The organism is Luteibacter sp. PvP120 (assembly GCF_054055715.1).
On sequence record NZ_JBSRXP010000004.1, the window covers coordinates 344,583 to 399,382 of the forward strand.

At 66.1% G+C, this 54,800-nt stretch carries 60 protein-coding genes and 1 pseudogene (2 of these 61 cut by a window edge); 10 read left to right on the plus strand and 51 right to left on the minus strand.

Annotated features, from left to right (window positions below):
- Positions 1-2,255, plus strand: the 3' portion of a protein-coding gene (rapA, locus tag ACVKN3_RS10930) for an RNA polymerase-associated protein RapA (protein ID WP_285406054.1). It extends 577 nt beyond the left edge of the window; 2,255 of the gene's 2,832 nt are visible here — the last part of the coding sequence; its start codon lies off the left edge, out of view; its stop codon occupies positions 2,253-2,255.
- 6 nt (positions 2,256-2,261) lie between these two features.
- Here the strand turns inward: rapA and ACVKN3_RS10935 are convergent, their stop codons facing one another.
- From ACVKN3_RS10935 to ACVKN3_RS10950, 4 genes are read right to left on the minus strand one after another with little or no spacing between them, the layout of a single operon-like run.
- A complete protein-coding gene (locus tag ACVKN3_RS10935; protein ID WP_354517063.1) occupies positions 2,262-2,918 on the minus strand; it encodes a rhomboid family intramembrane serine protease in 657 nt (218 codons plus the stop codon).
- A gap of 13 nt (positions 2,919-2,931) precedes the next feature.
- Positions 2,932-3,462: a lactoylglutathione lyase gene (gene gloA, locus ACVKN3_RS10940; RefSeq protein WP_285406049.1), complete on the minus strand. Its 531-nt coding sequence runs from the start codon at positions 3,460-3,462 to the stop codon at positions 2,932-2,934.
- Between the two features lie 51 nt (positions 3,463-3,513).
- Positions 3,514-5,109, minus strand: coding sequence for a hypothetical protein (locus tag ACVKN3_RS10945; protein ID WP_354517065.1), 1,596 nt, complete (start codon positions 5,107-5,109; stop codon positions 3,514-3,516).
- A complete protein-coding gene (locus ACVKN3_RS10950; RefSeq protein WP_456991769.1) occupies positions 5,109-5,561 on the minus strand; it encodes a DUF3574 domain-containing protein in 453 nt (150 codons plus the stop codon). The genes ACVKN3_RS10945 and ACVKN3_RS10950 overlap by 1 nt, the downstream gene beginning before the upstream one ends.
- 199 nt (positions 5,562-5,760) lie before the next feature.
- On the opposite strand from ACVKN3_RS10950, the gene ACVKN3_RS10955 reads away from it, so the two are divergent.
- Positions 5,761-8,193 (plus strand): TonB-dependent receptor plug domain-containing protein, encoded by a 2,433-nt coding sequence (locus tag ACVKN3_RS10955; RefSeq protein ID WP_354517069.1) that lies wholly within the window; start codon positions 5,761-5,763, stop codon positions 8,191-8,193.
- Positions 8,194-8,660: 467 nt separating this feature from the next.
- Here the strand turns inward: ACVKN3_RS10955 and ACVKN3_RS10960 are convergent, their stop codons facing one another.
- Together ACVKN3_RS10960 and ACVKN3_RS10965 are read right to left on the minus strand one after the other, a co-directional pair.
- Positions 8,661-9,761: an OmpA family protein gene (locus ACVKN3_RS10960; RefSeq protein ID WP_036140216.1), complete on the minus strand. Its 1,101-nt coding sequence runs from the start codon at positions 9,759-9,761 to the stop codon at positions 8,661-8,663.
- A gap of 195 nt (positions 9,762-9,956) precedes the next feature.
- Complete coding sequence (locus tag ACVKN3_RS10965; protein WP_285406039.1) at positions 9,957-11,408, minus strand: bifunctional 2-methylcitrate dehydratase/aconitate hydratase; 1,452 nt, start codon at positions 11,406-11,408, stop codon at positions 9,957-9,959.
- 291 nt (positions 11,409-11,699) lie between these two features.
- Between ACVKN3_RS10965 and ACVKN3_RS10970 the strand changes: the two genes are divergently transcribed.
- Positions 11,700-12,368: a TerC family protein gene (locus ACVKN3_RS10970; protein WP_354517072.1), complete on the plus strand. Its 669-nt coding sequence runs from the start codon at positions 11,700-11,702 to the stop codon at positions 12,366-12,368.
- Positions 12,369-13,370: 1,002 nt separating this feature from the next.
- Here the strand turns inward: ACVKN3_RS10970 and ACVKN3_RS10975 are convergent.
- Positions 13,371-14,228: an outer membrane protein gene (locus tag ACVKN3_RS10975; RefSeq protein WP_285406036.1), complete on the minus strand. Its 858-nt coding sequence runs from the start codon at positions 14,226-14,228 to the stop codon at positions 13,371-13,373.
- Between the two features lie 331 nt (positions 14,229-14,559).
- Here ACVKN3_RS10975 and ACVKN3_RS10980 point away from each other — a divergent pair, with 331 nt between their 5' ends.
- Entirely contained in the window at positions 14,560-16,578 is a 2,019-nt protein-coding gene (locus tag ACVKN3_RS10980; RefSeq protein ID WP_285406034.1) for an NADPH-dependent 2,4-dienoyl-CoA reductase, read from the plus strand.
- Positions 16,579-16,854: 276 nt separating this feature from the next.
- Here ACVKN3_RS10980 and prpC read toward each other — a convergent pair whose 3' ends face one another.
- The 3 genes from prpC to ACVKN3_RS10995 all read right to left on the minus strand — a co-directional run bounded on the left by prpC (position 16,855) and on the right by ACVKN3_RS10995 (position 20,594).
- Positions 16,855-18,009: a bifunctional 2-methylcitrate synthase/citrate synthase gene (gene prpC / locus ACVKN3_RS10985; RefSeq protein ID WP_036140202.1), complete on the minus strand. Its 1,155-nt coding sequence runs from the start codon at positions 18,007-18,009 to the stop codon at positions 16,855-16,857.
- A 12-nt stretch (positions 18,010-18,021) separates the two neighbouring features.
- Positions 18,022-18,909, minus strand: coding sequence for a methylisocitrate lyase (gene prpB / locus ACVKN3_RS10990; RefSeq protein WP_354517075.1), 888 nt, complete (start codon positions 18,907-18,909; stop codon positions 18,022-18,024).
- Between the two features lie 86 nt (positions 18,910-18,995).
- Positions 18,996-20,594, minus strand: coding sequence for an alpha/beta hydrolase (locus tag ACVKN3_RS10995; protein ID WP_354517076.1), 1,599 nt, complete (start codon positions 20,592-20,594; stop codon positions 18,996-18,998).
- A 74-nt stretch (positions 20,595-20,668) separates the two neighbouring features.
- On the opposite strand from ACVKN3_RS10995, the gene ACVKN3_RS11000 reads away from it, so the two are divergent.
- Genes ACVKN3_RS11000 through ACVKN3_RS11010 form a run of 3 tightly spaced genes read left to right on the plus strand, consistent with a single transcriptional unit; the run spans position 20,669 to position 23,241 of the window.
- Positions 20,669-21,448 carry a phosphatase PAP2 family protein gene (locus ACVKN3_RS11000; protein WP_354517078.1) on the plus strand — a complete coding sequence of 260 codons (780 nt, stop codon included), beginning with the start codon at positions 20,669-20,671 and terminating at the stop codon, positions 21,446-21,448.
- Between the two features lie 42 nt (positions 21,449-21,490).
- Positions 21,491-22,438 carry a diacylglycerol/lipid kinase family protein gene (locus tag ACVKN3_RS11005; RefSeq protein ID WP_354517080.1) on the plus strand — a complete coding sequence of 316 codons (948 nt, stop codon included), beginning with the start codon at positions 21,491-21,493 and terminating at the stop codon, positions 22,436-22,438.
- Positions 22,435-23,241 (plus strand): metallophosphoesterase family protein, encoded by an 807-nt coding sequence (locus ACVKN3_RS11010; protein WP_285406022.1) that lies wholly within the window; start codon positions 22,435-22,437, stop codon positions 23,239-23,241. The genes ACVKN3_RS11005 and ACVKN3_RS11010 overlap by 4 nt, the downstream gene beginning before the upstream one ends.
- Before the next feature lie 3 nt (positions 23,242-23,244).
- Here ACVKN3_RS11010 and ACVKN3_RS11015 read toward each other — a convergent pair whose 3' ends face one another.
- Together ACVKN3_RS11015 and ACVKN3_RS11020 are read right to left on the minus strand one after the other, a co-directional pair.
- Complete coding sequence (locus tag ACVKN3_RS11015) at positions 23,245-24,039, minus strand: SDR family oxidoreductase (RefSeq protein ID WP_354517082.1); 795 nt, start codon at positions 24,037-24,039, stop codon at positions 23,245-23,247.
- 57 nt (positions 24,040-24,096) lie between these two features.
- Positions 24,097-25,656 carry a POT-type proton-dependent oligopeptide transporter gene (locus ACVKN3_RS11020; RefSeq protein ID WP_354517084.1) on the minus strand — a complete coding sequence of 520 codons (1,560 nt, stop codon included), beginning with the start codon at positions 25,654-25,656 and terminating at the stop codon, positions 24,097-24,099.
- A 97-nt stretch (positions 25,657-25,753) separates the two neighbouring features.
- Here ACVKN3_RS11020 and ACVKN3_RS11025 point away from each other — a divergent pair, with 97 nt between their 5' ends.
- Positions 25,754-26,785, plus strand: a complete 1,032-nt coding sequence (locus tag ACVKN3_RS11025) for an oxidoreductase (RefSeq protein WP_354517086.1) — start codon at positions 25,754-25,756, stop codon at positions 26,783-26,785.
- On the opposite strand, the gene ACVKN3_RS11030 is transcribed toward ACVKN3_RS11025, so the two are convergent.
- The 3 genes and pseudogenes from ACVKN3_RS11030 to ACVKN3_RS11040 form a co-directional block, all read right to left on the minus strand.
- Complete coding sequence (locus ACVKN3_RS11030; protein WP_354517088.1) at positions 26,780-27,643, minus strand: sulfurtransferase; 864 nt, start codon at positions 27,641-27,643, stop codon at positions 26,780-26,782. The genes ACVKN3_RS11025 and ACVKN3_RS11030 overlap by 6 nt on opposite strands.
- Positions 27,637-28,430 (minus strand): annotated as a pseudogene (locus ACVKN3_RS11035) (CoA pyrophosphatase). The gene ACVKN3_RS11030 and the pseudogene ACVKN3_RS11035 overlap by 7 nt, the downstream one beginning before the upstream one ends.
- 25 nt (positions 28,431-28,455) lie before the next feature.
- Positions 28,456-29,178, minus strand: a complete 723-nt coding sequence (locus tag ACVKN3_RS11040; protein ID WP_285406012.1) for an FKBP-type peptidyl-prolyl cis-trans isomerase — start codon at positions 29,176-29,178, stop codon at positions 28,456-28,458.
- A gap of 146 nt (positions 29,179-29,324) precedes the next feature.
- On the opposite strand from ACVKN3_RS11040, the gene ACVKN3_RS11045 reads away from it, so the two are divergent.
- Positions 29,325-30,107, plus strand: a complete 783-nt coding sequence (locus tag ACVKN3_RS11045; RefSeq protein WP_354517090.1) for an enoyl-CoA hydratase/isomerase family protein — start codon at positions 29,325-29,327, stop codon at positions 30,105-30,107.
- Between the two features lie 18 nt (positions 30,108-30,125).
- Here the strand turns inward: ACVKN3_RS11045 and ACVKN3_RS11050 are convergent, their stop codons facing one another.
- From ACVKN3_RS11050 to ACVKN3_RS11070, 5 genes are all read right to left on the minus strand, one after another.
- Positions 30,126-31,016 carry a DUF1684 domain-containing protein gene (locus ACVKN3_RS11050; RefSeq protein WP_285406006.1) on the minus strand — a complete coding sequence of 297 codons (891 nt, stop codon included), beginning with the start codon at positions 31,014-31,016 and terminating at the stop codon, positions 30,126-30,128.
- A gap of 45 nt (positions 31,017-31,061) precedes the next feature.
- Positions 31,062-32,939 (minus strand): DNA mismatch repair endonuclease MutL, encoded by a 1,878-nt coding sequence (mutL, locus tag ACVKN3_RS11055; protein ID WP_354517092.1) that lies wholly within the window; start codon positions 32,937-32,939, stop codon positions 31,062-31,064.
- A gap of 52 nt (positions 32,940-32,991) precedes the next feature.
- A complete protein-coding gene (locus ACVKN3_RS11060; RefSeq protein ID WP_354517094.1) occupies positions 32,992-34,635 on the minus strand; it encodes an N-acetylmuramoyl-L-alanine amidase in 1,644 nt (547 codons plus the stop codon).
- Positions 34,636-34,756: 121 nt separating this feature from the next.
- The gene (tsaE, locus tag ACVKN3_RS11065; protein WP_354517096.1) at positions 34,757-35,218 is read right to left on the minus strand and encodes a tRNA (adenosine(37)-N6)-threonylcarbamoyltransferase complex ATPase subunit type 1 TsaE; all 462 of its coding nucleotides are present in this window, start codon (positions 35,216-35,218) and stop codon (positions 34,757-34,759) included.
- Positions 35,215-36,687 (minus strand): NAD(P)H-hydrate dehydratase, encoded by a 1,473-nt coding sequence (locus ACVKN3_RS11070; RefSeq protein ID WP_354517098.1) that lies wholly within the window; start codon positions 36,685-36,687, stop codon positions 35,215-35,217. Before ACVKN3_RS11070 ends, tsaE begins: the two co-directional genes overlap by 4 nt.
- Positions 36,688-36,722: 35 nt before the next feature.
- Between ACVKN3_RS11070 and queG the strand changes: the two genes are divergently transcribed.
- Positions 36,723-37,793 (plus strand): tRNA epoxyqueuosine(34) reductase QueG, encoded by a 1,071-nt coding sequence (gene queG, locus ACVKN3_RS11075; protein WP_354517100.1) that lies wholly within the window; start codon positions 36,723-36,725, stop codon positions 37,791-37,793.
- 59 nt (positions 37,794-37,852) lie between these two features.
- Here queG and ACVKN3_RS11080 read toward each other — a convergent pair whose 3' ends face one another.
- The 31 genes from ACVKN3_RS11080 to ACVKN3_RS11230 form a co-directional block, all read right to left on the minus strand.
- Complete coding sequence (locus ACVKN3_RS11080; RefSeq protein ID WP_354517102.1) at positions 37,853-38,356, minus strand: hypothetical protein; 504 nt, start codon at positions 38,354-38,356, stop codon at positions 37,853-37,855.
- Positions 38,357-38,487: 131 nt separating this feature from the next.
- Positions 38,488-39,861: a class II 3-deoxy-7-phosphoheptulonate synthase gene (locus ACVKN3_RS11085; protein WP_285405988.1), complete on the minus strand. Its 1,374-nt coding sequence runs from the start codon at positions 39,859-39,861 to the stop codon at positions 38,488-38,490.
- Between the two features lie 45 nt (positions 39,862-39,906).
- On the minus strand, positions 39,907-40,407 hold the full coding sequence (locus tag ACVKN3_RS11090) for a disulfide bond formation protein B (RefSeq protein ID WP_354517104.1): 501 nt from the start codon (positions 40,405-40,407) through the stop codon (positions 39,907-39,909).
- Between the two features lie 157 nt (positions 40,408-40,564).
- Complete coding sequence (gene rplQ, locus ACVKN3_RS11095; protein ID WP_285405982.1) at positions 40,565-40,951, minus strand: 50S ribosomal protein L17; 387 nt, start codon at positions 40,949-40,951, stop codon at positions 40,565-40,567.
- A gap of 208 nt (positions 40,952-41,159) precedes the next feature.
- The gene (locus ACVKN3_RS11100; protein WP_036115434.1) at positions 41,160-42,158 is read right to left on the minus strand and encodes a DNA-directed RNA polymerase subunit alpha; all 999 of its coding nucleotides are present in this window, start codon (positions 42,156-42,158) and stop codon (positions 41,160-41,162) included.
- Positions 42,159-42,176: 18 nt separating this feature from the next.
- On the minus strand, positions 42,177-42,803 hold the full coding sequence (rpsD, locus tag ACVKN3_RS11105; protein ID WP_036140163.1) for a 30S ribosomal protein S4: 627 nt from the start codon (positions 42,801-42,803) through the stop codon (positions 42,177-42,179).
- Positions 42,804-42,814: 11 nt separating this feature from the next.
- Positions 42,815-43,201, minus strand: coding sequence for a 30S ribosomal protein S11 (rpsK, locus tag ACVKN3_RS11110; protein WP_007513384.1), 387 nt, complete (start codon positions 43,199-43,201; stop codon positions 42,815-42,817).
- Positions 43,202-43,213: 12 nt separating this feature from the next.
- Complete coding sequence (gene rpsM, locus ACVKN3_RS11115; RefSeq protein WP_036115440.1) at positions 43,214-43,570, minus strand: 30S ribosomal protein S13; 357 nt, start codon at positions 43,568-43,570, stop codon at positions 43,214-43,216.
- 126 nt (positions 43,571-43,696) lie between these two features.
- Entirely contained in the window at positions 43,697-45,016 is a 1,320-nt protein-coding gene (gene secY / locus ACVKN3_RS11120) for a preprotein translocase subunit SecY (RefSeq protein ID WP_036140161.1), read from the minus strand.
- A 4-nt stretch (positions 45,017-45,020) separates the two neighbouring features.
- Entirely contained in the window at positions 45,021-45,452 is a 432-nt protein-coding gene (gene rplO, locus ACVKN3_RS11125) for a 50S ribosomal protein L15 (protein ID WP_036140160.1), read from the minus strand.
- A gap of 3 nt (positions 45,453-45,455) precedes the next feature.
- The gene (gene rpmD / locus ACVKN3_RS11130) at positions 45,456-45,659 is read right to left on the minus strand and encodes a 50S ribosomal protein L30 (RefSeq protein ID WP_036140158.1); all 204 of its coding nucleotides are present in this window, start codon (positions 45,657-45,659) and stop codon (positions 45,456-45,458) included.
- The gene (gene rpsE / locus ACVKN3_RS11135) at positions 45,652-46,161 is read right to left on the minus strand and encodes a 30S ribosomal protein S5 (protein WP_029213879.1); all 510 of its coding nucleotides are present in this window, start codon (positions 46,159-46,161) and stop codon (positions 45,652-45,654) included. The genes rpmD and rpsE overlap by 8 nt, the downstream gene beginning before the upstream one ends.
- Before the next feature lie 127 nt (positions 46,162-46,288).
- Complete coding sequence (gene rplR, locus ACVKN3_RS11140; RefSeq protein ID WP_285405938.1) at positions 46,289-46,639, minus strand: 50S ribosomal protein L18; 351 nt, start codon at positions 46,637-46,639, stop codon at positions 46,289-46,291.
- A 30-nt stretch (positions 46,640-46,669) separates the two neighbouring features.
- Positions 46,670-47,197 carry a 50S ribosomal protein L6 gene (gene rplF / locus ACVKN3_RS11145; RefSeq protein WP_285405937.1) on the minus strand — a complete coding sequence of 176 codons (528 nt, stop codon included), beginning with the start codon at positions 47,195-47,197 and terminating at the stop codon, positions 46,670-46,672.
- Between the two features lie 11 nt (positions 47,198-47,208).
- On the minus strand, positions 47,209-47,604 hold the full coding sequence (rpsH, locus tag ACVKN3_RS11150) for a 30S ribosomal protein S8 (protein ID WP_036115455.1): 396 nt from the start codon (positions 47,602-47,604) through the stop codon (positions 47,209-47,211).
- 165 nt (positions 47,605-47,769) lie between these two features.
- Positions 47,770-48,075 carry a 30S ribosomal protein S14 gene (gene rpsN, locus ACVKN3_RS11155; protein ID WP_036115457.1) on the minus strand — a complete coding sequence of 102 codons (306 nt, stop codon included), beginning with the start codon at positions 48,073-48,075 and terminating at the stop codon, positions 47,770-47,772.
- Positions 48,076-48,088: 13 nt separating this feature from the next.
- Positions 48,089-48,628 (minus strand): 50S ribosomal protein L5, encoded by a 540-nt coding sequence (gene rplE / locus ACVKN3_RS11160; RefSeq protein WP_285405932.1) that lies wholly within the window; start codon positions 48,626-48,628, stop codon positions 48,089-48,091.
- Positions 48,629-48,640: 12 nt separating this feature from the next.
- Positions 48,641-48,952 carry a 50S ribosomal protein L24 gene (gene rplX / locus ACVKN3_RS11165; RefSeq protein ID WP_036140155.1) on the minus strand — a complete coding sequence of 104 codons (312 nt, stop codon included), beginning with the start codon at positions 48,950-48,952 and terminating at the stop codon, positions 48,641-48,643.
- Between the two features lie 13 nt (positions 48,953-48,965).
- Complete coding sequence (rplN, locus tag ACVKN3_RS11170; RefSeq protein ID WP_036115467.1) at positions 48,966-49,334, minus strand: 50S ribosomal protein L14; 369 nt, start codon at positions 49,332-49,334, stop codon at positions 48,966-48,968.
- 14 nt (positions 49,335-49,348) lie between these two features.
- Positions 49,349-49,609, minus strand: a complete 261-nt coding sequence (gene rpsQ, locus ACVKN3_RS11175; protein WP_036115469.1) for a 30S ribosomal protein S17 — start codon at positions 49,607-49,609, stop codon at positions 49,349-49,351.
- Positions 49,610-49,620: 11 nt separating this feature from the next.
- Entirely contained in the window at positions 49,621-49,806 is a 186-nt protein-coding gene (rpmC, locus tag ACVKN3_RS11180; protein WP_036115473.1) for a 50S ribosomal protein L29, read from the minus strand.
- On the minus strand, positions 49,806-50,219 hold the full coding sequence (gene rplP / locus ACVKN3_RS11185; RefSeq protein WP_036115475.1) for a 50S ribosomal protein L16: 414 nt from the start codon (positions 50,217-50,219) through the stop codon (positions 49,806-49,808). The genes rpmC and rplP overlap by 1 nt, the downstream gene beginning before the upstream one ends.
- An 11-nt stretch (positions 50,220-50,230) precedes the next feature.
- Positions 50,231-50,953 carry a 30S ribosomal protein S3 gene (gene rpsC / locus ACVKN3_RS11190; protein WP_285405928.1) on the minus strand — a complete coding sequence of 241 codons (723 nt, stop codon included), beginning with the start codon at positions 50,951-50,953 and terminating at the stop codon, positions 50,231-50,233.
- A 15-nt stretch (positions 50,954-50,968) separates the two neighbouring features.
- Positions 50,969-51,304: a 50S ribosomal protein L22 gene (rplV, locus tag ACVKN3_RS11195; protein ID WP_029213891.1), complete on the minus strand. Its 336-nt coding sequence runs from the start codon at positions 51,302-51,304 to the stop codon at positions 50,969-50,971.
- Positions 51,304-51,576, minus strand: a complete 273-nt coding sequence (gene rpsS, locus ACVKN3_RS11200; protein ID WP_029213892.1) for a 30S ribosomal protein S19 — start codon at positions 51,574-51,576, stop codon at positions 51,304-51,306. The genes rplV and rpsS overlap by 1 nt, the downstream gene beginning before the upstream one ends.
- Before the next feature lie 13 nt (positions 51,577-51,589).
- On the minus strand, positions 51,590-52,411 hold the full coding sequence (rplB, locus tag ACVKN3_RS11205) for a 50S ribosomal protein L2 (RefSeq protein WP_036140150.1): 822 nt from the start codon (positions 52,409-52,411) through the stop codon (positions 51,590-51,592).
- An 18-nt stretch (positions 52,412-52,429) separates the two neighbouring features.
- Complete coding sequence (gene rplW, locus ACVKN3_RS11210; RefSeq protein WP_036140147.1) at positions 52,430-52,723, minus strand: 50S ribosomal protein L23; 294 nt, start codon at positions 52,721-52,723, stop codon at positions 52,430-52,432.
- Positions 52,720-53,322, minus strand: a complete 603-nt coding sequence (gene rplD / locus ACVKN3_RS11215; protein ID WP_036140143.1) for a 50S ribosomal protein L4 — start codon at positions 53,320-53,322, stop codon at positions 52,720-52,722. Before rplD ends, rplW begins: the two co-directional genes overlap by 4 nt.
- An 11-nt stretch (positions 53,323-53,333) precedes the next feature.
- Positions 53,334-53,975 (minus strand): 50S ribosomal protein L3, encoded by a 642-nt coding sequence (rplC, locus tag ACVKN3_RS11220; protein ID WP_036140141.1) that lies wholly within the window; start codon positions 53,973-53,975, stop codon positions 53,334-53,336.
- A gap of 20 nt (positions 53,976-53,995) precedes the next feature.
- A complete protein-coding gene (gene rpsJ / locus ACVKN3_RS11225; protein ID WP_036140140.1) occupies positions 53,996-54,307 on the minus strand; it encodes a 30S ribosomal protein S10 in 312 nt (103 codons plus the stop codon).
- 454 nt (positions 54,308-54,761) lie between these two features.
- Positions 54,762-54,800: part of an EF-Tu C-terminal domain-related protein coding region (locus ACVKN3_RS11230; RefSeq protein ID WP_354517115.1), annotated on the minus strand (this coding region is incomplete at its 5' end). The annotated region continues 702 nt past the right edge of the window; the window shows 39 of its 741 annotated nt.

A 54,800-nucleotide genomic window follows, 5' to 3' on the forward strand; every position in this document is an offset into this window, starting at 1 on the left:
GCGTGCTGGTGCTGCTGCCGGAAACCCTGGTCTACCAGTGGTTCGTCGAGCTGCTGCGCCGTTTCAACCTGTCCTTCTCGATCTTCGACGAAGAACGCTGCGAGGCGATCGAACAGGCCAGCGACGGCCGCAATCCGTTCGAGGACGAACAGCTGGTCATCGCCGATTTCGCCTTCCTCGAAGGCTCGCCGAAGCGCGCCGCGCAGCTGACCGAGGCCGGCTGGGACCTGATCGTGGTGGACGAAGCCCACCACCTGGCCTGGACCCCGGACGAGGCCAGCCCCCGCTACCGCCTGGTCGAGACCCTCGCCGCCGCCACGCCGGGCGTCATCCTGCTCACCGCCACGCCCGAGCAGCTGGGCCGCGCCGGGCATTTCGCCCGCCTGCGCCTGCTCGACCCGCAGCGCTACAGCGACCTGGACACCTACCTCGGCGAGGCGGAAGGCTATGGCGCCTTGTCCGAAGTCGCCAGCGTGCTGGCCGCGGGCGAGACACTCGGCACGGCGCATCGCGAGGTGCTCAAGGCTCGCTTCACCGGCGACCGCGAGTTGCTCGGCCTGGTCGAGCGCGACGACGCCAACGACGCCCTGCTGGCCGCCCTCATCGATCGCCACGGCACCGGCCGCGCCATGTTCCGCAACCGCCGTGCCGGCATCGGCGGCTTTCCGCACCGTGTGCCGCACATCCGCGTGCTGGATGCCGATGCGCTCGAGCCCGGCCGCCGCGACGCCCTGCTGGCAGAGTTCCGCTCCGACCTGCAACAGCCACCGGCACCACTGGAATTCGACTACCACGACGACCCGCGCCTGGCCGCGCTGCTGAGCCTGCTCGACGCGCATCCGGCGGACAAGTTCCTGCTGCTGTGCCGCAGCCAGGCCAAGGTGCTGGCGATCGAGGAAGCCCTGCGCACGAAGAGTGGCGTGGGCGTGGCCCGCTTCCACGAAGGCCTGGGCATCGTGCAGCGCGACCGCAACGCCGCGTTCTTTGCCCAGCCCGACGGCGCGCGCCTGTTGCTGTGCTCCGAGATCGGTTCGGAAGGCCGCAACTTCCAGTTCGCCCACCGCCTGGTGATGTGGGATCTGCCGCTGGATCCGGACCTGCTCGAACAACGTATCGGTCGCCTGGACCGCATCGGCCAGAAACACGACATCAGCATCCACGTGCCGGTGGTCGAGCAGAGTGCGCAGCACATCCTGGCGCGCTGGTACGACGAAGGCATGGACGCGTTCCGTTCCAGCCCCGCCGACGGCCGCGAACTGCTGCGTCGGTTCGGCGAGCTGTTGTCCACGCTCGCCGACGAGCACGCCCGCGAGGACGACGCGCGCGACCAGGAACTGGATGCGCTCATCGCCGAGACCCGTGGCGCCCACGAGGAACTGGCCGCCCTGATCCACGCCGGCCGTGACCACCTGCTCGAACTGGCCGCCAGCCGCGACCCGCATGCGGACGACCTCGCCGGCAGCTTCGCCGCCGAAGACGCCGACGAAGCGCGCGACGCCTTCATACAGCGCCTGTTCGAGACCTTCGGCGTGCACGCGGAAGAACTGGCGAAGGACATCGTGCTGCTGGATCCGCAGTACCTGTCCACCGACGGCCTCACCGGTTTCGCCGATGGTCCGTTGTCAGTCACGTTCTCGCGCGACCTCGCCCTCGCGCGCGAAGACCTGCCGCTGCTGCGTCTCGACCACCCGATGGTGCTGGCCGCGGTGGACCTGCTGGTTTCGGGGGAGAACGGCAATGCCGCCTTCCTCGTCGACGATGCCCTGCCCGTGCGCACGGCCCTGTTGCAGGCAGTGTTCGTGCTGGAAATCATCGCCGACCGCACACTCGATCCGGGCCGGTTCCTGCCCACGACACCGCTCGCCCTGACGGTGGACACCAAGCTGAGTGAGCGCCCCGGCTTCCGTCCCAGCGACGTCGCCATGCGCCGCGCCCCCGATCGCAACATCGAGGTGCCGCGCTATCGCAAGTTCCTTTCCAAGCTCGTCCCGCCCATGCTGGAACGCGCGCAGGACCTCGCCGAGGCCCGTGCCGAAGTGATCAAGGCGGAAGCGATGGAAACCGCACGGCGGGAACTCGACACGGAATACGCGCGGCTGGTCGCCCTGCACGCGGTCAATCCGTCGATCACGGACGCGGAGCTGGAAGCGGTGGAGAACGAACGCGATGCCCTGCTGGCGGCCATCCCCGACGCGCGTTTCCGCCTCGACGCGGTGCGCTTCGTGGTCAGCCCGGATTTCCTCGCGCTACGTTGATTCCCCTCAGAACGAAGGGCGTGGCGGCGGCCTCACGCCCCATGCCCACAGCAACGCCAGCCCGGCGAACAGGCCGCCCAGGTGGGCGAAATGCGCCACGCCGGAGACCGTGCCGGTGACGCCGAAGATCAGTTCGGCGGCACCGTAGAGCGTGACGAACAGCCACGCCGGGATACCGATGGGAATCGGGATCAGCATCAGCTTCTCGCGCGGGAACAGCATGGCGAACGCGCCGAGCAGGCCGAACACCGCGCCGGACGCACCGACCGTCGGGTACATGCGGCCCGGCTCGAAGAAATAGACCACCGCCAACTGCGCGACGGCCGCCGCGACCAGGCAGGTAAAGTAATAGATGACGAAACGCCGCTGGCCCATCACGCGCTCGATCAGGCCGCCGAACATGTACAACGCGTACATGTTCAGCACGATGTGCATGATGCTTCCATGCATGAAGCCGTAGGTCACCAGCTGCCACACTCGGAAACCGACGCCGGCGATATCGCCGCCCCCCATGTCCACGGCAAGGTCGTGGCCGATCGGCCACAAGGCGAACCAGCGGCTGACCGCCAGCGTCTGTTCGTCGCCCAGCAGCGTCTGTGCGATGAAGACCAGCACGTTGGCGATCAGGAGGTTGCGGGTGACCGGGGGGAGGTTCGTCGGCATGGTGGCGGGCGCGTCAGGCGGTGAACGGCGTGGGCTGGAGGATCTCGATCCAGTACTGGTCCGGGTCGCGGATGAAGGCGATATGGCGCATGCGGCCGTCGCTCAAGCGCTTCTGGAACGCCACGCCCATCGCCTCGAAACGCGCACAGGCGGCGTTGACGTCCGGCACGCTCACGCACAGGTGGCCGAAGCCGCGCGGCTCGCCGTTGCCGTTGTGGTAGGCGAAGGCGGCATCCTTCTCCGTGCCGTGGTTGTGCGTCAGCTCCAGCACGCCCGGCTGCGACAGCACCCAGCGCTTGCGCTCCGCGTCGTCATCCGGAATGAGCGCACGATCGCCCACCAGCACCAGGTAGACGATGGTGAAGGCCGCCTCTTCGTGCACCTGCCGGTACACCGGCGTAAAGCCCAGCACCCGCGTATAGAAGTCCAGCGACACGTCCAGGTCGCGCACCCGGATCATCGTATGGTTGAACACGTAGCCATGGGTCACCGCGTCCGGCGCGGCGGTCACGCCCGGCAGTGAAGTCAGGTCGGAAAGGGACATGGGGAATTTCCTCGGGACAATATCCAAGGGTGGCCTCCCACCCCAAGCAATTCAAGCACCACCCGCCCGTCTGTCCACCTCCCCCACCGAAAGCACCATCAACACCCCCGCCAACACCCCATACGCCGCCACGAACTGCCACACCACCGCCCGCGCCGCCACATCCAGCGACCACGGCAGGTACACCGAACCAATGGGTGCCACCGAATGAATCACCCCGAACGCGGTTAGCACGCCCCCCAGCGCCACGATACCCGCCGCCTTGCGCACCTGCCCGTCGATCATCGCCACCACGAAACTGGCCCAGACCATCGAGGTGATGATGAAGCCGTTGCCGAGGATCACGATGACCGCCATGGCCGAAATACCGTGGGCGTTGTCGGCGTACAGCGCCGCGAAATGCGCCGGGTCCACGATGGTCGGATCGCCCAGCTTGATGGCCAGCAGCCGCGCGATGGCCGGGAAGAAACTGAAGACCACGGCGCCCGCGTAGCGTAGCGGCGTGGCCTCGAACGCCTGGGTGGTGATGCTGACGGACACGAAGACCAGGATCGGCGCGAGCACCGCCACGGGCAGCAGTTCCACCAGGTTGGACAGGTAGCCGAACACCCCGCCCAGGCCGATGACCAGACCCGTGACCAGGGTGTAGCCCGTGCGTGCTCCCATGGCCTTGTACGCCGGCTGCCCGATGTACGGCGTGGTCTGCGCCACGCCCCCGCAGATGCCCGCCACGAGCGTCGCCAGTGCCTCCACCAGCAGGATGTCGCGGGTCGAGTAATCGTCCCCCGCCGCGCGCGCGCTTTCGGTCACGTTGATGCCGCCCACCACCATCAGCAGGCCGAACGGCAGGATGAGGGGCAGGTAGGGCAGCGTGGCCGGCAAGGCGTCGAGGAAACCGAGGTTGGGCAGCGGCAGGCCCAGCCGCCATGTCCAGCCTGCGGGCGCGTGATAACCGCTGCCCAGCAACCCGACCGGGCCCAGCCCGTAATAAAGCGCGACGCCGACGACGAAGGCGCCCAGCACGCCCGGGATGCCGAACGGCAGGCGCCGCCGGGCGATCAGTGCGTACAGCACGATACCCAGCCCGGCAAAGCCCACCACCGGCACACGCAGGATCTCGACCAGCGGCAGCAGCCCCATCAGCACCAGCGCGATGCCGGCGATCGATCCCAGCAGGCCCGCCCGCGGTACCGAACGCTGCACCCACGCCCCGAAGAACGACAGCACGAACTTGAGCACGCCCATGACCACCAGCGACGCCATGCCCAGGTGCCAGGTGGCCTCCCCTGCGGCGGAGGCATCCATGCCGGCTTGCCGGTAGCCCGCGAACGCCGGGCCCAGCACCAGCAGCGCCATGCCGATGGTCGTCGGCGCGTCGATCCCCAGCGGCATGGCCGTGACGTCGTCGCGGCCGGTGCGCGCGGCCAGGCGGCGGGCCATCCAGGTATAGGCGAGATTGCCCAGCAGCACGCCGAGTGCCGTGCCGGGGAACATGCGCCGGAAGACCAGATCGGCCGGCATGCCGAAGATGCCGATGAGTGCCGTGGCCAGGAAGGCCAGCAACGACAGGTTGTCGACCACCAGACCCAGGACGCCGTTGAGGTCGCCGCCGCCGAAGCGACGACGCGGTGCGGGGACGGCCGCCATCAGAAGGACACGTCCGCGGGCTGGGTCACGCGCAGCACGGACTGGTCGCCCGTCTTCGCCTTCCATGCCGCGCGGATGGCGTCGACCGACGCCCGCGCCGCCGGCGTATCGGGATACAGCAGCACCACGATCTTCGAGCGGAGGCGCTCGGGCTGTGCCTGTTGCTTGCCCTGCCACTGGCCGTAAGCGTCGACCACGGTGAGGCCGTTGGGAAAGCGCGGCGTCACGTCCTTGTCGAGGAAACCGCGCCACGCCGCTTCGTCCACGCCGTCGTGCGCATCCGCGCGGCCCAGTCCGAAGTAGAGCTCCGTGCGGACCCATCCACGGGTGGCATCCGGATGGGCCACATCGCCCTGCAGCGTTGCCGCGACAGGTGCGGCCGGGCCGCGCTGCGCGGGGCCGGCACAGGCGGCCGTCATGAGCGAGACGGCGAGGAAAAGACCAGCGAACATCTTCATGGAAACCCCTTGCACGAGTATTTCGAAACGGACGTCCATACGGCTAGGCGTCCGACCTATTGACACAGCGTACACTGCAATGCAACAAATAGTGCAAGGTTCGCACGTTACTGCGGCCGCCGGAACCATCATGCTCCGCCATCGTCGCCCGTGTCGCCGCGGTGACCTCCCCGCGTGCCCGCCAGGATCATCCATGCACCCGTCCCGCCTCGCTTCCGCCGTCCTGCTCGGTCTTGCCGCCCTTCCCGCCGCCGCGCAGGAGGCCGACCGCAACGCCGCCTCCACGCTCGACCAGATCGTGGTCACGGGCACCCACGCCAAAGACCGCACGGTACTGGATTCGCCGGTACCGATCGACGTGCTCACGCCGGAGGACCTGCGCTCGGCCGGCGCCGTCAACGGCGAGCTCGGCCAGGCCCTGGCCACGCTGCTGCCTTCCTTCAATTTCCCCCGCCAGTCCAACTCGGGCGGTTCCGACCACGTGCGCGCCGCCCAGCTCCGCGGCATGAGCCCGGACCAGGTGTTGGTGCTGGTCAACGGCAAGCGCTTCCACACCTCCGCCCTGGTCAACAGCGACAGCAAGATCGGCCGCGGCACCACGCCGGTGGATTTCAACGCCATCCCGATCAGCGCGATCAAGCGCATCGAGGTGCTGCGCGACGGTGCCGGCGCGCAATACGGATCCGACGCCATCGCGGGCGTGGTCAACATCATCCTCGACGATGCCCCGGAGGGCGGCGAGGTGGACGCCACTTATGGCGCCTACCACACGAATTTCCGTCCCGGCGACCGAGAGATCACCGATGGCCAGAGCGGCTACGTCAGCGCCAAGGCGGGCGCGAAGCTGGGAGGCGACGGTGGCTTCGTGCGTGCCGGCATCGAGGGCAACAACCGCCAGCCGACCAACCGGGCCGGCCGTGACGACATCCCCTCCTGGGAGAACCCCTCGCCGGAAAACCTGGCCTTGCGCGGCAAGCGCAACTACGCCGCCGGCGACCCGCGCAACGAGAACTACAGCGGCTGGTTCAACGCCGAACTGCCGTTCGGCGACACCGTGCGCGGCTATGCCTTTGGCATGTATACCCAGCGCCGCACCGTCGGCGACAACTATTTTCGCTATCCCGACAGCGACGCGAACGTACCGGCGCTCTACCCGCAAGGCTATCGGCCCGAATCGCTCGGCTACAACCGCGACGTCAACCTCACCGCCGGCGCGCGCGGCCGTGCGGGCGAGTGGGATATCGACGGCAGCCTGACCTGGGGTCGCAACACCTTCGACTACGACCTGCGCGACACCGTCAACGTGTCGCTGGGCGAGCAAAGCCCCACGCGCTTCGACATCGGTAAGTACGACAGCACGCAGGGCACCGCCAACCTCGACTTAAGCCGATCCGTGGAATGGGGCTCGAAGCTGTTCACGCTGGCAACGGGTGCGGAGTTCCGCCACGAGGGCTTCCGGACCTATGCGGGCGATCCGGCCTCCTATGCGGTGGGGCCGATCGTGGGCGCACCGACCGGCGCGCAGGCCGGTGGCGGCCTGACACCCCAGGACACGGCGGACCTGCATCGCAACATCGGCGCCGCCTATGTCGATCTCTCCGGCGACGTCACGGATCGCTTCTTCGCCGATGCCGCGGGGCGCTACGAGCACTACGACGACTTCGGCTCCGCGTGGACGGGCAAGCTCAGTGGCCGTTACGCCATCACCGACGCCATCGCCATCCGCGGCGCGGCATCGAACAACCTGCGCGCACCGTCGCTCAGCCAGGTCGGTTTCGAATCCACCTCCACGGGATACGGTGCCGATGGCACCCTCGTGCAGGGCCGCGTGCTCTCGGTCAACAATCCCATCGCGCGCGGGCTGGGCGCGCGCGACCTCAGGCCCGAGAAATCCCGCAACTACAGTCTCGGGCTCACCGCCCGCCTGGGCGAGCGCTTCGACGCCTCGCTGGATGTGTACCGCATCGATGTCGACCACCGTGTCACGTTGTCCGAAACCATCGCGCCGGACGGCCTGGAGAATTACATCGACGCACGCTTCGGCGTACCGGGTGTCCAAAGCGTGGCGTTCTTCACCAACGCCGTGGACACGCGCACCCGCGGCGCGGAGCTGGTCACCAACTACCGGCAACCGGCCTTCGGCGGCAACCTCACGCTCACCGCCACTTACAGTTACAACCGCACGTCGATCCGCCACGTCCGCGACACGCCACCGGAACTGGCCGCGCTCGGCGCGGATGCGGTGTTGTTTGGGCTGGAAGAACGCAACACCCTCACCGATGCCGCCCCGCGCCAGCGTGGCGCGTTCACCGCACGCTGGGACAACTCGCGCTGGTCGTTACTGGGCCGCGCCACACGCCAGGGCAGCACCACACGGGTGTTCGATTTCGGCGGCGGCTTCGTGCCGAAGCAGACCTATGCGGCACGCTGGCAGCTGGACGCGGAAGCCGAATGGCACGCCACCGATCGCCTTTCCCTCGCGCTGGGCGGGCAGAACATCACCAACCAGTACCCCGATCGCTCGATCCCCGACATCGCCTACGCCGGCAACTTCCCCTACGACGTGATCTCCCCGATCGGCTCGAACGGCGCGTACTGGTACGGACGGCTCCGCTACGCCTGGTAATCCCGCCACCCGGCGATGTGCGCTGCGTCCGCCGCCGAGGTCGCCCCGGTCCCGGTCGCGGTCCCGGTCCCGGTCGCGGTCGCGGTCGCGGTCGCGGTCGCGGTCGCGGTTACGGTTACGGTTACGGTACAGGCCAATGTAGGAGCGGACGATGTCCGCGAACCCTCAACACCGCTAAAACGAACGATGCCGCGCCCCGCCCACGCCGGGGCGTTTTCCATATGTGCCGAACGAGGCGGTCCGATATCGCCCGGCGCGCCACGCAGGCACCTGGTTAGAACGCTCGCTCCTGCGGACGTAGCGCATCATTCGCGAAACGACGTGTCGAGGGTTCGCGGACATCGTCCGCTCCTACAACCGCCGGGATACTGGACCCTTGGAACGTTGGCCGACCCTTTGGCCTGCACAAAAAAAGAGCCCGGCTTTCGCCGGGCTCTTTCATGCTGCAATTACCGATCTTGCAACGATTACTGCTGAACCTGCAGTTCCGTGCGACGGTTGCGAGCGCGGCCTTCGGCCGTGTCGTTCGTGTCGATCGGGTTGCTTTCGCCGTGACCGATCGGACCTTCCAGACGATCCGCACCGATACCGTGCGAGGTCAGGTAGTCGAACACGATCTTGGCGCGACGCTCGGACAGGCCCTGGTTGTAAGCGTCCTTACCGACGCTATCCGTGTAACCAGCAACCGTGACCTTGACGGCCGGGTAACGCTGCAGGGTGTCGACAGCCTGGTCGAGAACGCCCAGCGAGTCGCTGGTCGGCTCCTGCAGGGTCGGTCCGATGTTCGTCTCGCCCTTCTTCGGACGGTCGAACTTGAAGTTGACACCACGCAGGTCGATGACGACCTTCTGCGGGCAACCATCCGGGCCGACGATCGTGCCAGCCGGGGTGGCCGGGCACTTGTCGTCGCAATCGTTCACGCCGTCGCCGTCGCTGTCGAGCGTCGAGCAATCCGGAGCGGCCGGAGCGACAGCAGCGACCGGAGCCGGAGCTGCCGGCGGCTCGCCGAAGCGCGAGACGATCGAGAAGCCGAGGAACCAGTCACCGTAGCCATTCTCGCTCTCGACGGTCTTGTCGTCCCAGTCGTAGCGGTAGCCGGCTTCGACGCGGAAGTCGGAGCTGTCGGTGATGGTCTTCGACACGCCGACGCCGAGCTCAGCAGCCGGGGACCAGCCGTTGTCGGACGGGTTGTGGTGGTACGAACCCATCACGCCAGCCAGCAGGTACGGACGCCAGCTGTCCCAGGCACCAGCGTAGAAGCGAGCTGCCACGCCGTAGCTGTTGTTCGACCAGTGGCCGTTACCGTCGTTGTCGCGCTTGGTGCGATCGGCAAAGATGTCGATCGACGCGTTGTTCGAAATGAACTTACCGAAGCCCAGGCCGTAGTAAACCTGACGGCTGTTGGTGTTGCGGTCGGTGTCGTTGTAGTAACCGCCCACCGTCGGTGCGATGTACCAGCGGCCGTCATAGCCGTTACCCGCGGTGTCAGCAGCGGATTCCTGCGCATGAACGGCACCCACGCCGCCCAGGGCCAAGCCGATCAGCAAAAACAAGCCCTTACGTTTCATCGGTGTCTCCTCATTATTGGTATTCGCTTCCGCGCTCCACCCCAAACGGAATCGCGCGTAAATCTAAAATCTAATCCGGGGACTTCAGCCGTCCCTCGCTTTTATATCCCTTCAACGGGCGGCGGCAGTTTAGCAAAAATCAAACAATTGAACACGTGCTAAAAACCGCCGTTCATACTTGAGTCACGGCTATTATCAAGCCGTGAAGAGCGTCATGAACTCGTGAATGGGCATCGCGTCGAGTTTTTCGGCCGACGAAGTGACCTCCAGAACCTTCTCAACCCGCTCTGCAGGCCACTCTGCGCGCAGGGCGGCCTCGAACTTGCGGAGCAGGACCGGGATGCCTTCGGCGCGGCGATTGCGATGACCGATGGGAAAGTCGATCGAAATCTTTTCGGTTTTTGAACCATCTTTGAAGAAAACCTGCACCGAATTGCCGATGTAGCGCTTCTCCGGGTCGAAGTAGTCGCGGGTGAACTGGGGGTTCTCCACCACCGTCATCTTGTCCCGGAGGGCGTCGATGCGCGGATCGGCCGCCACGGCGTCGTTGTAGTCGTCGGCGGTGAGGCGGCCGAAGATCAGCGGCACGGCCACCATGTACTGGATGCAGTGGTCGCGGTCGGCGTAGTTCGCCAGCGGGCCGGTCTTGTCGATGATGCGGACACCGGCTTCCTGCGTCTCGATCACGATTTTCTCGACCTCGTCCACGCGGGAGGCGACCTGCTCGTGCAGCGCCATGGCGCATTCCACCGCGGTCTGGGCGTGGAATTCGGCCGGGAAGCTGATCTTGAACAGCACGTTTTCCATCACGTAGCTGCCGAACGGACGCTCGAACTCAAACGCGTTGCCCTTGAAGGCCACGTCGTAGAAGCCCCAGGTCTTGGCTGTGAGCGCCGACGGATAACCCACCACGTTGCGGTAGACCGCGTTGATGGCGTGGGTGACGGCACGACGGCAGGCGTCGCCCGCCGCCCAGCTCTTGCGCGGACCCGTGTTGGGCGCATGGCGATAGGTACGCAGGGCGCCGTTGTCGATCCAGCTGTGCGAGACCGCCGTCGTTATCTGCTCCTTGTCGCCACCGAGCATGGCCGTGGTGACCGCCGTGGACGCCAGCCGGACGAGGATCACGTGATCCTGACCGACGCGGTTGAAGCTGTTCTTCAGGGCATAGCAGCCCTGGATTTCATGGGCCTTGATCGCATAGCCCAGCACGTCGCGCACCGTCAGCGGCGCGCTGCCTTCCTTCACCGCCTTGCGCGAGAGGTAATCGGCCACGGAGAGGATGGCGCCCAGGTTGTCAGAGGGGTGACCCCACTCGGCCGCCAGCCAGGTGTCATTGAAATCCAGGTAGCGAATCTGCGTGCCGATGGCGAAGGCGGCCTGCACCGGGTCCAGTTCGTGCGCAGTGAACGGCACGCGGGAGCCACCGGGCATCACCGCGCCCGGCACCAGCGGCCCGAGGTGCTTGACGCAATCGGGGAATTTCATCGCCAGGGCCGAGCACGCCAGCGAATCCAGGAGCATGTAACGCGCGGTGTCGTAGGCCTCCTGCGAGTCGATCCGGTAGTCGGCGACGTAGTTGGCGATGTCCACCAGCGGCTGGTCCGGATCGGGACGCGTGGCGGAACGGATGTCGTGTGCGCTCATGGATGTCACTCGCGGGGTTGGGATAGCCGGCGATTTTAACCGGTGACCCCGGGGCAATGTCTTGCCGCGGTGCATCCCAACCGCGCACAATGCGCCCTACTACCAACCCGAAGGGGAGTAGTTCCGCGAAGTCCCTCCGGGGTTTCGTGCGCGACGGTCGTCAATACGGGTGCCCCATGCATCCCGGTCGTCGCGGTGGCTTGCGCCAGGAACGAGACTTTTGTGGCGACCGCGGGCGCGCGTGCCCGTGGCCGCCGCATTCGATCTCACCACGCGCAAAGGCCGCCACCCATGGATTTCCTCACACCCGAATTCTTCTCCGGCCTTGCCGCCATCGTCCTGCTGGACCTCGTCCTGGCGGGGGACAACGCGATCGTGATCGCCCTGGCCGCACGCAACCTGCCCCGGGAATTGCAGAAAAAAGCGGTGTTCTGGGGCACGTTCGGGGCGATCGCCCTGCGCATCGTGCTGACCTTCGCGGTGATCTGGCTGCTCAAGCTGCCCGGTCTCATGCTGATCGGCGGCGCCCTGCTCATCCCCATCGCCTGGAAACTGCTCAAGCACGACGACCACGATCCGAACATCGATGCCGCGTCGGGCTTCTGGCCGGCGATCCGCACCATCGTCGTGGCCGATGCGCTGATGGGCCTGGACAACGTGCTGGCAATCGCCGGCGCGGCCAAGGGCCACATGGGCCTGGTGGTCCTCGGGCTGGCCATCAGCGTGCCGTTGGTGGTGTGGGGCTCCACCCTCATCCTTAAACTGATTGAGCGCTTCCCTGCGGTCGTCTACATCGGTGCCGCGGCCATCGCCTGGACCGCGGCGCGCATGATCGCCCATGACGGCCTGGTGGCGCCCTGGTTCGATGCGCGGCCGTGGGCGCCTTGGGTCCTTGACGCGGTGCTCGTGCTGGGCATCTGCGGCGGTGGTTGGCTTTGGGGGCGTCGGGCGCGGGGATGATCAGCGTGAGTGGCTCGCCTTCGGCATCGCGTTGGGCCTTGGGTCGTGGAGCAAGAGCCGGCGGGTAGCCCCCTCGGGGCCACGCCTGCGGCGACCCGGAGGAAAGGCCGCTAGCGCGGCCGTGTATCTGGTTCGCGCACATCGTGCGCTCCTACGCGCGGCCGTTTATGGATTGCCCTACGGGGCGGGTCGGGCTTCGCCCGGGGATTTTTGATTCGCCATCCATGGCTCAGCAAAAATGGCCGGCCGTCCTGGCCGGCCCCCTTCGCGCCTTGTCCGTTCGAAGCCCTCGCCTGCGGCTACCGGCACCGAGGGGGCTACCCGCCGGCTCTTTCGACGACTGAGGTGTCGTGTTGGGCGAGCAGCGCTTGCGGTGAACGAGTAGCGGTGAGGGTACGGCGTCAGCGCTTTGTTGGTTGTTCGCGCACATCGTGCGCTCCTACCCCAAGGGTAGGCAGGTTGTGGAACGCGTGATCCGCCGGCTGGGTAGGAGCGCACGATGTGCGCGAACCCTCAACCCACCTAAGGCGATGGATGCCCTGCGCAACAGGCAAGCGAGCGTTCCCAGCAACGAAGCGAAACCCGGCTTTTTTGCTCTCCCCACACGCCACCTCAGTTTGAGGAAGAGCCGGCGGGTGCCACCCTCGTGGCCGGTAGCCGCAGGCGAGGGCTTCGAACGGACAAGGCCCGAAGGGGGCCGGCCAGGACGGCCGGCCATTTTTGCTGAGCCATGGATGGCGAATCAAAAATCCCCGTTCGAAGCCCGACCCGCCGCCCGAAGGGCAATAAGAAAACGGCCGCGCCAGCGGCCCTTCCCTTTCGGGTCGCCGCAGGCGTGGCCGCGAGGGTGGCACCCGCCGGCTCTTGCTCCACGACCCAAGGCCCAAAGCGATGCCGAAGGCGAGCCCTCCCCCAGCAAAAACACAAAAAAAGGCCGCCCGAAGGCGGCCCAGGATTCCCCCCGGCGAGGCGGACGGCGCAAGCCGACCGCCAACCGGCTGGTCAGAAGCGGAAACGGACGTAAGCGGCCGGTCCGTCGAGCTTCATGTCGAGATCCAGGTCGTAGCGACGCTTGTCCTGGTTGAGCTTGATGCGGGTGTAGGCGTATTCCGCACCGAAGCCGACGTTCTGCCACGGGAACCACTCGACGCCCAGCGCGGCGTCCCAGATGTGGCCGTAGACGCTGCCGCCGTTCTTCTTCACGCCCGAGGCATTGAAGTACATGCGCCACTGGTCGTTGAACGCGTGGCGCCAGCCGAGCTGCAGGTTGGGTGCCCAGGCGTTGACGTCGCTGGAAGCGCGGTCCGAGACGGTCTGGCCAAAGCCGGACGCCGTGCCGCTGATGCTGGCCTGGACCTTGTAGTAAGCCGCACCCAGGCCGACGCCGAACACGTCGTTGCCCGTGCCGAACCACCACTTGTAGGCAGCGCTGCCGAAGGTGAACTTCAGGTCACCCTTGACCCGCGCCGTAGCGTCGATCGGGTTGCCGAGGAAGTTGATCGAGGTATCGAGGCTCTTGGCGTGCGAGCGGTTCACTTCGTAGTAGTCGAAGGTGAAGCCCTGGTGCTCGCCGATCAGGAAGTCCAGACGTGCGCGCGGCACGGTCTTGTGCTTCTTGAAGTCGAGGTCGTCTTCCAGGTTGACGTCGCCGCTGGTATTGAGGATGCCGGTCTTCGCGCCGATCGTCGTGTCGTTGTTGGTGTAGTAACCGCCCAACCAGATGCTGACGTTGTCGAGGGCGGGAGACTGCGACTTCTTCTCGCTGCTGTCCTGCGCATGCGCGGCCGCGCCGAAGGCGGCGAGCGAAGCGATGGCAAGGCCTACAGTGAGCTTGCCGTAACGGAATTGACCTGTGCGCATGAACAAAACTCCCTGGAAATGTTTCAAAGTTGTTAGTACCCCCGTTTGAAATTTTAACAAACGCAAGTGTGTGCGTTTTGTGCACGGATACTGTTTTGCGTTTGAAACACCGGCGAAACGGCGTTGCAGGGCCCTTTTCCCTTTCGCAGGAACTCACGCCAAACGTGATGTGCGTCACAGGCTGACGTAACGTTTGCTTTACTTCGCTCCCCGAAGGGCGACTTCCTGCCTGGTGCAGTCGCCCCGAGGGGGACCACGCTGCTGCGACCGCCCTTGCTCCCGTGGCCTGATCCGGGGATCATTCGAACGATCGTTTGAACCGGATATCGCCGTGTCCTACCCCCACCTGCTTGCCCCGCTGGACCTGGGCTTCACCACCCTGCGCAACCGTGTCCTGATGGGCTCGATGCACACGGGGCTGGAGGACAAGGCCGCCGACTACGACAAGCTGGCGGCCTTTTTCGCCGAGCGCGCGCGCGGCGGCGTGGGCCTGATCGTCACCGGCGGCATCGCACCCAACATCCAGGGCTGGCTGAAACCGATGTCGGGCACGATGTCGATGCCCTGGCACGTGGGTCGCCACCGCAAGGTCACTTCGGCCGTCCATGCCGAGGGCGGCAAGATCTGCATGCAGATCCTGCATGCCGGTCGTTATGCCTACCACCCCCTGTCGGTCGCCCCGTCCCGGATCAAGTCGCCGATCACGCCGTTCACGCCACGGGCGCTGGGCTCACGCGGCGTGGAGCGCAGCATCGACGCCTTCGTGCGCAGTGCGAAGCTGGCCCGGGACGCCGGCTACGACGGTGTCGAGGTGATGGGCTCGGAAGGCTACCTGATCAACCAGTTCCTCACCTCGCGTACCAACAAACGCGCCGACCGCTGGGGCGGCTCGGCTGCGAACCGCATGCGGTTCCCGATCGAGATCGTGCGGCGCATGCGCGAAGCGGTCGGCAAGGACTTCATCATCGTCTATCGCCTGTCGATGCTCGACCTCGTTGACGACGCGCAGCCGTGGGATGACATCGTCACCCTCGCCAAGGCGGTGGAAGCCGCTGGCGCAACGATCATCAACACGGGCATCGGCTGGCACGAGGCTCGCGTCCCTACCATCGTGACCAGTGTGCCGCGCGGCGCATTCCGCTGGGTGACTCGACGCATGAAGGGTGAGGTGGGGATACCGTTGGTGACCACCAATCGCATCAACATGCCCGACGTAGCCGAACGCATCCTGGCTGACGGCGATGCCGACATGGTCTCGATGGCCCGGCCGCTGCTCGCCGATCCGGAATGGGTCAACAAGGCCCGCGCGTCCCGGCCACAGGCGATCAACACCTGCATCGCCTGCAACCAGGCCTGCCTCGATCACGTCTTCGAGAATCGCCGGGCGTCATGCCTGGTCAACCCTCGGGCGTGCCACGAAACGGAACTGACGATCACGCCGGCCGCCGTCGCGCGCCGTGTCGCCGTAGTCGGTGCGGGTCCCGCGGGCCTGGCCGCCGCGACCACCCTGGCCCAGCGCGGGCATGCCGTCACGCTGTTCGATCGTGCCCACGAGATCGGCGGCCAGTTCAACATGGCCAAGCGGATTCCGGGCAAGGAGGAATTCAGCGAAACGCTGCGCTACTTCGACCATCGCCTGGACGAGACCGGCGTAACCCGCCGGCTGGGCACCGATGCCGACGCGGACATGCTGGCGTCCGGCGGCTTCGACACCGTGATCCTCGCCACCGGCGTGCTGCCCCGGCCACTGTCGATCCCCGGTGCCGATCACCCCCGTGTGCTGAGCTATATCGACGTCCTCCACGGAAATGCGGCGGTGGGTGCCCGGGTCGCGGTCATCGGTGCCGGCGGCATCGGCTTCGACGTCGCCGAGTTCCTGACCGAGAGCGTCCCCTCGCCGACGACGGACATCGCACGCTGGACGCGCGAATGGGGCGTGGACATGACCATGGCCACGCCCGGCGGCCTGATGCCGGCGCAGCCGGAGAAACCCGAGCGTGAGGTGTGGTTATTGCAGCGAAGCGAGGGGCGACCCGGTGCGCGCCTCAACAAGACGTCCGGCTGGGTGCACCGCGCCACGCTGAAGAACAAGCGCGTGAAGATGATCGGCGGTGTGACCTACGAGCGCATCGACGATGCCGGCCTGCATGTGACCGTGGGGGGCGAGGCCCAAGTGCTGGCCGTGGACCATGTGGTCGTCTGCGCCGGGCAGGAGCCGAATCGCGCGCTGCATGCCGCCCTGGTCACGCGCGGCGTCGACGTACGACTGGTGGGTGGCGCGGATGTGGCCGCGGAGCTGGATGCGAAGCGGGCGATCGACCGCGCGACGAGGATGGCGGCGGGGATGTGAGTCAGGCTACGGCGTCAACGCGCCGCGGCATCCTGCTTCGCGCACATCGTGCGTTGGATGTGGCGGCTACGCCGCGGTGCCCCCATTCGCGCACATCGTGCGCTCCTACGACAGCCGCGTTGTAGGAGCCTCAATTCGCGCACATCGTGCGCTCCTACGACAGCCGCGTTGTAGGAGCGCACGATGTGCGCGAACAGAAAACGCCGCGGCGAAGCCGCCTCCGATAACGCACGATGTGCGCGAATGGAGGCACCGCGGCGAAGCCGCCTCACTACATCAACGCTTCTCGATCGGCGTATAGGTCTGGTCTTCCGGCCCGGTGTAGTTCGCGCTCGGGCGGATGATCTTGCCGTCCTGGCGCTGTTCGATCACGTGGGCGCTCCAGCCCGACGTGCGCGCAATGACGAACAGCGGCGTGAACATGGCGGTGGGAACGCCCATCATGTGGTACGCCGAGGCCGAGTACCAGTCGAGGTTGGGGAACATCTTCTTCAGTTCCCACATCAGCTTCTCGATCTTCTCCGACACCTCGAACAGGCGCGGGTTGCCGCCGTCGGTGCACAGCTTGCGCGCGATCTCCTTGATGATCTCGTTGCGCGGATCGGACACCGTGTACACCGGATGCCCGAAACCGATGATGATTTCCTTGCGCTCGACGCGTGCGCGGATATCCGCTTCCGCCTCGGCGGCGTCGCGGTAGCGCGCGATGATTTCCATCGCCACCTCGTTGGCGCCGCCGTGCTTCGGCCCACGCAGCGCGCCGATGGCGCCGGTGATCGCGGAGTACATGTCAGAGCCGGTGCCGGCGATGACGCGCGCGGCGAACGTGCTGGCGTTGAACTCGTGCTCGGCGTACAGCACCAGCGAACGATCCAGTGCATGCGAATGCAGCTCGCTCGGCTTGCGCCCGTGCAGCAGGTGCAGGAAGTGGCCGGCGATCGACTCGTCGTCGGTCTCGGTCTCGATGCGCTTGCCGTTGTGGCTGAAGTGGTACCAGTACAGCAGGATGGAGCCGAAGCTGGCCATGAGCCGGTCGGCGATGTCGCGTGCGCCGGTGACGTTGTGGTCGTCCTTCTCCGGCAGCACCGTGCCCAGCACCGAGGCGCCGGTGCGCATCACATCCATCGGATGGGTGGCGGCCGGCAGCAGCTCCAAGGACGCCTTGACCGGTGCCGGCAGGCCGCGCAGGCGCTTCAGCTTGGCGCGATAGGCGTTCAGCTCCATCCAGTTCGGCAGCACGCCGTGCACGAGCAGGTAGGCCACTTCCTCGAACGAGCCCTTCGCGGCCAGGTCGTGGATGTCGTAGCCGCGGTAATGCAGGTCGTTGCCGCTGCGGCCGACCGTGCACAGCGCCGTGTTGCCGGCGGCGATGCCCGATAGCGCGACGGACTTCTTCGGCTTCGGGCCGGTCGTGGTTGCGGTGTCGCTCATGCGTGACTCTCCTTAACCCTGCTTAGAGAAAAGCGCGTCGAGGTGACGCTCGAATTCGTGGTAGCCGATGCGGTCGTAGAGCTCCTCACGCGTCTGCATCGTGTCGATGACGTTGCGCTGGTGACCGTCGCGGCGGATGCTGGTGTAGACGTTTTCCGCCGCCTTGTTCATGGCGCGGAACGCGGAGAGGGGATACAGCACGATACCGACGCCGACGCTGCCCAGTTCCTCGGTGCTGAACAGCGGGGTCTGGCCGAACTCGGTGATGTTGGCCAGCACCGGCACCTTCACCGCGTCGACGAAGCGCTGGTAGGTCGGCAGATCGTAGGCCGCCTCGGCGAAGATCGCATCGGCGCCCGCCTCGACACAGGCGATCGCCCGCTCGATGGCAGCATCCACACCCAGCACCGCGATGGCATCGGTGCGCGCGATGAGGAAGAAGTCCGGGTCGGTCTTCGCATCGGCCGCGGCCTTGACCCGGTCGGCCATCTCACTCGTGGTGACGATCTCCTTGCCGGGACGATGTCCGCAGCGCTTCGCGCCCACCTGGTCCTCGATGTGGCAGGCCGCGGCGCCGGCCTTGATCAGGCTCTTGACGGTGCGGGCAATATTGAACGCGCTGGGCCCGAAGCCGGTGTCGATGTCGACCATCAACGGCAGGTCGCAGACATCGGTGATGCGGCGCACGTCGACGAGCACGTCGTCCAAGGTGTTGATGCCCAGGTCGGGCAGGCCGAGCGACCCGGCGGCCACGCCGCCGCCGGACAGGTAGATGGCCTGGAACCCGGCGCGCTTCGCCAGCAGCGCGTGGTTGGCGTTGATCGCGCCGATGACCTGCAGGGGCCGCTCGGCCGCAAGGGCGGCACGGAAACGGCCACCGGCCGAGGAAGGCTGCGCCATGGAATGCTCCGGGGTAAAGACGCGCATTTTAGCGCAGCCGCGTGAATAGGCCTTGCTGCGCCGCGGCGTACGCGTCTCCCTGGGGATTACCTGCCCTGCCCTGGGCGCGCCACGCCGTACATTTCCCAGGCGATCTTCTTCATCAGCGCCTGGCGGTCGTCGCCCTCGACATAGAGATCGAAGTGGGTCTTGCCGGGCAGGAAGCGGATATCGCTGCGGGCGTGCAGGCCATCCAGCGTCTCCTTGAGCAATTTCGCAGAGCCATCGAGGTAGAACGTATCCGCGGTACCCACGATCAGGTGGATCTTGCCGTCGAGGTCGGGCTTCAACGTGGGCCACTGCGTGCGCAGGCGCTGGGCGATGTCGTAATGATCACGCCAGTAGGCCACCACGTCCGGATCGATCGCGCCGGTGTCGCGGTTGAACATCGGCTGCGGACGCCCGTCCGTGCCCCGGGGCGAGAACACCCAATCGAACGAGGCCAGCTGCCCGCCGTAGGCACCCAGCACCCGCTCCAGACGGGCGAAGGTCTCGAACGTGGCGATCACCTTGCCGTCGTCGCGCACCAGGGGATAGGCCGTGCCGTCGGGCGCCTTGTAGGCGTTGGCGTGCGGCGCATAGAGGTCGATGTTGGTGAAGTTGTGGAAGTCGCTCGGGTCGGGCGAGGTGGACCACGTGCCGCCGAACACCTTCGGGTAACGCGTCTGCAGCCACAGCGTGGCCCAGCCGCCGGAGGAATGCCCGTTGAGGAACCGGCCGCCCACCTTCGCGTCCATCCGGTAGCGGCCTTCCAGCCAGGGGATGTACTCGGTGGTCAGGGCCTGGCCCCAGGGTCCGTTGTTCACCGAGTCGGCAAACTCATGCGTGCCGGTGGGGCCGGACTCGTCCAGCAGCACCCAGATCATCGGCGGCATCTGCCGGTTGGCCATGGCCGACCACAGCGAGGCGATCGTGCCCGCGTACTCGTCGAAGCCGCCGCCGAAGCCGTGGGTCACGTAGACGGTGGGATAGCGCGTGCTCGCCTTGGCGTCGTAGCCCGGCGGTGTCAGCACCCAGGCGCGGATCGCCAGCGGGCGCCCGGCGAAGGCGGTCAGCGCGGCGCTGGGCATGATCTCGGCGTGCGCGTGCTTGCGCGCCTCGGGCAATGCATCGCGCACGGCCTGCGGTACCCGCGGCGACAGCAACCAGGGATCTTTCGCCGGAACGGTCTTGTCCAGCACCAGGGTGGGCACGGTGCCGCCCGGGGCCAGCTTCACCGCCGTCACCGCGCTGAGCAGATCGCCCGCGCCACGGCCGTGGTAGTTGTAGTCGTGGCCGACATCCAGCACGGCCTGGACCAGGTAATCGCCCGGCGGCAGTGCGGAGAACCCGGCGGGGAACGCTTCGCCGTCGGTATCGATGTCGACCGTCTGGCCGCCGCCGATCCAGGTCACGTCGCGGGCGGCCACGGAGACCGCGGTCGGCCGGAACGGGTTGGTGTCGACGGCCTCGGGCTTGCCGTCCTTCGCGGCCGAGGCCGGCATGGCGAACAGGAGCAGGCGGCCCGACGTGCCCGGGCTGGCGGCGGGCAAACCCACCCGGACGATGCGATGGACCGCTGGCGCCTCGTCCGCATGGACGGCATCGAAGCCACCCGCGAGCAGGGCCAGCGCGAGAACCGCGCGGAACGGTGAACCGATGGACATGCGTTTCCCCTTATCGGCCGCGACGCGCGGCGTGGCAACATGCCGATCCTGCCACGATACGCGAGGTGAACCGAGTGCCATTGGATTGGATCAGCACACACGCCCTGTCGATCTGGGCCCTGCTACTGGCGGTGGCCCTGGTCGGCTCGGACGTGGCCTGGCGACGCGCCGTGCGCCGACGTGAAGGCCTCGACCCGGCCGCACGCGCCTTTCTCCGGCCGACCACTGCGCTGGTCGTGGTGGTGACCATGCTGCTGGTCGCTACGGTGATCGCGGTGGAAGTGCGCGAGCAGGCCGGGTTGACGGTGTTCGACGCCGGACTGGCGGCGGACCTGCGGGCCAACTTGCCCCTGCCCATGCTGCGGGTCATCGCGTGGGTGACGCACAGCGGCGACCCGGTCGTGGTGGGCGCGGCCACCGGCGTGGTCTTCCTGGCCCTGCTGCTGCGCCGTCATTTCCGCCTCGCCGCGACCTGGATCGTCACGCTGGTCGGCACCGCCCTGATCAACAGCGCTCTCAAGGCGTGGTTCCATCGCGAGCGCCCCCTGCACGACCACGGCTTCATCGTCGAGCGCAGCTACAGCTTTCCCAGCGGGCATGCCTCCGGCTCGATGGTCTTCTACGGCATGCTGGCCTACGTGTTGCTGGTGCTGTGCCCGCCACGCTGGCATCGCGCCATCGTGATCGGCGCGGTCACCATGATCACCGTCGTCGGCATCAGTCGCATCCTGCTCCAGGTGCATTATTTCAGCGACGTGATGGCCGGCTACGCCACGGGCCTGGCCTGGGTGACCCTCTGCGTGGGCAGCGCCGAATACCTGCGCCTCCGCGAAGGCCGCCGTGCCACCACGTAAATTCATGCGACCGTGACGAGACGAGTGCTTCGATCCTCGCCCATGCCCACCCCACTCGCTTTTGCCATCGTCATGAACGCCGGCTCCGGCCGCCAGGACGCGGACGCCGCGCGCGACGAGATCGCCTCGATCCTGGAGGCCGCCGGTCGCCCCCATGCGTTTTTCCTGATCGACGACGGGCATCCGATCGAGCAAGCGGTCCGCGAGGCGGCCGCCTATGCAAAAGAGCACGAGGGCGCCATCGTGGCGGCGGGAGGCGACGGCACCATTAACTGCGTCGCGCAGACCGCCTGGCGCGAGCAACTGACCATGGGCATCCTGCCGCAGGGCACGTTCAACTTCACCGGGCGCACGCACGGCATTCCCACCGACACGCGTGGCGCCGCCGAGGCCCTGGTGCGGTCGACGCCGATCGACGCGCAGATCGGCATGGTCAACGACCGGATGTTCATGGTCAACGCCAGCCTGGGTCTCTACCCGCAGGTGCTGGAGGATCGCGAAACCTGGAAGCAGCGCTTCGGCCGTCACCGCATCGTGGCATTGTGGTCGGGCCTGGCCACGCTGATGCGCGACTACCGGCCACTGCGTATCGAGGTCACCGACGGATCGCAGGCGCGCCAGCTGCGCACGCCCACGTTGTTCGTCGGCAACAACGCCCTGCAGCTGGAAAAGATCGGCCTGGACGAGGCTGCCGACGTGCATCGCAACGACGGCACGCTGGCCGGGCTGGTCCTCAAGCCGATCGGCAAGCTGACCATGCTGCGGCTGATCCTCAGCGGTGCGCTGGGCAAGCTGGGCGAAGCCGAGCATGTGGTGAGCTTTCCGTTCCGCGAGATCACAGTGACGCCGCGGCGCCGGCACACGAAGATCAAGGTGGCGATCGATGGCGAAATCGTCTGGCTCGCCCCACCCATCGTGTTCCGCGCCGCGCCGCGTCCCCTCGTGCTTCTCACCGACGGTGAGCGCCAGCCCGGGGAGGATCCGGGTTGAGCCTGCTGGTACAGATTTCCGATACCCATTTCGGCACCGAGCGCCCGCCCGTGGTCGCCGCCCTGGGCGAACTGATCGCCTCGTTGCGACCCGACCTCGTCATCCTCTCCGGCGATGTGACGCAGCGCGCACGGCGCAGCCAGTTCGACGCGGCGCGGCGCTTCATCGATGCGTGCGGCCGCCCGGTCCTGGCCATTCCGGGCAACCACGACGTGCCACTGTTGAACGTGTTCGCGCGTGCGTTCGATCCGTTCGGTGGCTACCGTCGTGCGTTCGGTCACGACCTGGAACCGGTGCACGCCAGCGACGACGTGCTGGTGATCGGCGTGAACACCGTGCGTGCCGCACGGCACAAGAACGGCGAGGTGTCCGACGCGCAGATCGAGCGGGTCGGCCGACGGTTGCGCGAGGCCACCCCGGGGCAATTACGTATCGTCGTCACTCATCAACCCGTGCACGTCATCCGCGAATCGGACGTGGCCAACCTGCTGATCAACCACGAGCGCGCGATCACCGCCTGGGCCGCGGCGGGTGCGGATCTCGTCCTGGGCGGCCATATCCACCTGCCCTACGTCAGGCCGCTGAACACGGAAAAACGTGCCCTGGCCAGCGAACTGTGGTCCGTGCAGGCCGGTACGGCGCTGTCCACGCGCATCCGTGACGGCATCAGCAACTCGTTCAACGTCATCCACCACGATCCCGCGAACGACCCGGGCAGCTGCGTGGTGGAGCACTGGGATTACAACGAGGCCAACGGCCGATTCGACCCCGGTGGCAAGACCACCATTCCGCTACACCGCTGACCGTCACACGTAGTGCATCTTCCGTGCGACACCGCCATCCACCGTGATGTTCTCACCGGTGATGAAGCCGGCTTGCGACGACAGCAGGAACACGGCCAGTGCACCGATATCCGGTGGCAGGCCGGCGCGCCCTACGGGATGTTGCGCATGATCCGCTGCGGATAACCGCGCCTTGCGGCGCAGGCCCGGCTTTTTCCACGCGTCCACGACCACCCAGCCGGGGTTGATCGCGTTCACGCGCACCGGCCCCGCGCTGATCGCCAGCGCATGGGTAAAGGCGACGATGCCGCCCTTGGTGGCGGCGTAGGCCTCCGTGTCCGGCTCCGACTGGTGCGCGCGCGACGATGCGATGTTGACGATCGCGCCTTTGCTGCGCGTGAGCGCCGGCAACGCATGCTTGCTGCACAGGAAGGTACCGCCCAGGTTGGTATCGATGCGGCGTTTCCATTCGCTCCAGTCAAGCTTGTGCAGCGGACCGCTGGTGGGATCGGCGATGCCCGCGTTGTTGACCAGGCCGTCGATGCGCCCGAAGCGCTTGAGCGCCGCGGCCACGAAGCGTTTCACGCTGGCTTCCTTCGACACGTCCAGCACCAGGAAGGCGGCACGCTCGGCGGCGTCCCATTCCTCCAGGCAGGCCCTTCCCGCGTCGGCATCCAGGTCGCCGATGAGCACCGATCCACCGACGGCCAGCACCGCCTCGGCGATGCCCTGCGCGCCACCGGTCACCAGCACCACCTTGCCGGGCCACTCGCCGTTGCCCGTCGACGGAAAGGGTGCTGCCTTGTTCGCTGCCGCCATGGGTCGTGTCTCCTACCGGAAGGCCTCGATGCTCCGCGCGACGCCGTGCAGGGAACGTCACGCGGCGCGGTAATAGTCCACGGAGCGATAGCCGCGTGCGTACAGCCCGAACGCCAGCGCAGCCATGGCAGCAAAGCTGGCGAAGAAGAACATCTGGAACGCGGTGGCCCCCATGCCCGTGCCCGCGATCCCTGCCAGCACGGCTTCGTTGCGCACGCCTGCGTTGGCCAGCAGCACCCAGAGGTTGCCGACGGTGACGCTCAACGTCCAGAAGCTCATCAGCGTGCCCTTCATCGACGGTGGTGCCTGGCTGTAGGCAAATTCCAGGCCGGTCGCCGAGACCAGCACCTCGCCCATGGTCAGCAACACGTACGGCAGCACCTGCCATGCGATCGACAGCGCATCGCCACCGTCCAACGCCATTTGCAACACGCCGACCACTACCCAGGCCAGCGCGGAAAACACGATGCCCGCCGTCATGCGACGCAGGGCCGTGGGCTCGATGCCGGCCTTGCGCAGCAGCGGAAAGAGCACGAGGTTGTTGAACGGGATCAGCAGCAGCACCAGCAGCGGATTGATCGCCTGCATCTGCGCGGGGTGCAGCCAGTCGGGCGCACGCATCGCGCCAGCCTGGAGCACCCAGGTCGAGGCTTTTTGGTCAAACAGGGACCAGAACGGCGTAACCAGGGCGAACACCACCAGCACGCGCAGCACCACCGCCACGCCGTCGATCGCCTCGTCGGGGTGAGTACCGCGCGCCCGCTCCAGCTGCATTCGCGTACCGATGCCACCCCCGACCAGGATCGCCACAAGCCCGAGGCACAGCGCCGCGACGATGCCCAGCACCGGCGTGGTCGCCAGTGCCGCCAGCGCCAGCACGACAGACCCCGCGGCGACCCACAGACCCGACCGGCCCTGCCCTTCGCGACGGGTGAGCAACGCGGTGCGCACCACCTTCATGAAACCGTGGGGATCGTTCCCCGCGGGTGGTGCCATCACGTAGTGACGCCGACCGAACCAGAACACCACGGTGGCAACGAACATCAACGCACCGGGAATGCCGAACGCCACGGCTGCGCCGTAATGGCGCAGGAAGAAGGGCATAGACACCGATGCGAGAAACGAACCGACGTTGATGATCCAGTAGAACGCATCGAACACGACCTTCGCCAGGCGTCGGTTCCCCTCGTCGAACTGGTCGCCGACGAACGCCGCGACGCAGGGCTTGATCCCGCCCGCGCCCAGGGCGATCAACGCAAGGCCGGTGTAGAAGCCTGCCACGCTGTGCTCGAACATGGCCAGGCAGAGGTGCCCCAGGCAGTAGACCAGGCTGAGCCACAGCACGGTGCGGTACTTGCCGAACCAGCGGTCGGCCAGCCAGCCGCCCAGCAGCGGAAAGAAATACACGCCGATGACGAAGGTATGGAACACGTCCTTGGCCGCCCCCGCACGCTCCGCCTCCGGCAGGTACAGCAGCAGCGAAGTGATCAGGAACGGCGTCAGGATGTTGCGCATCCCGTAGAAGCTGAAGCGCTCGCACCCCTCGTTACCGATGATGTAGCCGATCTGCCGCGGCATGCGCTCCGGCGGGCTGGCGGCATCGGCGATGGGCGTCATGGGCGTTTCCGCGGCTTACGAAGAAGCGCTGGATGCTAAACGAAACGCTCAGGCGCGCCGCGTTACGCTAGGTCATTCGACAGCCCAAGGAGCGACCATGCACGCGATCCCCACCGGCCTCATCGGCTACGGCACCGCAGGCGCCTTCTTCCATGCACCACTGATCGCCGCCGCGGAGGGCCTGCACCTTGCCGCCATCGGCAGCCGCCGCGCCGACCAGATCGCCCGTGACTTTCCCGAGGCCAAGGCCTACGAAAATCCTCATGATTTGCTGGCCGACCCCTCGCTCGAGCTGATCGTCATCGCCTCGCCGAACGAAAGCCACGCCCCGCTGGCACGTGCCGCGCTGGAAGCCGGCAAGCACGTCGTGGTCGACAAGCCGTTCACCCTGGACGCGGCGGAAGCCGACGCGCTCATCGAACTGGCCGACCGGGTGGACCGCCGCCTTTCGGTTTTCCAGAACCGTCGCTGGGACAACGATTTCCTGACGGTACGCCGCCTGATCGAAGACGGCCGACTGGGCGAAGTCGTCTACTTCGAAACCCACTTCGATCGCTTCCGGCCCGAGATCAAGCCGGGCTGGCGGGAAACCGACGTTGCCGGGTCGGGCGTGCTGTACGACCTCGGCGCGCACCTGATCGACCAGGCCCTGGTGTTGTTCGGCCTGCCCCGCGCGATCACCGCGGATGTCATGCGCCAGCGCGCGGCCGCCAAAACCGATGACTACTTCCACCTGGTGCTGGATTACGGTCACCGCCGCGCGGTGCTGCACGCGTCGGCACTGGTCCGCGATCCGGGGCCGCGTTACCTGGTGCACGGCGATGGCGGCAGCTTCGTCAAGTACGGCATCGACGGGCAGGAGGCCGCCCTGCGCGAAGGTCGCCGTCCGGGCAGCGAGCACTGGGGCGACGACGATCCCACACTGTTCGGTCGCTTCACCGATGCCGATGGCAGCACCACGGTCATCGACACCCTGCCTGGCCGCTATACCGCGTACTACGACGGCGTCGCGGCGGCCATCCGCGGGGCATCGGCGGTACCCGTGGACCCGCGCGAATCGCGCGACGTCATCCGCGTGATCGAGGCGGCGCAGGTGAGCGCACGCGAACGACGCACGGTGGTGCTATAGGGCATCGCCGGTGGCCACGCCACGGGAGCGGTCGCTGACCCAGCCGCTCCATGACGGTGCATACAGGCGCGAACCGCACAGGCCCGCGTGCTCCATGGCCAGCAGGTTATGGCACGCGGTGACGCCGGAGCCGCACATGTGCACCACATCGTCCGCAGGGTGCGGACCGATCACACCCTCGAACGCCCGACGCAGGCTCTCGGGGGAATGGAACGTGCCATCGGCGTCGAGGTTGTCCGCGAACGGTCGGTTGCGCGCACCGGGCACGTGCCCGGCCACCGGGTCCAACGGCTCGACCTCGCCGCGATAACGCGGCGTGGCACGCGCATCCAGCAGGACCAGCCGTCCCGACGCCACACCCTCGGCCAGGACGTCGGCATCCACCGTGCCGGCTTCGTCGAAGGCCACATGCACAGCCGTCGCCTCGCGCTGCGGCACCTCGGCATCCACGGGCAACCCGGCCCGCGTCCAGGCGGCCCAGCCGCCATCTAGCACGGCCACGTTGTCCAGGCCGGCCAGCCGCGCCAGCCACCAGAAGCGCGCGGCTGCCAGGGCCCCGCCGGCCGCATCGTAGACGACCACCTGCAGGTCCGGCCGCCAGCCCGAGCGCGCCAGCCAGCCCTGGAAGCGCTCGGGCGAGGGCAACGGATGGCGACCGCGGCCGTTCGCGGGCGTCGCCATGTCGGCCAGGTCGCGGTCGAGATCGGCACGCACGGCGCCGCGGACATGCGCCCGTGCATAGTCCGCGTCGCCCTGGTCGGGGTGGGCGAGGTCGAAACGGGCATCGACGAACAGCACGTCGTGCGCGGAGAGGTGGGCGGCGGTGCCGGCATCGACGAGCGTGCGCGAGATCAGCATGGGTGGTGTCCCATCCGTTTCAGCAGGTTGAGGAGGATGGCCGCCGTGACGCCCCAGATGCGGTAGCCGGCATGCAGGAATTCGACCATGTCACGACGATGGCCGCGGAACTCCATGGTGTAGCGACGCAGGTTGTCCGGCTCGAGGAAGAACGCGAACGGCACCTCGAACACCTCGGCCACTTCGCCGGGATCCGGCCGGAGCACGGCATCGGCGTCGATGCGCGCGACCACCGGCGTGACCGAGTAGCCGCTGATCGTCTCGAACGCGTCCAGGAAGCCCAGCGGCGTGACCTTGCGCGCGTCCAGCCCGATTTCCTCGTGGCTCTCGCGCAGCGCGGTGGCGACCGCGTCCCGGTCGACGTCTTCCACCCGCCCGCCGGGAAACGCGACCTGCCCCGCGTGCTGTTGCAACGTGTCCGTACGGACCGTGAGCACGACGTTCTGCTCGCGATCGTCGCGGATGCCGATCAGCACGGCAGCCGCACGGCGCGGACCGTCGCCGATCAGTTCAGCCATGTCGTGGTGGTTCCAGCCGCGCGGGCCGGGCGGTGCGTCCAGCGGCAACAACGCGCCACGCAAACGGGCCAGGAGGTCTTCCATTACCCGGCCTGCCGGGTCGGGAGGACCTCGTCCATCAGCCAGCGCTTGCGGTCGTCGTCCAGCGACGACCAGCAGGCGATCTCGTCGCCCGTGCGCAGGCAACCCACGCACAGGCCGCGCGCGTCGAGGCGGCACACGCCGGTGCACGGGGTAAGGGGGAGCGAGGAGGAAGGGACCGGGGACATACCGTCGGCCATTCTAGCGCGACCCTCAGGGCTTGACGTCGATCAGCTCGAGGTCGAACACCAGCGCCTCGTTGGGGCCGATGCGGGGCAGTTCGCCGCGCTCGCCATACGCCAGCGCGGGCGGAATCACGACCTTCCACTTGTCGCCCACGCGCATGCGCGGGATCACGTCCTGCCAGCCGGGAATCACCCGGTTGACCGTGAAGGTCACGGGCTTGCCATGCGCGTAGGAACTATCGAACTCGGTGCCGTCGATCAACGCACCGCGGTAATTGACCACCACGGTGCTGGTGACGCTCGCCTGCGCACCGCGGCCCTTGTTGAGCACGGCGTACTGGATACCGGAAGGCAGCGTGGTGACGCCCGGCCGGACCCGGTTGCGGGCGAGGAAATCGCTGCTGCGCTTGGCGTTGGCGGCGGCGACACGGCGGAACTCCACCACGGAATCGCGCTGCACCTTGGCGTCGAAGTTCACCAACTGCTGCTGCATGACATCGATGGGTACGCCCGGCGCGCGCTTGGCGTAGCCGTCCTGGAGCGCCCTGACCAGCACCGCGATGTCGACATCGGGCTGGGCGCTGTTGGCGAACTGGGTGCCGATCTGGTAACCGATGGCGTACGACAGCCGGGTCTTGTCGATGGCCGGTGCGGCGGAAGCGTTTGCCGTGGCCGGCCCCTGGGCCAACGCCGGGATGGCGGGCAGGCACAGCAAGGCGGCGATCGTGACCAGCAAACGCGAGGATGGCATCCCGTTCTCCAAGAACCCGGAACCCTGGGCGTGCGTGGAGGATAATCCATCGGCCGCTGCCCCGTCCGTACACCCTCAGACGCCGCGGAAGGGGTAAAGGTTCCCCTGCTACCATCCGCCGCCTTGCCCCACCGCCAGGAGCCTCCATGGCCTTTCGTACCCTCGTCACCGCCGATCGCGGCGCCGTCCGTCACATCACCGTCAACCGCCCCGACAAGCTCAACGCGCTCAACCGCGAGACCATCGGCGAGCTGACCCTGGCCTTCCGGCAGGCAGCGCAGGACGACGCCATCCGCGTCGTGGTGCTGGCTGGTGCGGGTGAGAAGGCATTCGTCGCCGGCGCGGACATTTCCGAAATGTCCGACTGGTCGCCCGTGAAGGCGCAGGCCGCGTCACGCGCCGGGCAGGACCTGATGCTGACGGTAGAGCGCCTGGGCAAGCCCGTGATCGCGAAGATCCAGGGCTACACCCTGGGTGGCGGGATGGAGCTGGCCATGGCGTGCCATCTTCGCGTAGCCAGCGAAAAGGCACGCTTCGGCCAGCCGGAGATCGGCCTGGGTCTGATTCCCGGTTTCGGCGGCACGCAGCGCCTGACCCGTCTCGCCGGTCGGGGCCTGGCACTGGAGTTGTGCCTGCTGGGCCAGCAGATCGATGCGGCCCGCGCCGAGCGCACCGGCCTGGTCACCCGCGTGGTGGCGGCCGACGAACTGGACGCCGCCGTGGATAACCTGGCCGACCAGCTGGCGGCCGCGGCACCGCTGGCCCTCAAGGGCATCCTGGAGGCCGTGATCGAAGGCGGCGAATGCGCGATCGACCAGGGCCTGGCCTTCGAGACACAGGGCTTCGCCATCGCGTTCTCCACCGAGGACATGCGTGAAGGCACCGGCGCGTTCCTGGAACGGCGCAAGCCGGTGTTCAAGGGCGCCTGATACGGCGCCCGTGGTGCGTCAGTCGTGGCCGCCGGCGTATTTCTTCTCGCCCGCGGTCACGCGCACGTCCAGCCGGTTTTCCGGCGGCGCCAGCGGGCACGTGGCATACGGCGTGAACGCGCACGGCGGGTTGCGCGCCTCGTTGAAATCCAGCACCAGCTTGCCGTCCTTGGCCAGCGGCGTATCCAGGAAGCGCGCCGCGCCGTAGGTTTCCTTGCCGCTGGTACGGTCGGCGAAGACGAAGAACAGCGAATCGGGTTCTTCCTGGATGGGGTAGAGCTCGAAGGTGTGGCCATCGCGCGTGAACACCGCCTTGCCCGGCACCTTCTCCTTGTCGATCGTGCCGAGCACCGAGCCGATTTCCAGCTCGTGCGGCGGATCGAACGGCACCCAGCGGGCTTCCACGCGCCACGTCGGATCGACGGTGAAGTAATCCAGGCCGGCAAAGTGCGTGCGCGTGGCGGCGTTGTCGTCCTTCACGCGCAGGGCTTTCTTGCCGTCGCGGGCGATGACGAAGAAACGGGCCGAGCCGAAGCGGACTTCCGTGGGCTTGCCGCCGGCGCCGCCATCGTCGACGAGCGTGGCGCGCTGCACCTCGCGACCGTCGACCAGCGCACCGCTGCCGGGCGCCAGCTCGATGGTGACCGCCCCGCCGTCGTCCAGCGTGACGACACCCAGGTGGGCGGGGCCGGCCTTGAGGACGATATCGTTGTCGGCGGCGCTGCCGATGCGATTGGCACCGGGCTGCAACCAGTCCAGCCCGACCAGGCTGAGCCAGCCGTCCGGCGCCTTCAGTGCGTCGATGCGTGCGGCACGCACCTTCTCGATGGCGGCGGTGTAGGCGTCGCCGGCAATGGCGTTGCCGGTGGTGACCGCGACGACGGAGGCGAAGGCAAGCGAACGGATCATGGCGAAACCCCGGTTTGGACGTCTATCCGTCCAGCATACATCGATTCATCGACCGCGCAGGAACAGCCGGTCCAGCTCGCCCAGCGACAGCTGCACCCAGGTGGGACGGCCATGGTTGCACTGGGCGGAGCGCTCGGTGGCTTCCATCTCGCGCAGCAGCGCGTTCATTTCGGGCAGGCCCAGGCGCCGGCCGGCACGCACGGAGCCATGGCAGGCCATGGTGGAGAGCAGTTCGTTTTCCAGTTCTTCCAGCCGGCGCGAGCTGCCGTGCTGGGCCAGTTCGGCCAGCACGTCGCGGGTGAGCTGGGCCACATCGGCGCTTTCCAGCAACGACGGCACGCGCCGCACGACCACGCCCGAAGGACCGCTGCGCGACAGCTCCAGGCCCCAGTCGGCGAGCGCCTCGGCATGCTCTTCCGCGGCGGCGGCCTCGCGCGCGCTGACCGCGATCGACAGCGGCACCAGCAGCATCTGCGAGCGCAGGCTGGAGGTGACGCGGCCGTTCTTCAGCTTTTCGTAGGTGATCCGCTCGTGCGCGGCGTGCATGTCGACCAGCACCATGCCGTGTTCGTTCTCGGCCAGCACGTAGATGCTCTTCAGCTGCGCGATGGCGTAGCCCAGCGGGGGGATGCCACCCTCCGTATCCGGTTCGTCGCCGGCGGCCGGCGGCGTCCAGGAAGTCGACGGCCGCGGCGTCGACAGGGACGTCGTGGCGCCGAACAGGGTCTTGTAGTCGGCCAGGGGCTCGTCGCGCACGCCCAGGCCCAGTCGCGACTGGCTGCCTGCCTGCGGCCAGGCGGGCATCGATGCCATGCGCGATCCCGCGCCACCGCCCGCAAATGCCCCCGGCTCTGTCCCCTGCCCCGCGTCGGTGCCGCCGGCCATGCCTGACGGCGCATCGGTCGAGGGCGCTGCGCCGATGCCGGCACGCGTCTGCGCCAGTGCCTCGTGCAGCGTGCGGAACAGGAAATCGTGGATCAGCCGCTGCTCGCGGAAGCGCACTTCGCTCTTCGCCGGGTGCACGTTCACGTCCACGCCGACCGGATCGAGCGCTAGGAACAGCACGAACACCGGATGGCGACCGTGGAACAGCACGTCCGCATACGCCTGGCGCACGGCGTGGGCGACGATGCGGTCGCGGACCAGCCGACCGTTGACGTAGAAATATTGCTGGTCGGCCTGCGAGCGTGACGCGGTAGGCAGGCCGACCCAGCCGGACAGGCTCAGGCCCGCGGCCTCGTGGTCCACGCGCAGGGCCTGGCCGGGAAACTCGGGGCCGAGCACTTCGGCCACGCGCGCCAGCGCCGCGTGTTCGTCGCGTGCCGGCTTGAGCAGGCGCACCGGCTTGCCGTTGTGCGAGAGCCGGATATCGACACCCTCGCGGGCCAGCGCCAGCGATTTCAGCAGGTCGTCGATGTGCGCGAACTCGGTGCGCTCGGCGCGGAGGAACTTGCGCCGGGCCGGCACGTTGTAGAACAGGTCGCGCACCTCGATGGTGGTGCCCGGCGGATGCTGCGCGGGCCGCGCATCCTGCAGGCGACCGCCGTCCACGTCGATGCGCCAGGCGGCGTCCTGCCCCGCATGCCGCGAGGTGAGCGAGAAGCGCGCCACGGACGAGACGGAGGCCAGCGCCTCGCCACGAAAGCCCATGCTGGCCACGCGCTCCAGGTCGTCGAAGCTGCCGATCTTGCTGGTGGCATGCGAGGCGACGGCCAGGGCCAGTTCGTCACGCGGAATGCCGCCGCCGTCGTCGCGCACGCGAATCAGCCGGGAGCCGCCCTGCTCGATGTCGACCTCGATCCGGCGCGCACCGGCATCGATGCTGTTCTCGACGAGTTCCTTGACTACCGAGGCGGGTCGCTCGATGACTTCGCCGGCCGCGATCTGGTTGATCAGCTCGGGCGGCAGGGGGCGGATGGGCATGGATGACAACCTGACTGCGTTCAGGTTGAAAGCATAGCCCAAGGGCGCGGCGTCAGCTCGCGGGAATGACCATGACCGAGCCGACGCGGACGTTGTTGTCGTTCATCTTGTTGGCGATCTTGAGTGCGCCGACGGATACGCCGTACTGCTGGGCGATGCCGGTCAGGGTCTCGCCGCGGTTGACGCGGTGGAGGTCGCGCACGTTCTCGTCGGCACGACCCGACCGCGTTTCGACGCGATTCCGTGCGGGCGACGGGGAGGCCTCGGCCTTGGCAAGGGCCTTACGGCCGGGCGTCGCCACGCGCGAAGCCGCCTTGACGGCATCGGAGGCCACCGCACCGGCGTCGGACGCCACGGCAGGCGCCGCGGGTGCGGACGCGGCCGTCGCGGCCAGCGAGGTGCCGTTGCGCCGCGCGGCCTGCGCCGCGAACCATGTGCCCGGCGGCGGCATGGATTCGAAATAATTGCGCACGCCACCGAGCACGGCGGTAGCCAGCTCGCGGCGATGGCCGTCGTCACGCAGGCGGCGTTCTTCTTCCGGGTTGGTGATGAAGGCCGTTTCCACGAGGATGGACGGCACGTCCGGCGAACGCAGCACCACGAAGTTGGCGCGCTCCACGTAGCCGCGGTGCGTCGGACCCAGGCGACCCAGCGCCTTGAGCACGTTGCCAGCGATGGATTCGCTGGCCTGCATGGCGTAGCCCTGCTGGAGGTCCAGCAACACCGCCGCCAGCGAGTCGTCCTTGTCGTCCAGCGACACGCCGCCGACCAGGTCGGCGCGGTTTTCGCGATCGGCCAGCCAGCGCGAGGCTTCGGACGTCTTGCCGCGCGGCGACAGCACCCAGACCGACGAGCCCTTCGCGTCGCCGTTCTTGAACGCATCCGCGTGGATCGACACGAACATGTCGGCGTTGTGCTCGCGGGCGATCTCGTAGCGGCGCTTCAACGGGATGAAGTAGTCGCCGTTGCGGGTCAGCACGGCCTGCATGCCGGGCTGGCGGTTGATCTGGTCAGCCAGTTCGCGCGCCACCTGCAGGGTGACATCCTTCTCGCGCAGGCCGGTGGCGCCGCGAGCGCCCGGATCCTCGCCACCGTGGCCGGCATCGATGGCCACGACCACCTTGCGCTCACCACCGAGCATCGGCGGCGAACCCGCCGGAATCGTCTTGCCCGCCTTGCCGCGCCTGCTGCGCAGGGGAGCCACAGCGGGCGCCTCGGTGGGGGATTCGGCGATAGCCGTGGCGAGCGACGGCGCATCCGTATCCGACGGGCTGTTGTCGCCTGGATCGCTCTGGCCGCCGGGGTACAGATCGAGCACCAGCCGATAGCCGTAATCGCCGGCCGGCTTGAGCAGGAAACTCTTGGGCTTGGCGCGGGCGTCCACGGTAGCCACCACGCGGGCGCCGCCGCCCTGCTTCCCCGCCGTCATGGACTGGAACAGGCCCTGCTTGCCCGGCGCGGAGAAGTTGCCCGCCACGGTGCTCCCGGCGATATCCAGGACTACGCTGCCGGGCGTATCGCCCTGGGACATCTTGTACGTGGCGGGGCCGGACAGATCGAACACCACTCGGGTGTATTCAGGGCCGGCCCACACCCGCGCCGACTTGACGTCGGCGGCCAAAGCCAGGGCAGGCGCCAGCGTCGCGAGGGCGATCGCGCACACGAATCCACGGAATTTGAAGATGATTCCCCTCATACGGCCCGGATTGAACTCCATGCGCCCGACGAATGCAATATGTTTTCCCTTGATAATCCATAACCTGCGAAACCTTCGTCAACGCACGTACAGGAATGTCGTCCAAACGAGGACATGAGCGTCAGCGCGATAGTGCCGCGAGGATGCGCTGGCCGGACATCGAGCGGGCCTCCAGCCGTACGGCACGGCCGCCGTCGGCGTGGCGGAAATGGAGTTCCAGGTCGACCGGCGGCAACGCGCCCGCGCCACGCTCCGGCCACTCCACCAGCACGACGGCGCCGGGCTCAGCCAGGCTGTCCAGGCCGAGCCACTCCAGTTCGCCGGGGTCGGCGATGCGGTACAGATCGAGGTGGAAGGCCCGTCGGTCGCCGATGTCGTAGCCCTCGACCAGGCTGTAGGTGGGGCTCTTCACCCGCTCGCCCACGCCAAGGGCGCGGAGGAAGGCCCGGGCGAACGTGGTCTTGCCCGCCCCCAGGTCGCCATGCAGGAACACGACGAGGCCACCCTGCAGGGCCACGGCCAGTTCGCGGCCAAAGGCCAGCGTGGCGTCTTCGTCGGCAAGGACGCGTTCTTCGCCACTCATGCGGGCAACCCGTTGACCAGCCGGCGCAAGGGCTCCAGCAGGTCGCCGGCCAGCAGCCCCCGCTCGCCCTGCCGTGCGGCCACGTCCGCCGCGCGCGCGTGCAGCGCCACGCCCAGGCAGGCGGCCTCGTAAGGCTCGCAACCCTGCCCCAGCAAGCCGGCGATGATGCCGGTAAGGGTATCGCCCATGCCGCCGCTGGCCATGCCCGGATTACCCCAGGGGCAGACCGAGACCTGGCCGTCCGGCGAAGCGATCAGGCTGCCGTTGCCCTTGAGCACCACAACCGCCTTGAAGCGCCGCGCCAGCTCGCGGACTGCCGCGAAGCGGTCAGCCTGGATGACCCGTGTATCCCTCCCGAGCAGGCGGGCGGCCTCCCCTGGGTGCGGGGTCAGCACGACCTTCTCCGGCAGCGCGCGCGCATGGGTATGCAGCAGGTTGAGGCCGTCCGCGTCCAGCACCATCGGCAGGCCGGCGTCCAGCGCCGTGGTCCACAGCGCGTGACCCCAGGCCGCCTGACCGAGGCCGGGCCCCAGCGCGACCACGGATGCCTTGTCGAGCATAGGCTGCAGCGCCTGTGGACCGTCGACGCCATGCGCCATCAGTTCCGGACGCGCCGCGTTCATCGCCGGCACGTTTGCTTCGCGCGTGGCCACACTGACCAACCCCGCGCCGGTGCGCAGGGCGGCCTCCGCGGCCATGCGCACCGCACCGCCCGTGCCGTGGTCGCCACCGATGGCCAGGACGTGCCCGTTGTTGCCCTTGTGCGAATCCCGCGGGCGTCTCGGGAGGGAGGCTTCGACCAGCAGGCGCGCGTCGGGCGCTTCCAGGATGCTGCCGGGCAGGTCCAGGCCATGCCGTTCGACGTCGCCGGCGAGCGCAGCGCGATGGGTATGCAGGCCGCGCTTGTGCACGATGAACGTGGCCGTCGCCACGGCCTGCACCGCGACGCCGGGGCAATCGCCGGTATCGGCGTCGAGCCCCGAGGGCACGTCCAGGGCGAGTACGGGGAGGCCGGCAGCGTTGATCGCCTCGATGGCGAGGGCCGCCGCGCCCTCGGGCGCCCGGTTCAGGCCCGTGCCGTAAATCGCGTCGACGATGACATCGGCGGGAGCGAGTGCGGCCCAGGCGTTCCACGACAACACCGTGCCACTCGCGGCGACGAAGGCGTCGCGAGCTTGCATGGCGTCCGTCCCCCGTGGGGCTTCCAGCGCGACGAGATCGACGGCGAGGCCGAGATCCAGCGCGTCGCGAGCCACGAGGTAGCCGTCACCGCCGTTGTTGCCGGCGCCGCAGACCACGCGGAGGCGCCGGGCCTGGGGCCAGCGCTGGCGCAGCATGCCGAACGCCGCGGTAGCCGCGCGCGCCATCAGCGCAAAGCCCGGGATACCGAGGTCGCCGATGGCGCGCTGGTCGATCGTGCGGGCCTGCGCGGACGTGAAAAGAGCGATATCGAGGTTGGGCGAAGTCATCGGAGGATTATAGGAGGGGCAAGTAGAATGCACGCATGCCCGCACCCCCCGACACCGACTACGCCGCACTCGCCGACGACATCAAGCGTTGGGCGCGCGAACTCGGCTTCGCGGATGTCGGCATCGCCGGCACCGACCTGGGTAACGACGAGGCCTACCTGCAGCGCTGGCTGGACGACGGTCACCACGGCGAAATGGACTACATGGCGCGCCACGGCACGCGACGCAGCCGCCCGGCCGAACTGGAGCCGGGAACGCTGCGGGTGGTCTCGGTACGGATGGATTACATCCCGCCCGGCACGTCCAATGCCTGGGACGTGATCGAGGATGGCGAAAAGGCCTACGTCGCGCGCTATGCGCTCGGTCGCGATTACCACAAGGTGATGCGCAACCGGCTGCAGAAGCTGGCGGCACGGATCGGCGAGCGCATCGGCGACTTCGGTTACCGCGCTTACGTGGACTCCGCTCCCGTGCTCGAAAAGGCCCTGGCCCGCAATGCCGGCCTCGGCTGGATCGGCAAGCACACGGTGCTGATCAACAAGCGCGCGGGTTCCTATTTCTTCCTCGGCGAGCTGTATACCGACCTGCCCCTGCCCGTCGATCAGCCGGCCAGTGCGCACTGCGGCAGCTGCCGGCGTTGCATCGACATCTGCCCGACGCAGGCGATCGTCGCGCCCTATCGGCTGGATGCACGCAAATGTATTTCCTACCTGACCATCGAACTGAAGGGCAGCATCCCCGAAGCACTGCGTGCGCCGATCGGCAACCGCATCTTCGGCTGCGACGACTGCCAGCTGATCTGCCCGTGGAACAAGTTCGCGCAGGAAGCCACCGAGCCCGACTTCGCCCCACGGCATAGCCTGGACGGCCCGCGCCTGATCGACCTGTTCGCCTGGAGCGAAGCGGACTTCCTCTCGCGTACCGAGGGCATGGCGATCCGCCGCACCGGTTACGAAGGCTGGCTGCGCAACCTGGCCGTGGGCCTCGGCAACGCCCCCACCTCCGACGAGATCGTCGCCGCACTCCGCGCACGCGCGGACGATCCATCACCCATCGTGCGCGAACACGTGGCGTGGGCATTGGCCCGGCATGCCGCAGACGGCTGAGCGCACACCTCCCACTCGTCCAAGGCGCGCGACACCTGCACGACTTACCGCGTCGAGAATTACCGGATCGAGACCCTTCCGACGCACGTGAGGTCCGTGCCCCGCGTGTCGCCCACATGGACCAGTGGATAAACCTCGACATGCTGGCCGGGTCGGTCGAACGCATCGAAGGTCCATCGACCGTGCTCGCCACGCGATGTCTGCCGGGTGAAACCCCACTGCTCCAGCGCTGCGGTGAAATGAGCGAAGTCGGGTGAGCAGATGGCCTGCGGCGATGGCTCAGCCTCGTCGATGGGCGAGAACGCGAGGTCCACCCGTGGACCGATCGAGGGCACCAGCTGGCGTTGCACGCTGAACGACCAGTCGCCAGGAAGTTGCTGGGCGTAGCCGAAGTGGTCGGCGCTTACTCGCGTTACAGGTACGCCAAGGGCCTGACCCATGGACTCCGGCGTCAGTTCCGCCACGCTCCTGTGCGATCGGATCAGCGCCATGACGCCATCGAGCGCCTGGGTGGCCGTGATCCGGCCGGATGCCATGGCGCCGTGTGTAGCGGAGCTGCGCACGCCTGAAGCCGCGTGGGCCATATCCTTTGCGCACGCCACGGATGTGGCGAGCGCAAAGCTAAGAGCGACGGCGACACCCAGTGGGAGTGCCGCCGATGAACAACCGCGAGACGGCTGCCTCATGAAAAAGCTCAGGCCATGCCGCCCGACTTCTTCACGATCAGCATCGCCAGTTCCAGTGACTGCTCGTAGTTGAGCCGGGGATCGACCATCGACTTGTACGCGCGGTCCAGGTCCGTCTCCACCAGACCACGAGCACCGCCGAGGCACTCGGTGACGTTCTCGCCGGTCAACTCCAGGTGCACGCCGCCCAGGCGGGTGCCGGCCGCGGCATGGATGTCGAACGCCTGGTCCAGCTCGCCCGCGATGTTGGTAAAGCGCCGCGTCTTGTAGCCGTTGCTGGTGCTCTCGGTGTTGCCGTGCATCGGATCGGCGACCCAGAGCACGCGGCGACCTTCCCGCTTGACCGCCTCAAGCAGAGGCTGCAGCTGCGTAGCGATCTTGTCGTTGCCCATGCGATGGATCAGGGTCAGGCGACCCGGCTCCTCGTTCGGGTTGAGCACGTCGATCAGACGCAGCAGTTCGTCCGGCTGCACCGTCGGGCCGACCTTCACGGCGATCGGGTTGCGGATACCGCGGAAGTATTCCGAGTGCGCGCCGTCCAGCGCGGCCGTGCGCATGCCGATCCACGGGTAGTGCGTCGACAGGTTGAACCAGCCGTCCTGGCGCGGCACCTGACGGGTAAGCGCTTCCTCGTAGTGCAGCAGGAGCGCTTCGTGCGAGGTGTAGAAATCCACCCGGGAGTAGCTGGAGATCGACTGCCCGGCCAGGGTTTCCATGAAGCGCAGCGAATCGCCGATGGTGGCGACCATGCGCTTGTACTCGGCAGCCAGCGGCGAATGATCCACCCAGGCCAGGTCCCAATACTCGGGGTGGTGCAGGTCGGCAAAGCCACCGTCGATCAGCGCGCGGACGAAGTTCATCGTCATCGCGGAGCGGGCATGCGCCTTGATGAGCCGCTGCGGATCGGCGCGACGCGCGGCTGGCGTGAACTCGGGGCTGTTGACCAGGTCGCCGCGGAAGGCCGGCAGGGTAACGCCATCGCGCGTTTCGGTATCGGCGGAGCGCGGCTTGGCGTATTGGCCGGCAAAGCGACCGACGCGCAGCACCGGCTTCTTCATGCCGTGCACCAGCACCAGGCTCATCTGCAGCAGCACCTTCAGCCGGTTGGAAATGATCGGGCTGTTGCAGTCCGCGAAGCTTTCGGCGCAATCCCCGCCCTGCAAAAGGAATCGCTCGCCGTCCTGCGCTTCCGCAATGCGCTGCTTCAGGGTGAGGACTTCCCACGAGGTGACCAGCGGCGGCAATTCGCCGAGCTGGGTCAGGGCGTGGTTGAGCTCCGCCGCGTCTTCATACGTCGGCTGCTGGAGGGCGGTCCTCGAACGCCACGAACCCGGCGTCCAGTCGGCGGACGGGGGAACTACGGCTTTGAGGGAGTGCTGCATGACGGTGGTGCCTTCGTAATGGCGCCTGGAGCGGCGCAGGAGAAATCAGCGAACGGTGCGACGGAGGGCGACAAGCGCCCAGACGATCAAGGCGATGAACCAGAGCAGGGTCCAGGCCGGCATGGGCAGCCCGAGGATGGGTTCGATCTTTGCGCACTCGCCGGAACCCGTGAACGCCAGCTTCAGCATCTTCATGAAGGGGAAGGCGTCGAACAGGTAGCCCAGGCCGGGACCGCAGGCGGGAACCTGATCGGCAGGCAGCGATTGCAGCCACAGATGACGACCCGCGGTCGCCACGCCCCATAGACCACCCAGGGTGACGAGAGCTGCATAGATGGATCGGCCGCGTCGCGTCGCTGGCGCATGCAGGGCACCCAGCAGGAAGAACAGACCCATGATGCACACCGCGATGCGCTGGAAAATACACAGCGGGCACGGATCCAGGTGCATCACATACTGCGAATACAAGGCGAAGGCCATCAGGCCGACGCAGACGAGGAAGGCCAGCAGGTAACGCGAACGGAACGTCAGGGAGGAGAGAGCCATGGGTAACGGATAGGTGTCAGGACAACCACGTTAACCCGATGTGCATGCGTTTGTCAGCAAGCACGTGAAGTTTCGTTTGTAACCGTAATTCAATCACTTGCATAAAAAAAACCCCGGCAGGTCACCCGGCCGGGGTTCTTTGGGACAACCTTGGCGCTTACTCGGCGTCGACGGCTTCGGCAGCGGTCGGGCGATCCACCAGCTCGACATAGGCCATCGGAGCGTTGTCGCCCGGACGGAAGCCGCACTTGAGGATACGCAGGTAACCGCCGGGACGCTCGCGGTAGCGAGGACCGAGCTCGACGAAAAGCTTGCCCACCGCAACCTTATCGCGCAGACGCGAGAAGGCGAGGCGGCGGTTGGCGACGCCGTCGGTCTTGGCGAGCGTGATGAGCGGCTCGGCAACGCGACGGAGTTCCTTGGCCTTGGGCAGCGTGGTACGGATAAGCTCGTGCTTGATCAGCGACGACGCCATGTTCTTGAACATGGCTTCGCGATGGCTGCTCGTACGGTTGAGCTTGCGACCGGATTTCTGGTGACGCATGACGTGTACTCTCTAAGTCTGTTGTTATGAAAAGCCGGCCGGATGGACCGACGTTCCGCGGTTACCCGCTGATGCGAGGCTGTCAGTACGCCTCGTTATAAGAGGGCGGCCTCTATGGACCGCTGTCGATTCACGATGGAAGTGCACAGGGCATCCACCGGATGGCGCAAAGGAACGGGGCGATCGAAAAGCGATCGCCCCGTGTGGATCAGCCCAGCTGCATGCCGTGGGAAAGACCCGGCGGCGGCCAGTTTTCGAGCTTCATGCCCAGTGCGAGACCACGCCCGCCCAGGACATCCTTGATTTCCGTCAGCGACTTCTTGCCAAGGTTCGGCGTCTTCAACAGCTCGACTTCGGTCTTCTGGACCAGGTCGCCGATGTAGTAGATGCTTTCGGCCTTGAGGCAGTTCGCGGAACGGACCGTCAGTTCGAGATCGTCGATCGGACGCAGCAGCAGCGGATCGAACCCGCCCTTCTCCGCCTTGGTCGAATCGCTCTCGCGGCGCGAGAAATCGCCGAACACCGACAGCTGGTCGTTGATGATTTCAGCCGCCTTGCGGACAGCGTCTTCAGCACCGATCGTACCGTTCGTCTCGATGTCGAGCACGAGCTTGTCGAGGTTGGTGCGCTGCTCGACACGAGCGGCGTCCACTTCGTAAGCCACGCGCAGGACCGGCGCGAACGACGCGTCGAGCTGCAGACGGCCGATCGGCCGCGTCTCGTCATCCGGATGCTGGCGCGCGCTGGCCGGCTGGTAGCCGACGCCGCGACGAACCTTCAGGCGCATGTTAAGGGCCACATCCTTGGTGAGGTGGCAGATCACATGGTCCGGGTTGACGATTTCAACGGAATGGTCGACGGCGATATCGCCTGCCGTGACCACGCCCTTGCCCTTCTTCGAAAGCGTCAGGGTGACTTCGTCACCGCTATGCTGACGAATGGCGACATCCTTGAGGTTCAGCAGGACTTCGATCACGTCCTCCTGCAGGCCTTCCAGAGTGGTGTACTCGTGCAGCACGCCGTCGATTTCGACCTCGACGATCGCGCTACCCGGGATCGAAGAGAGCAGCACGCGACGCAGCGCGTTGCCCAGGGTGTGACCAAAGCCACGCTCGAGCGGCTCGACCACCACCTTGGCGCGGTTGGCGCCGAGCTGCTCGACGCTGAGGCCACGAGGCCGCAGCACACTAGTTGACGAAACTGCCATGCAAGGCTCCGGTGAAGATTACTTCGAGTAAAGCTCGACGATCAGGGCTTCGTTGATATCGGCCGGCAGATCACCGCGATCCGGCACAGCCTTGAACGTGCCTGCGAACTTCTTGCTGTCGACCTCGACCCACGACGGACGAAGGTCCATCGTGTCGAAAACCGTCGCTGCTTCCTGGACGCGCAACTGCGTGCGAGCCTTTTCGGTCAGCGAGACTTCGTCGCCCGGACGGACGTGGTAGGAAGGTACGTTGACCTTCTTGCCATTGACCGTCACGGCCTTGTGGGCCACGAGCTGACGAGCCTGGGCGCGGGTAACCGCGAAACCCATGCGGAACACGACGTTGTCGAGACGGCTTTCCAGCAGGCGCAGCAGGTTTTCACCCGTGTTGCCCTTCTGGGTCGAAGCCTTGGTGTAGTAGTTGCTGAACTGACGCTCAAGCACACCGTAGATGCGCTTGACCTTCTGCTTCTCACGCAGCTGCACTGCGTAATCGGACAGGCGGGCGCGCTTGTTGGCGCCATGCTGACCGGGCTTGGTTTCGAGCTTGCACTTGGAATCGAGCGCGCGAGCCGGGCTCTTCAGACCGAGGTCGACACCTTCACGACGCGCAAGTTTGCAGGTAGCTCCACGATAACGGGCCATGGGTATGCTCCTTAGACGCGACGCTTCTTGGGGGGACGGCAGCCGTTATGCGGAATCGGCGTGACATCGATAATGTTGAGCACTTTGTAGCCCAACGCATTCAGTGAACGCACGGCCGACTCACGGCCCGGGCCGGGGCCCTTGATGCGAACTTCAACCGTCTTCACACCGTAGTCGCCTGCAGCGCGGCCAGCCTTTTCGGCGGCAACCTGGGCAGCGAACGGGGTGGACTTACGGGAACCGCGGAAACCCGCGCCGCCCGCCGTCGCCCACGACAGGGCGTTGCCCTGGCGATCGGTGATCGTGACGATGGTGTTGTTGAAAGAAGCCTGCACGTGGGCCACGGCATCCGTGACGACGCGCTTGATCTTCTTCTTGGTTTTAACCGGCTTAGCCATAATCGGTATCCGTTACTTCTTGATCGGACGACGCGGACCCTTGCGGGTACGGGCGTTGGTACGCGTGCGCTGGCCGCGCACCGGCAGGCCGCGACGATGGCGCAGGCCACGATAGCAACCCAGGTCCATAAGGCGCTTGACCGCCATGCCGACTTCGCGGCGGAGGTCACCTTCGACCGTGTACTTAGCGATTTCGGCGCGGATCTTCTCCACTTCGCCTTCGCTGAGCGACTTGATGGGCGTGGTCGGAACCACGCCGGCATCCACACAAACCTGCTTCGCCCGCGAACGGCCGATTCCGAAAATGCTCTGCAGGCCGACCCAGACATGCTTCTGGACCGGCAAATTGACACCCGCGATGCGCGCCATGATGTACTGTCTCCGATGCGTTTCGTGCGCGGTAAACGCGCAATTCTAACCTGAATTAACCTAAACGGGAAGTCCTGCGGCGCTGGGCGCCAAGGGCTCCCCTACTTGGGGGCTTAACGTCCAATCTCAGCCACGGCGGAGATTGGACTTCTTGAGCAGACTCTCGTACTGGTGGCTCACGAGATGGGCCTGGACCTGAGCCGTAAAGTCCATCACCACCACCACCACGATCAGCAGCGAAGTGCCGCCGAAATAGAACGGGACGTGCCAGGCGTTCTGCATGAACGTGGGCACCAGGCAGACCAGTACGATGTAAATCGCGCCAACACCGGTAAGCCGGGTCATGACGCCATCGATGTAGTCTGCCGTGGCGCGACCCGGACGAATGCCCGGAATCAGCGCGCCCGAACGCTTGAGGTTATCGGCCGTTTCCTGCGAGTTGAACACGATCGCCGTATAGAAGAAGGCGAACCCGATCACCAGCACCGCGAACACGATGTCGTGGACCGGCTCACCCGGGCTCAGCGCCGTGGTCAGCCACTGCAACCAGCGCGACTGGTGGGCGGAACCGAACCAGGTCGCGGCTGTTGCCGGAAAGAGCAGAAGACTGGTCGCGAAGATCGGCGGAATGACACCCGCCATGTTGATCTTCAGCGGCAGGTGCGAGGTCTGGCGCTGGAACTGACGTTGGCTGCCCTGCTTCGCGTAATTCACGGTAATGCGCCGCTGGGCGCGCTCCATGAACACCACGAAGGCGGTGACCGCGAGAATCAGTGCCGTAACCATGAGCAGCTTCAGGACCGACAGCTCGCCGTTGTTCGCCATGGTCAACGTGTGCGCGATGGCACCCGGCAGACCCGCGACGATACCGGCGAAGATCAGCATGGAGATACCGTTGCCGATACCCCGCTCCGTGATCTGCTCACCCAGCCACATCAGGAACATCGTGCCGGCGGTAAGACCGACGACCGATGCCATGACGAAGCCGGCACCCGGCATGTAGACCACCGGACCGCTGGCGCCGACCTGCTTCTGCAGGGCGACCGCGATACCGAAAGCCTGGAATGCCGCCAGGCCGACCGTGCCGAAACGCGTGTACATGGTCATCTTGCGACGACCCGCCTCGCCTTCCTTGCGCAGAGCCATGAGCGACGGTACGACCGAGCCCATCATCTGCACCACGATCGACGCCGAGATATACGGCACCACACCAAGCGCGAACACCGAAAAACGCGACAGCGAACCACCGGAGAACATGTTGACCATGTTCAGCAGGCCGCCACCACCTTCCACCAGGCTCGTCATCGCCTCGGGATTCACGCCCGGAACGGGAATGAACGAACCGAGGCGGAAGACGATCAGCGCACCAATCAAGAAAAAGATGCGCTGACGCAGTTCCGTCAGTTTGCCCAGCGAGCCGAGCGTTGTGCCCTGCGCTGCTGCCACCTGATTACTCCACGCTGCCGCCGGCGGCTTCGATAGCCGCCTTGGCGCCGGCCGTCGCAAGCACGCCCGAGAGCTTGATCGCGCGATTGATTTCACCCTTCAGGACGATCTTGACCTTCTTCGCGCGGCTGGTCACGAGACCGGCGGCGTGCAGAGCGATCAGGTCGATCGTGTCGGCCTGGATGGTGGCGAGCTGGTACAGCATGACCTGCTGCGTGTCGGCCTTCTTCAGCGAGCGGAAGCCCACCTTCGGCAGGCGACGCTGCAGCGGCATCTGACCGCCTTCGAAGCCGACGCGGTGCGTGTTACCCGCACGGGCGTGCTGACCCTTGTGGCCGCGGCCGGCGGTCTTGCCGAGGCCGGAACCGATACCGCGCGCGACGCGGGTACGGGTCTTGCGAGCGCCCTTGCCGGGCCTGAGATCGTTAAGACGCATGACTTACTCCTCGACCCGAACCAGGTAATAGACCGTGTTGATAAGGCCACGGACCTGCGGGCTATCCTTCAGTTCGCGGACATCGTTGATCCTGCTCAGGCCCAGGGCCTTGACGCTCAGACGATGCCGACCCTGCACGCCACGCAGACCCTTGACCAGGCGCACGCGGACAGTACCGCCAGCGGCGGTTTCATTCTTCTTAGCCATTGCCGAGGACCTCTTCGATCGTCTTGCCACGCTTGGCGGCGATGCGCTTCGGCGAGGCGACGGCCTGCAGACCCTTGATCGTCGCGCGGACGAGGTTGATCGGGTTGCGCGAGCCGACGGCCTTGGCCAGCACGTCCTTCACACCAACCACTTCGAGGACAGCGCGCATGGCGCCGCCGGCGATGACGCCGGTACCCTGCGAGGCAGGCTGCATGTAGACGCGAGCCGCACCGTGGTTGGCCTTGATGGCGTACCACAGCGTGCCGTTGTTGAGTTCGATGGACACCATGTTGCGGCGGGCGCGTTCCATGGCCTTGGAAATGGCGACCGGCACTTCACGCGCCTTGCCATAACCGAAGCCCACGCGGCCTTCGCCGTCGCCGACGACGGTCAGCGCGGTGAAGCTCATCTGGCGGCCACCCTTGACGGTCTTGGCCACGCGGTTGACGGCGATAAGCTTTTCAAGCATGCCGTCCGAATTTTCGCGATCTGTCGAGGACATCTCTTTTCCTGATAGCCCGGAATGATGGTTAGCCGGGACTTCTGTTTACGGCTTGGTCGCCGCTTGGAGTTGTAGGTACATCGGGCGACACCGGCCCCGAAGGGCCGATGCCGTGGCCTGACGCCTCTTAGAACTTGAGGCCGGCCTCACGTGCCGCATCGGCGAGAGCCTTGATGCGACCGTGATAACGGAAACCCGAGCGGTCGAACGCGACGGCTTCGATACCGGCGGCCTTGGCGCGCTCGGCAACGATGCGACCCACCGTGGTGGCGGCCTCGACGTTCTTCTTGCTCTTGAGACCTTCGGAAACCGAGCTCTGCACGGTCGAGGCAGCTGCCACGACAGTGCCGTTCGGCGCGAAGACCTGGGCGTAGATGTGCTGACCGGTGCGGTGCACGCTCAGGCGGGCGACGGCGAGCTCACGGATGTGGGCACGGGTCGACTTGGCGCGGCGCAGGCGGGATGTATTCTTGTTCATCGTCTCGTCTCCAGAAAGCGGATAGGCCGATTAGGCCTTCTTGGCTTCCTTCAGGATGATCTTCTCGCCGGCGTAGCGAACGCCCTTGCCCTTGTAGGGCTCCGGCGAACGGAAAGCACGGATCTTGGCGGCCGTCTGGCCCACGAGCTGCTTGTCGGCACCCTTGATAAGGATTTCCGTCTGCGTCGGGACTTCGATGGTGATGCCTTCCGGCGCGTCGAACACGACCGGGTGCGAAAAGCCGAGGGACAAATTGACGGCCTTGCCCTGCAGCTGCGCGCGGTAACCCACGCCGACCAGCTCGAGCTTCTTCTCGAAGCCCTGGGCGACGCCGGTGACCATGTTGGCGATGATCGCGCGGGCGGTGCCGCCGAACTTGTCGTCGGCGCCATCGGCGAGGACGATCGAAACGACGCCGTTTTCCTGCGAGAGCGAAACGCCCGGCAGCTCGTGGGTCGTCAGGGTGCCCTTCGGGCCCTTGACCGAGACCGTGCCATTGGCAACGGCGAATTCAACGCCCTTCGGGAGGGTGATGGGGAGCTTGGCTACACGTGACATGTCGGTACTCCTTACGCCACCTGGCCGATGACTTCGCCGCCCAGACCCTTGGAACGGGCCTGCGCGTCGGTCAGGAGACCGGCGGAAGTCGAGATGATCGAGATACCCAGGCCGCCGAGGACCTTCGGCAGTTCGTCCTTGCCGCGGTAGACGCGGAGACCGGAACGGCTGACACGGGAGATGGTTTCAATGGCCGGACGGCCTTCGAAATACTTCAGCTTGATCTCGAGGACCGGCTTGCCCGCTTCGTCAGCGGTACGGGCGTCGAGGATATAGCCTTCGTTCTGGAGAAGCTTGGCCAGGGCCAGCTTCACTTTCGACGACGGCATACGGACAACCGCTTTGCCAGATGCCTGGCCGTTACGGATGCGCGTAAACAGATCGGCGATGGGATCAGTCATGCTCATAAGAAAAACCCTTGAGAGTACCGATATCCGTATGACCGGAAATCTTGAATTGTAGTGCCGATATAACGTCGGTCTGCATTGCGCAGACCAACGACTATAGCAGCAAGAGGCGCCCCGGACAAGTTTTGTCCAGGAGCGCCCTACCCCGCCGAAGCGGAGGCTGGTTTACCAGCTGGCCTTGCGCAGGCCCGGGACGTCACCACGCATGGTGGCTTCGCGGAGCTTGTTGCGACCGAGGCCGAACTTGCTGTAGACGCCGCGCGGACGACCGGTCAGTGCACAGCGGTTACGCTGGCGCGACGGGCTCGCATCACGGGGAAGCTTCTGCAGCTTGGTCTGGGCTTCCATCTTCTCGTCGTACGAAGCGGTCGCACTAAGGACGATCGCCTTGTATTCCGCACGCTTGGCAGCGTACTTCTTGACGAGCTTGGTGCGCTTGAGGTCGCGCTCGACCATCGAGGTCTTGGCCATGTTCTACCTGTGATCAGTTGCGGAACGGGAAGCTGAAAGCTTCCAGCAGCGCCTTGGCTTCTTCGTCGGTCTTGGCGGTGGTGGTGATGGAGATATCCATACCGCGCAGCGCGTCAACCTGATCGAAGTCGATTTCCGGGAAAATGATCTGTTCCTTGATGCCGAAGTTGTAGTTACCACGGCCATCGAAGGCACGGCCCGAGACACCACGGAAGTCGCGCGTACGCGGCAGCGAGATGTTGATCAGGCGGTCCAGGAATTCCCACATCTGGGCACGACGCAGCGTGACCTTGCAACCGATCGGCCAACCGTCGCGGATCTTGAACGAAGCGACCGACACGCGGGCCTTCGTCGTGATCGGCTTCTGGCCGGCGATCTTGGTCATGTCGGCGACCGCATTGTCGAGGATCTTCTTGTTACCGGCAGCTTCGCCGACGCCCATGTTGAGCGTGATCTTCGTGATGCGGGGCACCTGCATGACGTTCTGGTAACCGAAGCGCTCAGTGAGCTTCTGCATTACCGACTCTTTGTAAAACGTTTCAAGACGGGTCATGACTTCGGTTCCTTACGCGTCGACTTCTTCGCCGGAGCGGAACACGCGCACCTTGCGCCCGTCCTCGAGCGTCTTGGTGCCAGCGCGCTCGCCCTTGTTGGTGGCGGAGTTGAAGAGCTGTACGTTGGAGATATGGATCGAGGCCTCACGTTCGACGATCCCGCCCGGCTGGTTGGCCTGGGGGTTCGGCTTGGTGTGACGCTTGACCAGGTTGACGTTCGAGACGACGACGCGCTCGCCATCGACGCGCAGCACGTCGCCGCGCTGCCCCTTGTTCTTGCCGGTGATGACGACGACGTTATCACCCTTGCGGATACGGTTCATGTCTGGCCTCCGCTCAGAGCACTTCGGGCGCGAGCGAGACGATCTTCATGAACTTCTCGTTGCGCAGCTCGCGAGTAACCGGCCCGAAAATACGGGTACCGATCGGCTCGAGCTTATTGTTGAGGAGCACGGCTGCGTTACCGTCGAAACGGATCACGGAACCGTCGGCGCGGCGCACACCCTTGGCGGTACGAACCACCACGGCGTTGTACACCTCACCCTTCTTGACCTTACCGCGAGGAATGGCGTCCTTGATGGTCACCTTGATCACATCACCGACGCTGGCATAACGGCGCTTCGAGCCGCCCAGCACCTTGATGCACATCATTTCCTTCGCACCGCTGTTGTCCGCGGCGGAAAGCGAGCTCTGCACCTGAATCATGGCTGCTCTTCTCCTTAGACTTCAGCGCGCGTGACGATTTCGACCACGCGGTGATGTTTGGTCTTCGACAGCGGACGGCATTCCGCGATCCGCACCAGGTCACCCTCGTTCGCACCGGTCTCGTCATGTGCGTGGAGCTTCGTGGAGCGGCGGATGATCTTGCCGAGCAGCGGATGCTGCACCTGACGCTCGATCAGTACCGTTACGGTATGGTCCATCTTGTTGCTGATGACACGCCCCGTGAGGGTGCGCGCCGTCTTCGTGTTATCACTCATGTCCGCCGTCCTTACTTCTTAGCGCCGAGCACGAACTTCGTGCGGGCGATGTCACGCCGAACGCGGCGCAGCTGGTGCGGCTGAGTGAGCTGACCGGAGCCCTTCTGCATGCGCAGATTGAACTGCTCCTTGCGAAGGTCCAGCAGATCCTGCTTAAGCTCTTCCGCCGACTTCTGGTTGATATCTTTGCTGGCCATTACATCACCGCCCTGGAGACGAACTGGGTCTGGACGGACAGCTTGGCTGCGGCCAGACGGAACGCTTCGCGTGCCGTCGTCTCGTCGACACCTTCGATTTCATAAAGCATGCGACCGGGCTGGATCGGAGCGACCCAGAACTCGACGCTACCCTTACCGGCGCCCATTCGAACCTCGATCGGCTTGCGGGTGATCGGCTTGTCCGGGAACACGCGGATCCAGAGCTTGCCGCCACGCTTGACGAAACGCGTGATGCAACGACGGGCCGCTTCGATCTGGCGCGCGGTCAGCTGACCGTGCGTCGTCGCCTTGAGGCCGTACTCGCCGAAGCTCACGAGGTTGGAGTTGAACGCCAGGCCGTCATTGCGGCCCTTGAACTGCTTGCGGAACTTGGTGCGCTTAGGTTGCAACATGGCAACACTCCTTACTTGGCCGTCCGCTCGCGGCGGTTTTCACCACCATCGCGGCGCGACTGCTGAGGCTGCTGGTCTTCCTTCGACTCGGCCGTAGCAGCCGCCAGATCGAAGATCTCACCCTTGTAGACCCACACCTTGACACCGATGATGCCGTATTGGGTCTTGGCTTCGGCGGTGCCGTAGTCGATGTCCGCACGCAGGGTGTGCAGCGGAACGCGACCTTCACGGGCCCACTCGGAGCGAGCGATCTCGGCGCCGTTCAGACGACCGGAGACGTTGATCTTGATACCCAGGGCACCAAGGCGCATCGCGTTGCCGACCGAGCGCTTCATCGCGCGGCGGAACATGATGCGACGCTCGAGCTGCTGAGCGATCGATTCGGCGACAAGCTGGGCGTCGAGCTCCGGCTTACGGACTTCGCTGACATTGATGTGCGTCGGAACGCCCATCATGTCGGTGACTTCCTTACGCAGCTTCTCGATGTCCTCGCCCTTCTTGCCGATCACCACGCCCGGACGGGCGGTGTGGATCGTCACGCGGGCGGTCTTGGCCGGGCGCTCGATCTGGATCTTCGAGATGCCGGCGGCAGCGAGCTTCTTGCGGAGCATCTCGCGGACCTTAAGATCGGCCTGCAGATAAACCGCGTACTCACCCTTGTTTGCGTACCACTTCGAGTTCCAGTCCTTGGCAATGCCGAGGCGGATACCGGTGGGATGAACTTTATGACCCATCGTGTCTTACCCCAGTCAGTTGCCAACAACCACAGTGATGTGGCTGGTGCGCTTCAGGATGCGCGAACCGCGGCCTTTGGCGCGGGCGTACATGCGCTTCATCGCCGGACCTTCATCGACGAAGATGCGGGCGACCTTCAGCTCGTCCACGTCCGCACCGAGATTGTTCTCGGCGTTGGCGACGGCGGAGAGCAGCACCTTGCGGACAAGGTGAGCGGCTTTCTTGTTGGTGAAGGCGAGCACGTCGCTGGCTCGGCCCACGGGCATGCCGCGGACCAGGTCAGCCACCAGGCGTGCCTTCTGCGCCGAGATGCGGGCGCTACGCAGGATCGCTTTGGCTTCGGTGCTCATCACTTGCCCTTCTTGTCGCCGGCGTGGCCCTTGTACGTGCGGGTCACCGCGAACTCGCCGAGCTTGTGCCCGACCATGTTCTCGTTGATCAACACAGGCACGTGCTGGCGGCCGTTGTGGATGGCGATGGTCAGACCGACCATCTCCGGCAGGATCATCGAACGACGCGACCAGGTCTTGATCGGACGCTTGTTATTGGCGGAAACGGCGGCTTCCACCTTTTTCACGAGGTGCAGGTCGACGAACGGACCTTTTTTTAGAGAGCGCGGCATGATCGTTTCCTAATTACTTGCGACGACGCACGATGAACTGCTCGGTGCGCTTGTTGTTACGCGTCTTGTAGCCCTTGGTCGGCGTACCCCACGGCGAGACCGGATGACGGCCGCCCGAGGTCTTGCCTTCACCACCGCCATGCGGATGGTCGACCGGGTTCATGACGACGCCGCGAACCGTAGGACGAATGCCGGCCCAACGCTTTTTACCGGCCTTGCCGAGCTTGCGCAGGCTGTGCTCGGAGTTGCCGACTTCACCAATGGTGGCGCGGCATTCAACCGGGACGCGACGCATTTCGCCGGAGCGAAGACGCAGCGTGGCATAGCCCTGCTCGCGAGCGACCAGCTGGACCGAGGCGCCGGCGGAGCGTGCGATCTGCGCACCCTTGCCCGGCTTCATCTCGATGCAGTGGATCGTGGAACCGACCGGGATCGAACGAAGCGGCAGGCAGTTGCCCGCTTTGATCGGGGAGTCGGAACCGGACACGAGACGGTCGCCCACCGACACGCCCTTGGGCGCGATGATGTAGCGGCGCTCGCCGTCGGCGTAGCACAGCAGCGCGATGTGCGCGGTGCGGTTCGGATCGTATTCAAGACGCTCGACAACGGCGGCAATGCCTTCCTTGTCACGCTTGAAATCGATGATGCGGTACGCCTGCTTGTGACCGCCGCCGCGATGACGGGTGGTGATGCGACCGTAATGGTTGCGACCGCCGGTCTTCGACTGCGATTCGGTCAGGGGCGCATAGGGGGCGCCCTTGTACAGACCTTCGGTCCGTACGCTGACTGCGTCGCGACGACCCGGGGAGGTCGGCTTGTGAGTGATCAGTGCCATCTCAATTCAACTCCTGGCTCAGGCCTTGGCCGACACGTCGATCGTATGACCGTCGGCGAGGCGCACGTAGGCCTTGCGCTTGCCCTGGCGGTTGCCAGTGCGATTGCGGAACGACTTGACCTTGCCCTTGGTATTCACGAGGTTCACGTTCTCGACCTTGACGTCGAAAAGGTGTTCCACCGCTGCACGGACATCGGCCTTGGTCGCCTCAGGCGCCACGACGAAAACGTACTGGTTGTTCTCAGCAAGGCGAGCCGACTTCTCGGAGATGTGCGGCGCGCGAAGCGTATTGAGCGTGCGTTCGGTGCTCATGCGAGCCACTCCTCGACCTTCTTGACCGCGTCCACCGTCATGACGACGTAGTCGCTACCGACAAGGCTGACCGGATTCAGGGCCAGCACGTCGACGACGTGGATATACGGAATGTTGCGGGCGGACAGGTACAGCGCTTCGGTGGCGTCTTCAGACACCAGCAGCACGCGACCCTTGACTTCGAGCTCGGCGAGCTTCGCGATCATGCCCTTGGTGCTCGGGGCTTCCATCGACAGCTCGGTCACGACCTTCAGGCGATCCTGACGGTTGAGCTCGGCAACGATGGAACGAATCGCGACGCGATACGCCTTGCGGTTGACCTTCTGCTCGAAGCTGCGCGGCTTGGCCGCGAACGTCACACCACCACCGACGAAGATCGGGGCGCGGTAATCGCCGTGGCGAGCGCCGCCACCCTTCTGCTTCTTGAACTTCTTGGTCGTACCGGACATCTGACCGCGAGACAGCTGAGCCTTCGTGCCGGCACGGCCAGCCGCCTGATAGGCGGTGACGACCTGGTGCACGAGGGCCTTCTTGTACTCGCCGCCGAACACATCGTCCGACACGGTGAGCGCCTTGGCGCCAATAACGTTGAGTTCCATGGCGTCTCTCCTCAGCCCTTGGTCGTCGGACGGATCACGACATCGCCACCCGGCGCGCCAGGGACAGCGCCCTTGACAGCGATGAGGTGACGCTCGGCATCGACCTTGACCACTTCGAGGCCCTGCTGGGTGCGATTGACCGCGCCCATGTGGCCCGACATCTTCTTACCAGGGAACACGCGGCCCGGCGTCTGGCGCTGGCCGATCGAGCCCGGGGCGCGATGCGACAGCGAGTTACCGTGCGTGGCGTCGCCCATCTTGAAGTGGTGACGCTTGATGGTGCCCTGGAAACCCTTACCCTTCGACACGCCGGCGACGTCGACCGTCTGACCGACGGTGAAGACGTCATCCGCCTTGATCTCGGTGCCGATCGCGTACTTGCCTGCGTCTTCCGCGGAAACGCGGAATTCCCACAGACCGCGGCCCGGCTCGACCTTGGCATTGGCGTAATGGCCCTTCAGCGGCGAGGTCAGGAGCGAGGCGCGCTTGGCACCCGTCGTTACCTGCACGGCGCTGTAGCCGTCGTTTTCTTCGGTCTTCACCTGCGTCACACGATTCGGGGTCGCTTCAATCAGCGTCACCGGAATCGAGCGGCCGTCTTCGGTGAAGAGCCGGCTCATGCCGCACTTGCGGCCAACCAGTCCGATACTCATCTTCGTATCCTTTTATCCGCTCAGCCGAGCTTGATCTGCACGTCAACGCCAGCCGCGAGATCGAGCTTCATGAGCGCGTCCACGGTTTTGTCGTTGGGGTCGATGATGTCCAGAACGCGCTTGTGCGTACGGGTCTCGTACTGGTCGCGGGCATCTTTATCGACGTGCGGCGACACCAGAATGGTGTAGCGCTCAATCTTGGTCGGCAGCGGGATCGGGCCGAGGACCGTGGCGCCAGTGCGCTTGGCCGTCTCGACGATTTCGCTGGCCGAACGATCGATCAGGCGATGATCGAAGGCCTTGAGCCGAATGCGAATCTTTTGGTTCGCCATAAAACCGTGTCCTGTTATCGAAAGAACGTTCTTGTGATTCGGAGTGGCTTCTCGCCGCCCCGCACAACCCATGTAGCTACTTGCAGGTGTCGCGACGGGCCGCCGTGGCGTGGCATGAAGCCATCCGGGCGACCCGAAAAAGTCGAGGCGGACCGCATAAACGATCCGCCAGGACAGAAAAGTATAGAATACACAACGATACGGATCAACAGAGCTCTCGCTCCGTGACCCAGTCGGCACTCCATTCGGCATCCCTGCCTGCGAACTCGAAGCACATTCCGTGCGCCTCATTTCGCTGTGAGCCGTCGCCTTGAAGGCGATCTGGCTGATATAACTCGGCGACTATAGCGGATAGATCATAAAAAGGGAAGAGGCGTGCCATAAAAAAAGCGGAGGCTTTCGCCTCCGCCTCTTCGGGACACCCAGGCAGGTCGCCCTGCCCCGGCCGTCCTTCTTACTTGACGATCTTGGCGACGACGCCGGCGCCGACGGT

Bases quoted from the DNA above. Each gene is read 5' to 3' on its own strand.
- gloA (WP_285406049.1), bottom strand. From the start codon at position 3,462: ATGTCCCTTTCCGACCTGACTTCACTGCCGGGCGTGACCGCCGCGCCG.
- ACVKN3_RS10945 (WP_354517065.1), bottom strand. From the start codon at position 5,109: ATGGCGGCCGTCCCCGCACCGCGTCGTCGCTTCGGCGGCGGCGACCTC.
- rpsS (WP_029213892.1), bottom strand. From the start codon at position 51,576: ATGCCGCGCTCTCTAAAAAAAGGTCCGTTCGTCGACCTGCACCTCGTG.
- rpmC (WP_036115473.1), bottom strand. From the start codon at position 49,806: ATGGCCAGCAAAGATATCAACCAGAAGTCGGCGGAAGAGCTTAAGCAG.
- rpsC (WP_285405928.1), bottom strand. From the start codon at position 50,953: ATGGGTCATAAAGTTCATCCCACCGGTATCCGCCTCGGCATTGCCAAG.
- ACVKN3_RS11030 (WP_354517088.1), bottom strand. From the start codon at position 27,643: ATGCTGATCTCGCGCACGCTCGTCGATGCCGGCACCGCCGCCCACCTC.
- rpmD (WP_036140158.1), bottom strand. From the start codon at position 45,659: ATGGCTAAGAAGAATGAAACCGCCGCTGGCGGTACTGTCCGCGTGCGC.
- rplV (WP_029213891.1), bottom strand. From the start codon at position 51,304: ATGAGCACCGAAGCCAAAGCGATCCTGCGTAGCGCCCGCATCTCGGCG.
- mutL (WP_354517092.1), bottom strand. From the start codon at position 32,939: ATGCCCATCCGCCCCCTGCCGCCCGAGCTGATCAACCAGATCGCGGCC.
- rplN (WP_036115467.1), bottom strand. From the start codon at position 49,334: ATGATTCAGGTGCAGAGCTCGCTTTCCGCCGCGGACAACAGCGGTGCG.
- ACVKN3_RS10955 (WP_354517069.1), top strand. From the start codon at position 5,761: ATGCACCCGTCCCGCCTCGCTTCCGCCGTCCTGCTCGGTCTTGCCGCC.
- tsaE (WP_354517096.1), bottom strand. From the start codon at position 35,218: ATGAGTGGCGAAGAACGCGTCCTTGCCGACGAAGACGCCACGCTGGCC.
- ACVKN3_RS11040 (WP_285406012.1), bottom strand. From the start codon at position 29,178: ATGCCATCCTCGCGTTTGCTGGTCACGATCGCCGCCTTGCTGTGCCTG.
- rpsK (WP_007513384.1), bottom strand. From the start codon at position 43,201: ATGGCTAAGCCGGTTAAAACCAAGAAGAAGATCAAGCGCGTCGTCACG.
- rplB (WP_036140150.1), bottom strand. From the start codon at position 52,411: ATGGCACTGATCACTCACAAGCCGACCTCCCCGGGTCGTCGCGACGCA.
- ACVKN3_RS11025 (WP_354517086.1), top strand. From the start codon at position 25,754: ATGCACGCGATCCCCACCGGCCTCATCGGCTACGGCACCGCAGGCGCC.
- ACVKN3_RS10960 (WP_036140216.1), bottom strand. From the start codon at position 9,761: ATGAAACGTAAGGGCTTGTTTTTGCTGATCGGCTTGGCCCTGGGCGGC.
- rpsJ (WP_036140140.1), bottom strand. From the start codon at position 54,307: ATGGCGAACCAAAAGATTCGCATTCGGCTCAAGGCCTTCGATCATCGC.
- rpsM (WP_036115440.1), bottom strand. From the start codon at position 43,570: ATGGCGCGCATCGCGGGTGTCAATTTGCCGGTCCAGAAGCATGTCTGG.
- ACVKN3_RS11070 (WP_354517098.1), bottom strand. From the start codon at position 36,687: ATGACTTCGCCCAACCTCGATATCGCTCTTTTCACGTCCGCGCAGGCC.
- prpC (WP_036140202.1), bottom strand. From the start codon at position 18,009: ATGAGCGACACCGCAACCACGACCGGCCCGAAGCCGAAGAAGTCCGTC.
- rpsH (WP_036115455.1), bottom strand. From the start codon at position 47,604: ATGAGCATGACTGATCCCATCGCCGATCTGTTTACGCGCATCCGTAAC.
- rplX (WP_036140155.1), bottom strand. From the start codon at position 48,952: ATGAACCGTATCCGCAAGGGTGATAACGTCGTCGTCATCACCGGCAAG.
- rplE (WP_285405932.1), bottom strand. From the start codon at position 48,628: ATGACCCGTCTTGAAACGTTTTACAAAGAGTCGGTAATGCAGAAGCTC.
- rplD (WP_036140143.1), bottom strand. From the start codon at position 53,322: ATGGAACTCAACGTTATTGGCGCCAAGGCGCTCACCGTGTCGGACGAT.
- ACVKN3_RS11020 (WP_354517084.1), bottom strand. From the start codon at position 25,656: ATGACGCCCATCGCCGATGCCGCCAGCCCGCCGGAGCGCATGCCGCGG.
- rpsQ (WP_036115469.1), bottom strand. From the start codon at position 49,609: ATGAGTGATAACACGAAGACGGCGCGCACCCTCACGGGGCGTGTCATC.
- ACVKN3_RS11085 (WP_285405988.1), bottom strand. From the start codon at position 39,861: ATGCAGCACTCCCTCAAAGCCGTAGTTCCCCCGTCCGCCGACTGGACG.
- ACVKN3_RS11090 (WP_354517104.1), bottom strand. From the start codon at position 40,407: ATGGCTCTCTCCTCCCTGACGTTCCGTTCGCGTTACCTGCTGGCCTTC.
- ACVKN3_RS10995 (WP_354517076.1), bottom strand. From the start codon at position 20,594: ATGTCCATCGGTTCACCGTTCCGCGCGGTTCTCGCGCTGGCCCTGCTC.
- rplR (WP_285405938.1), bottom strand. From the start codon at position 46,639: ATGAACAAGAATACATCCCGCCTGCGCCGCGCCAAGTCGACCCGTGCC.
- ACVKN3_RS11015 (WP_354517082.1), bottom strand. From the start codon at position 24,039: ATGGCGGCAGCGAACAAGGCAGCACCCTTTCCGTCGACGGGCAACGGC.
- ACVKN3_RS11050 (WP_285406006.1), bottom strand. From the start codon at position 31,016: ATGATCCGTTCGCTTGCCTTCGCCTCCGTCGTCGCGGTCACCACCGGC.
- rplF (WP_285405937.1), bottom strand. From the start codon at position 47,197: ATGTCACGTGTAGCCAAGCTCCCCATCACCCTCCCGAAGGGCGTTGAA.
- ACVKN3_RS10935 (WP_354517063.1), bottom strand. From the start codon at position 2,918: ATGCCGACGAACCTCCCCCCGGTCACCCGCAACCTCCTGATCGCCAAC.
- ACVKN3_RS10970 (WP_354517072.1), top strand. From the start codon at position 11,700: ATGGATTTCCTCACACCCGAATTCTTCTCCGGCCTTGCCGCCATCGTC.
- ACVKN3_RS11060 (WP_354517094.1), bottom strand. From the start codon at position 34,635: ATGAGGGGAATCATCTTCAAATTCCGTGGATTCGTGTGCGCGATCGCC.
- ACVKN3_RS11045 (WP_354517090.1), top strand. From the start codon at position 29,325: ATGGCCTTTCGTACCCTCGTCACCGCCGATCGCGGCGCCGTCCGTCAC.
- ACVKN3_RS11100 (WP_036115434.1), bottom strand. From the start codon at position 42,158: ATGGCAGTTTCGTCAACTAGTGTGCTGCGGCCTCGTGGCCTCAGCGTC.
- ACVKN3_RS10975 (WP_285406036.1), bottom strand. From the start codon at position 14,228: ATGCGCACAGGTCAATTCCGTTACGGCAAGCTCACTGTAGGCCTTGCC.
- ACVKN3_RS11005 (WP_354517080.1), top strand. From the start codon at position 21,491: ATGCCCACCCCACTCGCTTTTGCCATCGTCATGAACGCCGGCTCCGGC.
- rplQ (WP_285405982.1), bottom strand. From the start codon at position 40,951: ATGCGTCACCAGAAATCCGGTCGCAAGCTCAACCGTACGAGCAGCCAT.
- rpsD (WP_036140163.1), bottom strand. From the start codon at position 42,803: ATGGCCCGTTATCGTGGAGCTACCTGCAAACTTGCGCGTCGTGAAGGT.
- rplW (WP_036140147.1), bottom strand. From the start codon at position 52,723: ATGAGCACCGAACGCACGCTCAATACGCTTCGCGCGCCGCACATCTCC.
- rpsN (WP_036115457.1), bottom strand. From the start codon at position 48,075: ATGGCCAAGACCTCGATGGTCGAGCGCGACCTCAAGCGCACCAAGCTC.
- rplC (WP_036140141.1), bottom strand. From the start codon at position 53,975: ATGAGTATCGGACTGGTTGGCCGCAAGTGCGGCATGAGCCGGCTCTTC.
- rpsE (WP_029213879.1), bottom strand. From the start codon at position 46,161: ATGTCCTCGACAGATCGCGAAAATTCGGACGGCATGCTTGAAAAGCTT.
- ACVKN3_RS10950 (WP_456991769.1), bottom strand. From the start codon at position 5,561: ATGTTCGCTGGTCTTTTCCTCGCCGTCTCGCTCATGACGGCCGCCTGT.
- ACVKN3_RS10965 (WP_285406039.1), bottom strand. From the start codon at position 11,408: ATGAGCGCACACGACATCCGTTCCGCCACGCGTCCCGATCCGGACCAG.
- queG (WP_354517100.1), top strand. From the start codon at position 36,723: ATGCCCGCACCCCCCGACACCGACTACGCCGCACTCGCCGACGACATC.
- rplP (WP_036115475.1), bottom strand. From the start codon at position 50,219: ATGTTGCAACCTAAGCGCACCAAGTTCCGCAAGCAGTTCAAGGGCCGC.
- prpB (WP_354517075.1), bottom strand. From the start codon at position 18,909: ATGGCGCAGCCTTCCTCGGCCGGTGGCCGTTTCCGTGCCGCCCTTGCG.
- rplO (WP_036140160.1), bottom strand. From the start codon at position 45,452: ATGCGTCTTAACGATCTCAGGCCCGGCAAGGGCGCTCGCAAGACCCGT.